The sequence below is a fragment of the Lactobacillus colini genome (assembly GCF_017874575.1).
In the GTDB taxonomy this organism is placed as follows: Bacteria; Bacillota; Bacilli; order Lactobacillales; family Lactobacillaceae; genus Lactobacillus; species Lactobacillus colini.
Map to the genome: position 1 here is coordinate 57,672 of NZ_JAGGLU010000005.1, position 57,671 is coordinate 115,342.

Annotated in this window: 57 protein-coding genes and 1 riboswitch (1 of these 58 only partly in view); of the genes, 48 read left to right on the forward strand and 9 right to left on the reverse strand. The window is 34.3% G+C overall.

Translation table 11 applies throughout. The features are described 5' to 3' along the window. Together J2Z60_RS05545 and J2Z60_RS05550 are read right to left on the reverse strand one after the other, a co-directional pair. Positions 1 to 93, reverse strand: the 5' portion of a protein-coding gene (locus J2Z60_RS05545; protein ID WP_209686689.1) for a YdcF family protein. Its footprint begins 966 nt before the window's first position; 93 of the gene's 1,059 nt are visible here — the first part of the coding sequence; its start codon is at positions 91 to 93; its stop codon lies off the left edge, out of view. Between the two features lie 14 nt (positions 94 to 107). Beyond that, positions 108 to 728 (reverse strand): NUDIX hydrolase N-terminal domain-containing protein, encoded by a 621-nt coding sequence (locus J2Z60_RS05550; protein WP_209686690.1) that lies wholly within the window; start codon positions 726 to 728, stop codon positions 108 to 110. Between the two features lie 244 nt (positions 729 to 972). Here J2Z60_RS05550 and J2Z60_RS05555 point away from each other — a divergent pair, with 244 nt between their 5' ends. Beyond that, positions 973 to 1,833, forward strand: coding sequence for a metallophosphoesterase family protein (locus tag J2Z60_RS05555; RefSeq protein WP_209686691.1), 861 nt, complete (start codon positions 973 to 975; stop codon positions 1,831 to 1,833). A gap of 39 nt (positions 1,834 to 1,872) precedes the next feature. Here the strand turns inward: J2Z60_RS05555 and J2Z60_RS05560 are convergent, their stop codons facing one another. Further along, entirely contained in the window at positions 1,873 to 2,847 is a 975-nt protein-coding gene (locus tag J2Z60_RS05560; protein ID WP_209686692.1) for a C39 family peptidase, read from the reverse strand. A gap of 175 nt (positions 2,848 to 3,022) precedes the next feature. Here J2Z60_RS05560 and J2Z60_RS05565 point away from each other — a divergent pair, with 175 nt between their 5' ends. The 8 genes from J2Z60_RS05565 to J2Z60_RS05600 all read left to right on the forward strand — a co-directional run bounded on the left by J2Z60_RS05565 (position 3,023) and on the right by J2Z60_RS05600 (position 11,142). After that, a complete protein-coding gene (locus J2Z60_RS05565; protein ID WP_209686693.1) occupies positions 3,023 to 3,724 on the forward strand; it encodes a hypothetical protein in 702 nt (233 codons plus the stop codon). Positions 3,725 to 4,262: 538 nt separating this feature from the next. Next, on the forward strand, positions 4,263 to 5,348 hold the full coding sequence (locus J2Z60_RS05570) for a replication initiation protein (protein ID WP_209686694.1): 1,086 nt from the start codon (positions 4,263 to 4,265) through the stop codon (positions 5,346 to 5,348). Between the two features lie 98 nt (positions 5,349 to 5,446). After that, a complete protein-coding gene (locus J2Z60_RS05575) occupies positions 5,447 to 6,484 on the forward strand; it encodes a hypothetical protein (RefSeq protein ID WP_209686695.1) in 1,038 nt (345 codons plus the stop codon). A gap of 108 nt (positions 6,485 to 6,592) precedes the next feature. After that, positions 6,593 to 7,546: a hypothetical protein gene (locus tag J2Z60_RS05580; RefSeq protein ID WP_209686696.1), complete on the forward strand. Its 954-nt coding sequence runs from the start codon at positions 6,593 to 6,595 to the stop codon at positions 7,544 to 7,546. 157 nt (positions 7,547 to 7,703) lie between these two features. Next, a complete protein-coding gene (locus tag J2Z60_RS05585; RefSeq protein WP_209686697.1) occupies positions 7,704 to 9,527 on the forward strand; it encodes a nuclease-related domain-containing protein in 1,824 nt (607 codons plus the stop codon). Positions 9,528 to 9,536: 9 nt separating this feature from the next. Further along, positions 9,537 to 9,773 (forward strand): hypothetical protein, encoded by a 237-nt coding sequence (locus J2Z60_RS05590; protein ID WP_209686698.1) that lies wholly within the window; start codon positions 9,537 to 9,539, stop codon positions 9,771 to 9,773. 44 nt (positions 9,774 to 9,817) lie between these two features. Next, positions 9,818 to 10,198 (forward strand): DUF1828 domain-containing protein, encoded by a 381-nt coding sequence (locus J2Z60_RS05595; RefSeq protein WP_209686699.1) that lies wholly within the window; start codon positions 9,818 to 9,820, stop codon positions 10,196 to 10,198. Positions 10,199 to 10,320: 122 nt separating this feature from the next. Continuing rightward, complete coding sequence (locus J2Z60_RS05600; RefSeq protein WP_209686700.1) at positions 10,321 to 11,142, forward strand: Rib/alpha-like domain-containing protein; 822 nt, start codon at positions 10,321 to 10,323, stop codon at positions 11,140 to 11,142. A 45-nt stretch (positions 11,143 to 11,187) separates the two neighbouring features. Here the strand turns inward: J2Z60_RS05600 and J2Z60_RS11005 are convergent, their stop codons facing one another. From J2Z60_RS11005 to J2Z60_RS05610, 3 genes are all read right to left on the reverse strand, one after another. After that, positions 11,188 to 11,316, reverse strand: a complete 129-nt coding sequence (locus tag J2Z60_RS11005) for an SPJ_0845 family protein (protein ID WP_281063419.1) — start codon at positions 11,314 to 11,316, stop codon at positions 11,188 to 11,190. Between the two features lie 64 nt (positions 11,317 to 11,380). Continuing rightward, complete coding sequence (locus J2Z60_RS05605) at positions 11,381 to 12,184, reverse strand: site-specific integrase (RefSeq protein WP_209686701.1); 804 nt, start codon at positions 12,182 to 12,184, stop codon at positions 11,381 to 11,383. A 96-nt stretch (positions 12,185 to 12,280) separates the two neighbouring features. Continuing rightward, the gene (locus tag J2Z60_RS05610; protein WP_209686702.1) at positions 12,281 to 12,892 is read right to left on the reverse strand and encodes a DedA family protein; all 612 of its coding nucleotides are present in this window, start codon (positions 12,890 to 12,892) and stop codon (positions 12,281 to 12,283) included. 165 nt (positions 12,893 to 13,057) lie between these two features. On the opposite strand from J2Z60_RS05610, the gene uvrC reads away from it, so the two are divergent. From uvrC to J2Z60_RS05650, 8 genes are all read left to right on the forward strand, one after another. Further along, positions 13,058 to 14,860, forward strand: coding sequence for an excinuclease ABC subunit UvrC (gene uvrC, locus J2Z60_RS05615; protein ID WP_209686703.1), 1,803 nt, complete (start codon positions 13,058 to 13,060; stop codon positions 14,858 to 14,860). 82 nt (positions 14,861 to 14,942) lie between these two features. Then, positions 14,943 to 16,226, forward strand: a complete 1,284-nt coding sequence (gene obgE / locus J2Z60_RS05620) for a GTPase ObgE (RefSeq protein WP_209686704.1) — start codon at positions 14,943 to 14,945, stop codon at positions 16,224 to 16,226. Positions 16,227 to 16,255: 29 nt separating this feature from the next. Beyond that, a complete protein-coding gene (locus J2Z60_RS05625; protein ID WP_209686705.1) occupies positions 16,256 to 18,181 on the forward strand; it encodes an acyltransferase family protein in 1,926 nt (641 codons plus the stop codon). Between the two features lie 12 nt (positions 18,182 to 18,193). Further along, entirely contained in the window at positions 18,194 to 19,123 is a 930-nt protein-coding gene (gene rnz / locus J2Z60_RS05630; protein WP_209686706.1) for a ribonuclease Z, read from the forward strand. Positions 19,124 to 19,126: 3 nt separating this feature from the next. After that, positions 19,127 to 19,921, forward strand: coding sequence for an SDR family NAD(P)-dependent oxidoreductase (locus J2Z60_RS05635; RefSeq protein WP_209686707.1), 795 nt, complete (start codon positions 19,127 to 19,129; stop codon positions 19,919 to 19,921). Positions 19,922 to 19,935: 14 nt separating this feature from the next. Then, complete coding sequence (locus tag J2Z60_RS05640) at positions 19,936 to 20,271, forward strand: lipopolysaccharide assembly protein LapA domain-containing protein (RefSeq protein WP_209686708.1); 336 nt, start codon at positions 19,936 to 19,938, stop codon at positions 20,269 to 20,271. A 110-nt stretch (positions 20,272 to 20,381) separates the two neighbouring features. Next, positions 20,382 to 20,573 carry a 50S ribosomal protein L32 gene (rpmF, locus tag J2Z60_RS05645; RefSeq protein WP_209686709.1) on the forward strand — a complete coding sequence of 64 codons (192 nt, stop codon included), beginning with the start codon at positions 20,382 to 20,384 and terminating at the stop codon, positions 20,571 to 20,573. A 53-nt stretch (positions 20,574 to 20,626) separates the two neighbouring features. Continuing rightward, complete coding sequence (locus tag J2Z60_RS05650; RefSeq protein WP_209686710.1) at positions 20,627 to 22,192, forward strand: bifunctional metallophosphatase/5'-nucleotidase; 1,566 nt, start codon at positions 20,627 to 20,629, stop codon at positions 22,190 to 22,192. A 51-nt stretch (positions 22,193 to 22,243) separates the two neighbouring features. Here the strand turns inward: J2Z60_RS05650 and J2Z60_RS05655 are convergent, their stop codons facing one another. Then, positions 22,244 to 22,447: a YjzD family protein gene (locus tag J2Z60_RS05655; protein WP_209686711.1), complete on the reverse strand. Its 204-nt coding sequence runs from the start codon at positions 22,445 to 22,447 to the stop codon at positions 22,244 to 22,246. A 101-nt stretch (positions 22,448 to 22,548) separates the two neighbouring features. Here J2Z60_RS05655 and dnaE point away from each other — a divergent pair, with 101 nt between their 5' ends. From dnaE to J2Z60_RS05740, 17 genes are all read left to right on the forward strand, one after another. Continuing rightward, positions 22,549 to 25,662 (forward strand): DNA polymerase III subunit alpha, encoded by a 3,114-nt coding sequence (dnaE, locus tag J2Z60_RS05660; protein WP_209686712.1) that lies wholly within the window; start codon positions 22,549 to 22,551, stop codon positions 25,660 to 25,662. Positions 25,663 to 25,842: 180 nt separating this feature from the next. Beyond that, positions 25,843 to 26,802, forward strand: coding sequence for a 6-phosphofructokinase (pfkA, locus tag J2Z60_RS05665; RefSeq protein ID WP_209686713.1), 960 nt, complete (start codon positions 25,843 to 25,845; stop codon positions 26,800 to 26,802). A gap of 35 nt (positions 26,803 to 26,837) precedes the next feature. Continuing rightward, positions 26,838 to 28,607: a pyruvate kinase gene (gene pyk, locus J2Z60_RS05670; protein ID WP_209686714.1), complete on the forward strand. Its 1,770-nt coding sequence runs from the start codon at positions 26,838 to 26,840 to the stop codon at positions 28,605 to 28,607. Positions 28,608 to 28,744: 137 nt separating this feature from the next. Then, a complete protein-coding gene (locus J2Z60_RS05675; RefSeq protein WP_209686715.1) occupies positions 28,745 to 29,620 on the forward strand; it encodes a CvfB family protein in 876 nt (291 codons plus the stop codon). Between the two features lie 7 nt (positions 29,621 to 29,627). After that, a complete protein-coding gene (gene xerD, locus J2Z60_RS05680) occupies positions 29,628 to 30,518 on the forward strand; it encodes a site-specific tyrosine recombinase XerD (RefSeq protein ID WP_209686777.1) in 891 nt (296 codons plus the stop codon). Positions 30,519 to 30,566: 48 nt separating this feature from the next. Then, on the forward strand, positions 30,567 to 30,899 hold the full coding sequence (locus tag J2Z60_RS05685; protein WP_425352223.1) for a reductase: 333 nt from the start codon (positions 30,567 to 30,569) through the stop codon (positions 30,897 to 30,899). Then, entirely contained in the window at positions 30,896 to 31,636 is a 741-nt protein-coding gene (locus J2Z60_RS05690; protein ID WP_209686717.1) for a segregation and condensation protein A, read from the forward strand. The genes J2Z60_RS05685 and J2Z60_RS05690 overlap by 4 nt, the downstream gene beginning before the upstream one ends. Next, positions 31,626 to 32,204 (forward strand): SMC-Scp complex subunit ScpB, encoded by a 579-nt coding sequence (gene scpB, locus J2Z60_RS05695; protein ID WP_209686718.1) that lies wholly within the window; start codon positions 31,626 to 31,628, stop codon positions 32,202 to 32,204. The genes J2Z60_RS05690 and scpB overlap by 11 nt, the downstream gene beginning before the upstream one ends. An 11-nt stretch (positions 32,205 to 32,215) precedes the next feature. After that, positions 32,216 to 32,932: a pseudouridine synthase gene (locus J2Z60_RS05700; protein ID WP_209686719.1), complete on the forward strand. Its 717-nt coding sequence runs from the start codon at positions 32,216 to 32,218 to the stop codon at positions 32,930 to 32,932. A gap of 56 nt (positions 32,933 to 32,988) precedes the next feature. Beyond that, complete coding sequence (locus J2Z60_RS05705) at positions 32,989 to 33,618, forward strand: LysM peptidoglycan-binding domain-containing protein (protein ID WP_209686720.1); 630 nt, start codon at positions 32,989 to 32,991, stop codon at positions 33,616 to 33,618. A 65-nt stretch (positions 33,619 to 33,683) separates the two neighbouring features. Next, positions 33,684 to 33,798: riboswitch (FMN riboswitch) on the forward strand. Positions 33,799 to 33,875: 77 nt separating this feature from the next. After that, the gene (locus J2Z60_RS05710) at positions 33,876 to 34,469 is read left to right on the forward strand and encodes an ECF transporter S component (RefSeq protein ID WP_209686721.1); all 594 of its coding nucleotides are present in this window, start codon (positions 33,876 to 33,878) and stop codon (positions 34,467 to 34,469) included. A 110-nt stretch (positions 34,470 to 34,579) separates the two neighbouring features. Next, positions 34,580 to 35,245, forward strand: coding sequence for a (d)CMP kinase (gene cmk / locus J2Z60_RS05715; protein ID WP_209686778.1), 666 nt, complete (start codon positions 34,580 to 34,582; stop codon positions 35,243 to 35,245). Positions 35,246 to 35,307: 62 nt separating this feature from the next. Then, positions 35,308 to 36,507, forward strand: coding sequence for a 30S ribosomal protein S1 (rpsA, locus tag J2Z60_RS05720; RefSeq protein WP_209686722.1), 1,200 nt, complete (start codon positions 35,308 to 35,310; stop codon positions 36,505 to 36,507). Positions 36,508 to 36,572: 65 nt separating this feature from the next. Continuing rightward, complete coding sequence (gene der / locus J2Z60_RS05725) at positions 36,573 to 37,880, forward strand: ribosome biogenesis GTPase Der (RefSeq protein WP_209686723.1); 1,308 nt, start codon at positions 36,573 to 36,575, stop codon at positions 37,878 to 37,880. A 186-nt stretch (positions 37,881 to 38,066) separates the two neighbouring features. Next, positions 38,067 to 38,342, forward strand: coding sequence for an HU family DNA-binding protein (locus tag J2Z60_RS05730; protein ID WP_209686724.1), 276 nt, complete (start codon positions 38,067 to 38,069; stop codon positions 38,340 to 38,342). Between the two features lie 98 nt (positions 38,343 to 38,440). Then, entirely contained in the window at positions 38,441 to 39,697 is a 1,257-nt protein-coding gene (locus tag J2Z60_RS05735; protein ID WP_209686725.1) for a tetratricopeptide repeat protein, read from the forward strand. 116 nt (positions 39,698 to 39,813) lie between these two features. After that, positions 39,814 to 41,010, forward strand: coding sequence for a CCA tRNA nucleotidyltransferase (locus J2Z60_RS05740; RefSeq protein ID WP_209686726.1), 1,197 nt, complete (start codon positions 39,814 to 39,816; stop codon positions 41,008 to 41,010). 27 nt (positions 41,011 to 41,037) lie between these two features. Here the strand turns inward: J2Z60_RS05740 and trhA are convergent, their stop codons facing one another. Further along, on the reverse strand, positions 41,038 to 41,703 hold the full coding sequence (trhA, locus tag J2Z60_RS05745) for a PAQR family membrane homeostasis protein TrhA (RefSeq protein ID WP_209686727.1): 666 nt from the start codon (positions 41,701 to 41,703) through the stop codon (positions 41,038 to 41,040). 148 nt (positions 41,704 to 41,851) lie between these two features. Here trhA and J2Z60_RS05750 point away from each other — a divergent pair, with 148 nt between their 5' ends. The 13 genes from J2Z60_RS05750 (at position 41,852) to J2Z60_RS05810 (ending at position 54,911) form a co-directional block, all read left to right on the forward strand. Further along, the gene (locus J2Z60_RS05750; RefSeq protein WP_209686728.1) at positions 41,852 to 42,706 is read left to right on the forward strand and encodes a DegV family protein; all 855 of its coding nucleotides are present in this window, start codon (positions 41,852 to 41,854) and stop codon (positions 42,704 to 42,706) included. 3 nt (positions 42,707 to 42,709) lie between these two features. Continuing rightward, entirely contained in the window at positions 42,710 to 42,937 is a 228-nt protein-coding gene (locus J2Z60_RS05755; RefSeq protein WP_209686729.1) for a YozE family protein, read from the forward strand. An 8-nt stretch (positions 42,938 to 42,945) separates the two neighbouring features. Further along, positions 42,946 to 44,379 (forward strand): S41 family peptidase, encoded by a 1,434-nt coding sequence (locus J2Z60_RS05760; protein WP_209686730.1) that lies wholly within the window; start codon positions 42,946 to 42,948, stop codon positions 44,377 to 44,379. Between the two features lie 16 nt (positions 44,380 to 44,395). After that, entirely contained in the window at positions 44,396 to 45,238 is an 843-nt protein-coding gene (ylqF, locus tag J2Z60_RS05765; RefSeq protein ID WP_209686731.1) for a ribosome biogenesis GTPase YlqF, read from the forward strand. Then, the gene (locus tag J2Z60_RS05770) at positions 45,235 to 45,993 is read left to right on the forward strand and encodes a ribonuclease HII (RefSeq protein WP_209686732.1); all 759 of its coding nucleotides are present in this window, start codon (positions 45,235 to 45,237) and stop codon (positions 45,991 to 45,993) included. Before ylqF ends, J2Z60_RS05770 begins: the two co-directional genes overlap by 4 nt. A 48-nt stretch (positions 45,994 to 46,041) precedes the next feature. Beyond that, positions 46,042 to 46,887, forward strand: a complete 846-nt coding sequence (dprA, locus tag J2Z60_RS05775; RefSeq protein WP_209686733.1) for a DNA-processing protein DprA — start codon at positions 46,042 to 46,044, stop codon at positions 46,885 to 46,887. A 64-nt stretch (positions 46,888 to 46,951) separates the two neighbouring features. After that, positions 46,952 to 49,027 (forward strand): type I DNA topoisomerase, encoded by a 2,076-nt coding sequence (gene topA / locus J2Z60_RS05780; RefSeq protein ID WP_209686734.1) that lies wholly within the window; start codon positions 46,952 to 46,954, stop codon positions 49,025 to 49,027. 100 nt (positions 49,028 to 49,127) lie between these two features. Beyond that, positions 49,128 to 50,459: a methylenetetrahydrofolate--tRNA-(uracil(54)-C(5))-methyltransferase (FADH(2)-oxidizing) TrmFO gene (trmFO, locus tag J2Z60_RS05785; RefSeq protein ID WP_209686735.1), complete on the forward strand. Its 1,332-nt coding sequence runs from the start codon at positions 49,128 to 49,130 to the stop codon at positions 50,457 to 50,459. Next, positions 50,443 to 51,369 (forward strand): tyrosine recombinase XerC, encoded by a 927-nt coding sequence (gene xerC, locus J2Z60_RS05790; protein WP_209686736.1) that lies wholly within the window; start codon positions 50,443 to 50,445, stop codon positions 51,367 to 51,369. The genes trmFO and xerC overlap by 17 nt, the downstream gene beginning before the upstream one ends. 2 nt (positions 51,370 to 51,371) lie before the next feature. Continuing rightward, positions 51,372 to 51,896, forward strand: a complete 525-nt coding sequence (gene hslV, locus J2Z60_RS05795; RefSeq protein WP_209686737.1) for an ATP-dependent protease subunit HslV — start codon at positions 51,372 to 51,374, stop codon at positions 51,894 to 51,896. 9 nt (positions 51,897 to 51,905) lie between these two features. After that, on the forward strand, positions 51,906 to 53,303 hold the full coding sequence (gene hslU / locus J2Z60_RS05800; RefSeq protein WP_209686738.1) for an ATP-dependent protease ATPase subunit HslU: 1,398 nt from the start codon (positions 51,906 to 51,908) through the stop codon (positions 53,301 to 53,303). An 18-nt stretch (positions 53,304 to 53,321) separates the two neighbouring features. Then, on the forward strand, positions 53,322 to 54,209 hold the full coding sequence (locus J2Z60_RS05805) for an aldose 1-epimerase family protein (protein WP_209686739.1): 888 nt from the start codon (positions 53,322 to 53,324) through the stop codon (positions 54,207 to 54,209). Between the two features lie 87 nt (positions 54,210 to 54,296). Next, positions 54,297 to 54,911, forward strand: a complete 615-nt coding sequence (locus J2Z60_RS05810; protein WP_209686740.1) for a sugar O-acetyltransferase — start codon at positions 54,297 to 54,299, stop codon at positions 54,909 to 54,911. 65 nt (positions 54,912 to 54,976) lie between these two features. On the opposite strand, the gene plsY is transcribed toward J2Z60_RS05810, so the two are convergent. Further along, entirely contained in the window at positions 54,977 to 55,615 is a 639-nt protein-coding gene (gene plsY / locus J2Z60_RS05815; RefSeq protein ID WP_209686741.1) for a glycerol-3-phosphate 1-O-acyltransferase PlsY, read from the reverse strand. Positions 55,616 to 55,712: 97 nt separating this feature from the next. Here plsY and parE point away from each other — a divergent pair, with 97 nt between their 5' ends. Continuing rightward, on the forward strand, positions 55,713 to 57,671 hold the full coding sequence (parE, locus tag J2Z60_RS05820; RefSeq protein ID WP_209686742.1) for a DNA topoisomerase IV subunit B: 1,959 nt from the start codon (positions 55,713 to 55,715) through the stop codon (positions 57,669 to 57,671).

The following is a 57,671-nucleotide window of genomic DNA, read 5'->3' on the forward strand; positions in this document are numbered from 1 at the left end:
CCATAAGGTGCGTCGCTCATGAAAAAGTACATATATAAAGCTTGCCAGTGTAAGTAAAAATAAGACAAATATAAGTCCTAATACCTTGACCATCAATTCCCTCTTTTCTAATCAAATAATGTTTGCCAGTTATTCTTTCGAGCCTTAAAACACATTTTTATTTGTTCAGGAGTATTCCTAGTTAAAGATAATTTAGGTAGATTATCTAAAGCAAAATAGCCATACTTATCTGTTTCGATATTTTTAGCAAAGTTTTCACTCTTTAATTCACATAAAAAGAATGCCTTCATAATTTTAGTAGCTAAGATAGGTTTATTGTGCTTATTTCTATCTTGAAATGCGATTAGCTTGATTGGCTTAACTTCGACGCCAGCCTCTTCGCGCGCTTCTTTAATACAGTTCTCTGTGGCAGAAATATATGCATCACACCAGCCACCGGGTAAAGACCAATCATCGGACATAGTTTCGTGGACTAAGAGAATTTTGTTATCTTTAAAAATAGCGGCACGTGTATCGATTTTAGGTGTTTGATAACCCTCATCACCACAAAATAATTTCTTAGTTTGTTTTAAAGGTAAGCCTGATCTTGCAGACATCATTTCAGCAGCAATTTCACGGACTTGTTGATAACGCTCAAGGTCAAAAGCATCTTTACCATATGTAAGACCATTTTGAGCGATGCTTTGTAAAGATATAGCCCAATGAGTAAATTTATCCCATTCTTTCATTTTTTCCTCCAAATCAAAAGCAAAAGATTAATTCAATATAATTATACAATTCATGATGAAAATATAAAAAGATAAAATAATTTCGATTTATTAATATGGTTAATGTTTTTTTAATGTGTTACAATTTTACTAATAATTAAACTGTTAGTACGTGTAAAGTTAATTTTATCTAAATTAAAAAGGCTTACTTAATTTGCTAGTATGTTTTTGAAGAAGAGTAGTCTTTTGAGGAGAATCGCTTATAATGCAAAAAATTATTAACCAAACACTAGAGACAAATGAAAATAAAAATTACTATATTTTTATTTCTGATATTCATGGTAATCTTGAAACTCTTGAATTAATTAAAAAGGCTCGCAAAGATTATCCAGATGCTCAATTAGTAGGTGGTGGTGATTATATTGATGAACGTTGGGATGTTAAGCCGGTAGTTGATTATTTACAAGAGTTAGCAAGCCATAATAATGCTATTATTTTGCGAGGCAATCATGAACAGATGCTAATCAACTACGCCGAGAAGTGTGAACATCAAGATGGCATTTGGTTTTATAATGGTGGAGCCTATAGTTTAGATAGCTTATATGGTAGAGAATTGGAACCAGATGAAGTTAGACAGACAGCTTATTATCAATTTTTTAAAAGTATGCCAATTATGTATGAAACGCCACACATTATTTTTGTTCATGCCGGTGTGCGTCCTGACAATAGATACAATGATCCCAGTAGTTATGACAAGCTAGATATTTATCATGGCAAATATGACTATGACTTTTATCGTGTATGGGCTAGACAAGAATATTGGTTTAATGAAGCAGGATATTTTGCTCATAATTTAACAGGTAAGGTCATTATAACAGGGCATACTCCTACTTGCAGCATTGTGGGTAAGTTTGATGATAATCGAGAAATGGAGCAATTGCCTTTAACCTCATGTAGAGTAAGGGTAGTGGATTATCCAGCTGAACCAGCAAGAATTTTTACTGATGGTGGTAGTCACTCAGATGCTGATCTTTATCCACATAACGATGGTAATGTAGTTGTTTTAGATAAAATGGGTAAAATTCAAAAAGTTTATAATTATCAAAATACGTTATCAGATAACTAAAAAGGCAGGTGTTGATTCAACATCTGTCTTTTTAAATTATTATTTAATTGTTAATGCATTGTTGCCGCCTGGATAGACAAATTCTTTAGCAATATGACTAGCCTTAACCCAAGATATAGGTCCTAAGTCATATTCGTTGCGACCGCCACCGCCTTTATAGAAGCGTTTGCTTTGGTAAAGTGGGTCATGTACTAAAAATTTATTACTCTTGGTACTATAACCAAAAATTACCTTACAGTGATTGCGAGCGCCGCTAGCGTCATATGAAGAATAGCCGTAGTAAAGAACGGGATGACCAGATAAAACTAGCTTAGAAAGATTGGTCATTGAAATGCCAGAAACATCTCTAATGTTCTTATCACCTAGCTTATGAGCGTATTGGGTTAAACGATAAGAAAGAATAACTCTACTAAAGCCAGCACCAGTATAAGGGTCACCATCTTGGCCACCAGTGGCTTTATTACGAGGTAGATTGTTTTGCATGTAGGTTAATTTTTGTTGTTCGTTAGCACCAGGTATATTTTTAAAGGTGTTGTCATACTTCATTAACATTGATAAAGAAGCAGAAGCACAACCCCAAGGTGCAAAGACAGGAAAGTATTGGCTAGTGTAGTACTCACGAGAGTTGGCATTCTTCTTTAAAACGTTAAATCTTGTATGTTTAATGTGAGTTTTGATTACATTTTTCGCATTGACCCATTTACTATTACCAAGATAGTAATAGGTAGATTTACCGTTTTTCTTTTGATTATAAATCTTATGACTATAACCGTTTTCGAGTAAACTTCCGTTTCTAGAGAATTTACCGGTCTTACTCATTTTGTAAATGTGTATGTGCTTGTTAGGTTTGTAAGCTACAGTCATGTAAGTATTTTTAGCTAGCTTTGTTCCCTTATTAACGCTAGTTGCAGTAGAACTAGTTGTAGATGGCGCAGCCATAACCGATAAATTATCAGTTGCAAATATACCAGCAGCCATCAGAGCAACAGCTAATGTAGTTGATATCTTTTTCAATTTTTACCCTCCAAATAGATATTATTCGCATTTATTTTAGCACAAATTTATTTAAAGCGGCTTAATTTTTGGTAGATTGAATGATTAAGCTGCTTTTAAATTATGTTAGATGAGTACCATGTAAGTGCTTGTTTTGTTATGATTAACAAAGAATAATTGATAGAGGGATGAAATAATGTACGATTATCGCACAGATATTATTAATTTAATGAGGTCAACCCAAGATAATGACTTATCGCTTAAGCAAAGCATGGTTGCATTGAAACTAATTGTTAAAATGTTTGATAATTCAGTAATTGAGGATAAGGAATTGCTTAAGCAAGATAAACAAACTAAGAAAAAGTTGGAGCGACTGTTAGCCAATAAGCCTAAAACAAAGGTAAAATTTATAAAAGATTCTAAGACAGTTAATAATAAGAATACAGGCAAGAAACGGAAAAAATCTAGTCAAGATAATACTTTATATGTACCACAAATAGATTTTAATCTAAACAAGAAGTTGGTAGGGGTGGTTTGTGCTCAAGAGGGAGTATCGCAAGATGCGTACAAGGTTATAGTTGCTCATAATGGTAAAGTTAAACTTTTAACTAATGAAGATCAGCAAACTATCCCTCAAGCAGTCAAGGGACTGGATATTGTAGTCGCATTTAAGCAAGATACTAGTCGGGGAATTTTAGATATTCTGGATAGCTTACATGCTAAACGAGCCTTCCAATATGCCTTAGCTGATTCTAATATTCAACTTGATATAGAGAAGGCATTGTACCGTAGTGATAATCAGTTAGGAGTTTTAGATAGTAATGATTTGAAGTATCCTTCAGCTAATTTAAAGTCGCTCCTATTAGCTTCACAGACACAAATTAAAGATAATAATTAATTTTTTGGGTCGCACAAAGGTGGGACCTTTTTATATAGTTCTTTAATTAATTATTTAACAGCCTCTTTAATAAGATTCTTTAGCATTTCTAGAAGTCTTGAAGCTGTAAGCTGGATCTAACTATAAATGCAACAAATGGGGCGATAAATGCAACATTTAGGGATTATAAGTGCAACATATCATGTAAATAAGTGACACATTTCAGGCTGATAAATGACACAAATTAGGATAGGTAATAATAAATGCAATATTTGGGGATATTGTTAGAATGCTTGATAATTCGCTAATGAACTAAAAGTGACACATTTGGGGCAAACTGAAGAAGGAAAAGTATTTTTTAATAAATGCAACAAATGGGGCGATAAGTGACACAAATCGGGATATGCCTGATTTTAGGCATAAGGGACGAATATTTTTAGCTTTTTAAAAGTGACACATTTCAGGATAATACTAATAAATGCAACATCTAAAAAATAATGTTGCATTTATAAATTTTGTTTGCTAGAGTGAAATAAGAATTTGAAAGTGAGTTACTTCTATGGCAAATGAAATTGTAAAATATCAAAATAGGTTGAATGATATTCCGCTACGCAAATTTAATGCTGCTGAAATGAATATTTTATTTGCAATTTTTTCGCGGGTCCGCGATAAAGATCAAAACGAAGTAGTTCTAAGTTTTGATTACCTTAAGCAAATTAGTAATTATAGTAAACATGAAAATTTTGCCCTATACTTACAAGCAGTTTCTGATAAGTTGTTGGGATTAAACGCTTATACTGATGATGGTAATACCTATACCAAGTTTGTTTTGTTTAATGAGTATACTATTATCCGTGATGAACAACTTTTGAAGGTCGCGGTTAATCCTAAGTTTAAGGGGTTGTTTAATGACTTGAAGAATTGGACTCGTTTTTCATTGCAGCAATTTACTCATTTGGATAGTACTTACTCCAAAACAATTTTTAGATTAGTTAAGCAATTTCGTACTGTGGGCAAGCGTACAATAAGTTTGGAAGATTTTCGCACTAAGCTTGATATTCCCAAGAGCTATCGGACCAGTCATATCGATAAACGAATTATTAGTGTTGCTAAACAGGAACTGGCACCACTGCTTTCTAAATTTAATATTAGTAAAAATTACGTTAAAGCCCGTCGAGGAAAGAAGTTAAAAGGCTATACTATCACTTGGATTCCTGAAGCGCATAGTGCTGATGACTTTGAGCCAGGGCACTTAATTAAGACATCATTAGGTTTGGAGCGAATTAATAGTAATCCATATTTAACCACTGAAGAAAGAAATCTTGCCATTGATCGATTTGAAGGCTTGCAATTGGGGACTACGCAGGCTAAGTGGGAACAGGAACATCCTGATGTAGTCCAGGAAATTAATAATTTTAGTTTTGAGACTGACAAGATCCAACAAGATGATGATAAGATGACTTTGGATCAGCGACGTGAATTTCTAAAGTTTCAAAGTGATACATTAAAATATATTAATAATCGGGAAAAGCTTAAAGAATTACAAGATTATTACCAACAACTAGTAAGCATCAAGAAGGCAACTGTAGTGGAGCAGGCAATTGCTAAATATTTAAATCGTGCACTTAAACGCTTACAGAAATAATAGATTGCATTAAGTCGCCAGTTTTTAGCTGACGATTTTTGGGTAGAATAAAAAACTTATTGATTAGCCTACGTTTGTTTGATAAAGGAAATTAAAAAATGAAACGAACGCAATTTAAACAAGAAAAGCATATTCAAAAGATAATTGTTGTCTTAAGTATCATTCTAATTTTAATCGCGGTTGCAATCACTGCTGTCTATCTTACTAAAACACAAAAAGCTGTATCTGAACCACCTAAGATTAGCAAGGTTAGTAAACAGAGACCATCTGCATCAAAGAAAATAAAAAATTTAACTTTAAAGCAGGTAGTTGGCTTGGTGGTCATTTATATGCATAAAATTGATAATCAAGATTCCGATTGGAGAAAAGTATATTATCTTGGCAAGCATGATGGCTTATTAATTAAGAAGTATCGCCAGTATCACTTTAAAGATTTCAATTTGACAGCTCAAAAAAATAATTTAGTCTATGTTATTAATGATCGTGTAGCTTTTGAAGTTAATAGTAATCAAATTAATTTTAATTCTAAACTACTAATGGCTGATAGTAAGGAAAAGCTGACCCAAGTCAATATTGACAAGATGTATCATAGTTTAGATAGTAGCGATCGTGTTGATTGGCAAAATATTTCTAATAATCTAGATATTGCTGCTAAGCTTTCTAAGCAAAGCAATAACTTAAAAATAGCAAATTTAAGATTAATTACGATTCCTAAGCAATTACGTGGCACCTGGTATTATTATAATAATATCCAAGATAAGCAGGTAATGGAAAAGATTGTAATAACAGGTCATTTAGTTCGTAATTCGATGATCTTTGATAGTCAAGAAATTGATAAGTATTATCGCCGTGGTAAAGGTAATAAAAATTTGCATGAATTGCAGAATAAATATCCAAACGCTTTGGAAGGTAAGATTATTAATAAGAACAAGAATATCGGTTTATTGATTTATGACCTGCTTGATAAGCAAAAAGCTCGTGAAGAGCTATTTGTTAAAAGACATATTCTATATATTAAGTCCGGAGGAAAGCTAATAGCGGCTTATCCAACTACTAAAAGTTTAATTAAGAAATATTTACGTAAAAATATTAAATTTGACAATAATGATGAAGATTTAGACTTATTTATTGACTAAATACTACATTAATTTAAGAAAAATTAAGCATCCTAACTTATAAATTGGGATGTTTTTATGTTGATTTTAACTGGTATAATTGTTTAATAATAGTAAGGAAGTTACAACATGAAAACATTACCATACAGAACGCAAGCTTATATTTATATGGGTATTTTTTTAATTTTAGTCATAATCTGTGCGATCACTTATTTCTTTGGTAAGAAACATTACTATAAGCGCCGCAAGCTAAGCTTAGGCTTTTTTGCTTTAAGTGTTGTCTTACTTGTAGGGGCTGGATATGAAGCTTTTAACACTGTGCGTGCAATTTCGATTGCTAAAGAAGTCGTCCAACCATCGCAAAATTCTAATACTCATTCTAATTATTTCGAGATTATAGGTTCACAAAAACAATTCAATAATGAGAGTTATGAGTTTCAAACTAATAAGACGGGCTCTTATGTTTTAACCTTAAAAGGGTTACGAGAAAGTAAAATTGAGCTTTTTACAGGAAAGGGTAGAGCCTTTTTACATAAATTCCAGACTATAAATGTTGAGCCAAATGAATTCAATCATATTGTCTTACATTTACAACCAACGCAAGCTAACTTTCATTTAGTACTGCAAGATCCGAATAAAACCATTGATGTAATTAATATCAAAAATAAATCGTTAAGATACAAAGCTATTGTTAATAAGCAAAGCAAAATGTTACCTGGGCAAAAGCTTAACTTATCATTAGTAAAGTCATCTAATGCAGGGATAGTAAATACTAGTAATCCAGCAATTCACTATCTAGTTAATAAAAAGAAAAGCATTATTCAAGTTGATTATTATTCAAATAATATTCTCTTAGATCCAGGAGATATCATTTTCTGCTTACAAAATATTACGAGTAATAAGAACTTGCGTTTTACTAATAAAAAATTAACTAAAAGTAATTTTAAGTTAGTATTTGGACAAAATTTCAACTTTTATAATCCTAAAGATCATAACTGGTACAATGTAAGACAAGAAATGACAAGTGCGAATAAGCTTAACAAGTTTGTCATTAAGGCCGGCAAAAATCAAAATTATGAATAATATATTGATAATAAGATTGCATTAGCTAAAATAGGAGGTAGTAAATATGGATGTTATTTAAAAAATGAAATTTGGTAGTTTGAACAACTTATTGCTATAATTCTTATAAATACTTAAATTAGTCATCTATTATTCTAAATAGAAAGAATTAAAATCAATGAAACTAATAAGATCACTCAATGGCTGGAAAGTGATCGTTGTATTAGGCTTAGTTACCCTACTTTTATTCCTTAAAAATACATTTTTAGTTGATGTCTTGACAATAATAGTTGGGTGCGTAGTCTATTTTGCTGTTGCTTATTTAGTTAAAGATAAGAGCCAACTTTCAGAACAAAAAGAACAGCTTAATGAGCTCAGCGGGCAACTTACCACTTTAAAAAATAATCAAAGCCAACAATTAAATAAGATAACTAATCAAGAAAACGATTTAATAGATCAGCTAAGAAGTCATCATTATAGCTATGATTTTGAAAATGATAAAAATTTAACTGTTCAAACTTATGAGTTGAATAGTCGCCATCAAGATGAAATCTTAGTAATTAGAAAAGTATTTGATAGTCAGCAGCGTTTACGCTATCAATTGATTTATGATAAAAATGGGCAAATTTTACAGTATTGGCAATTTTTAACACCGGATACTTATACTAAGGCTGACTTTAGAGAAACGCCACCTAAGTTTGATTATCATTCTAACTATGCTGGTCAGCTTGATCTTAATAATCTTCCAGCACTTGAAACAGTAACTGCGCAGCTGCAATCAAAAGATTGGTACTACCAACAATTGAAAAATAAAGTACGCCACCAGTTAGCAGTGATTAAAAATTTGCAAAGACAAGATAAAAATTGGTTCTTGCGCAAAGATCAAGATGGTAGCTGGTTTAGGGATGACTTAGCTTTGCAGTCATTGTTGACTGCTGAAAAAGCTGGGCGTAAATATTTTGATATTAAGCATAGTAATGATCTTTCGCGTGACAATTTGCCGGGATTAGCTAAAATTAATAAGCTATATCAAAAATTAAATGTTCAACTAGAACATTTAAATAAATTAAGAAAAACAGCCTATAAAAATCTTCAAATTGAAGTTCCGACTAAAATTGCTAATCTAACAGAGCATGATTTATCTTCACTAGCCAACAAGTACGCAGGTGAAACAGCAGAATTAATGGTTGACCAAAAGCTGCGTGAAATCGGTCAGAATAAATTTATTGGTCATAATATTGTTTTGCCATATCCGTATGATAAAGGCGAGAGCAATCTCGACAGTAACCAAATTGATAATTTGGTAGTATCTAATAAAGGAATTTTTTGTATTGAAACTAAGGCCAGGACGATTAATTCACGTACTTATAATGTAACCAATGGTTATCAAGAGATCAGTAGCCAAATTGCTAAACACCGTGATGCGATTGATTATGTGCTAAAAAATACAGATGATCCAATAGTTCAAAAATTATTAGAAAAGCCAGCTGGACAGTATTTAGTACATAATCTAGTGGTCTTCATCGGTCGTAGTTCACAGAATTTCACCTTTAAAAATAGTGAAATTTATACCAATCATGGAGCACATGTTCTAAGGTTAGATGACTTACAATTAGTAATTTCTAGTGGTGTAAAAAGTGATGCTCCTGTTTCATTAACTGATGAAGAGGTTAATGCAGTTGGTAAGGCACTGATAACTAATAATAAGAAGATGCCAAGCAAAGGACATGCCGGTAATTTGATGTTTTGGAAAGGCGAATTAAGCAATCAAAACATCGACTTTACTTTAAATCAGGTTGTGGAGCTAACTAAGCAATTAGAGATTATGAATGATTGCCTAGATCACTTAATTGAATTGAAGCATGAAATTAATGATTTGAAGGTACAACAGGATGCTATCAATGAGCTTAAGCAGGTAAACATTGGCTATAAGCAAGCTCGTCATTACTTTAAAAAGCAATTGAGTGGGCGAAATTATAGCTTTACTGATGCTATTATTTAGGAGATGGCAATGGCAATGAATGATATTCAAAAGGCGATCAAGGATTATGCAAAATTGCAATCTCAAAAAGAAAGCATTATCCGAAAGACGCAGCCAGAAATTAACGAGTTCTCTAAGAAAGTTACACATGAACAAAAGATTTATGAGCAATTATTAAAAGCAAAAGAAAATAGCCAATTTATCCCAATAATTGCAAGCTTATTGGTCATGATAATTATGTTACTATGCTTTAGTGGCATAATTTAAGAGAAGAAGAGTGTAGGCTCTTCTTTTTTTGAAAGGGTGAAAAAATGAATCGAAAAATTAACGAATTAAAGCAAAAAAGCATGGACTGGCTAAGTAATAACTTAGAGTTCATTGAGGCAGGAGATGATATTGAAGTTGCAACGCCATTAATTGGTGCATACGGAGATATGATTTATTGCTGGATTGAGAAGATCGATGGTTATTGGCGTATTAGTGACGATAGTTACTTATTATTTAAATTAGATCCTAACCAAGAAGATCTTGACTTTTATTCTGATGCTGGCGATGTAGTTATAGGATCAGGATTTGAATTTGATGATGACTCTGGTGAAATCTTTTGCGAAGTAGAGAATGAAGATGAAATACCACAAGCTTTAAATGATTTAGCTCAGCTTCAAATTGCTTTAACGTATTTAAAAAATTAATCTAAATTTTTTTGTAATTTATATGTAACCTTTTTGTAAAATATCTTATAATAGTTAGTGATAACTTAATATTAATAACAGTAGGATTTTATTTTGACGCCTACCTAGGGAGATATAAAAAGATGACTAAAAAGGCTAACTCAAATCTCAAAAAGATAATGACTGTATTGGGAGTTTCTACCATAGCAGTTGGTTTAATTAGCAATACTGTTTATGCTGATTCACCAAGTGACAACAAGAGCCAAGAATATCAAGAGGGACTGAAGGAACACCAAGATTTGCAAGCTTATAACTATCCATTAGTAGCTGCTGAATTAACTACTGATAAGGGAGAGTTGCCTGCAGCTGAAAGTGGTGTATCTAATTGGACTAGCTTACCTGCAGGCACTACTGCATATTGGCACAAGCAACCTGAAATTAATCAAGTAGGTAAAAGCTACGGGACAATTATTGTTACTTTTCCTGATAAGTCTGCTTCTGTTATAGCAGTTTATGTGACTGTAAAGGCAGATTCTAGTGAAGATGCTCCTAACCAGAAGTCAGAGATTAATACTTCCGAACTAAAGAAAGCAACCGCTGCTGCTCAAGAACAAGCTGATGCTAAAAATAAAGCAGCCCTCTCTGCTGTTAAGTCTAGTGAAAAGAATGAAAGTAATTCTGAATCTCAAACAGAATCTACAGATGCTTCATCAGATGCAGCAACTAATAATGCCAATGATCAAGTAATTGTTAAAAATGTAAAAACGGTCTATAACAAGCCTAATGAGGGAAAGCAAGAGACAACTACTAAGAATGATCAGATTTCTAATACCGTTGCACCAAATAATACTGAACTACCACGTACCCAAGCTAAGCAATCTAATTTAGTTATTATTGGCGGAGTTATGACAGTTTTTGTGGGATTAGTGGCAACCGTATTTAATAAGTTTAAATTTGAAAAATAAAAAAAGCTGTATTTAAACAGCTTTTTTAAAGTGAAGAAATGAGGATTATTTATCGTCCTCTTTCTTGTCTTTTTCAGGTTTTTTCTTGCTTTTTTCTTTCGGATCATCTGGAAAGATAGCAAATTTATCAAGAACTTTTTCTAATTCATCATTCTTTTTAAAAGTTAATCCCATTGTATTAATTCCTTTCTAGCTGTGATCTTATTTAATTATAGAGTAATTTATAGATTTTTGCAGTTTAGAAGTTAGGCTTAAATTTAATAAATGAAGCTTTAGTGGCTTGGTCACGGTAATAAGTAATCGTCTTGCGATTGCAATGAATTAAGTTGGTAAGATCATCATCAGATAAGGATGAATCGTTGACTAGTCGGTATATGTAGGATAAACGTAATTTTCCTGGAGTTAGGTCGAGATTTAATGTGTCTCGATCTGCTAAAATTCTTCTACTTAGTGATGGAAGGGCGCTTAAAGGGCGGCCTTTTTTAGTGTGAAAAATTAATTGTGGTAAATTTGGCAAAGCTGGCGTAGATAAAATATCTATATAAGTTTTTTTATTTATCTTACCTTGAACGTCAGCAATGGTTAGTCCTAATAGTTTATTAGGTTCAAAACCATAAGCTATTAAAATTAATAACTTTTTGGTGTCGAGGCTGACTTTTTCATTGGCAATAATTTTATCTAGGCTATCAATCCAATCTAGGCAAAAACGAGGTGTACGATCAAATGTGTGACCTTTAATGTCAGTGAGTACATAATTAGGCATTAATTTATGATCGTAAAGAAAAGAAAAATATTTTTTAAGATGTGTAATATACTTATTTAGCGTTTGGACGGAGCGATTTTCATTAACTTCTAAATTAACTAAAAAACTCCGGATATCTTGACTACTTAACTCATCAAGATTAGGAGTGTGATTAGCATTGGTTAAATAGTAATTCCAAAAGTAATTAACAGACTGATTAATTGATTGAATAGTTTGAGCTTGTAAGTGTCGAGTAGAGCACCAATCGTTAAAATTGTTAATATAAGGGAAATCGTACATCTGGTATTCTCCTTACCTAATATATAGGTGTTACTTTTACAAAAATATTATAACAAAAAATAGAACTTCTGCATAGCAAAAGCTCTATCAATAAAATCAGCGCCTAAGGCGGGTGTGATACCATTTATAACAAAAATAAGCTAAAATAATAATGGCTATTATAATAATTATTAAAGTATAATCGTCAAAAATTTTTACTACAATATGCCACTTTTGACCCATATAGGCGCCCAGACCGATTAAAATTAGATTCCAAAGAAAGCTACCTAAAGTAGTCAAGACTAGAAATTTTTTCCAGCTAGTATGAGCAATACCTGCTGGGATAGAGATTAAACTTCTAATTACTGGAATACATCTACCATAAAAGATGGCTCCTACACCATATTTATTAAACCAATTGATAGATTTTTGAGCGTCTTCTTTTTTAAAGCCTAGTAGTTTAAATAATTTTGTATTCAATAACTTTTCTAAACGATATATTGTGAGCTTACGACTAATAGAAAATAAAACTATTGCTCCAATAACTGAGCCTAGAGTTGAACTTACAATTGTCCCCACAAGAGTAAGGGAAGTTCTAGTTGTTAAAAAGCCTCCTAAAGTTAAAACCGCTTCTGAAGGAATTGGAGGAAAAATATTTTCTAAAGTAATTAAGAAAATTATTGCTAAATATCCAAATTGCTCAATTAGCTCAGTTAACCAAATCGTCATTGCTTAATTCACCTAATTCGACCTTTCTTCATAGAGGATATAATTATATTCTAAAGGAAATGGTATGTTTAGTTAACCTTAAGAAAGAGGCTTTAAAAAAATAAAAAGTTTTAAATTCGTGATAAACTATTTTGTTGAGATAATTGATAGGAAGAAGATGAAAATTTGGCAACGGAATATATCGAAAATAAATTAAAACTTCTACCAAGTAAGCCAGGATGTTATTTAATGAAGGATATTAATGGCAATATTATTTATGTAGGAAAATCTAAAAATCTAAAAAATCGTGTTAGATCTTATTTTAAAAGTAAACAAGTAGGACGCAGAGCAGAACTTGTCAGAGAAATCCGTGATTTTGATATTATTACTGTTTCATCAGATAAGGAATCATTCTTACTTGAAATTACTCTGATAAAAAAGTATCAACCATATTACAATGTTCAACTCAAGCAAGGAACAGGTTATCCTTATATTGAAATTACGAATGAGCGCGATCCGCAAACAAAATTAACTTCTATTGTCAAAAAAGATGGAGGATATTACTTTGGTCCGTATCCTAATGTTTATGCAGCTCAAGCTACTTTAAAATTTATTCAAAAAGTTTGGCCACTGCGAAGATGTCATGGCAAGCAAGGTCGTCCATGTCTGTATTACCATATGGGACAATGTTTGGGAGCTTGTTTTAAAGAAGTTCCTAAGTCTGAATATGATGAACAAATTAAGAAGATAAAAAGCTTTCTAAATGGTGATATTACCCAAGCTAAAAGAGATTTAACAAATAGGATGATGCTGGCTTCTGAACAATTAGAATTTGAACGGGCTGCTGAAGTCAGAGATCAATTGAGATACATTGAGCAAACTGTTGAAAAGCAAAAAATTATTTCTAATGACCATACTCAACGGGATATTTTTAACTTTTATGTTGATAAATCATGGATCTCAATTCAAATCTTCTTCTTGCGTCAAGCTAAATTATTAAGAAGAGAAACACGAATGTTTCCGTTAACTGATGTAACTGATCCAGAAGATGAATTTGTATCTTTTATCGCTCAATTTTACAATCAGCGAAACCGCGTCTTACCTAAAGAAGTATTAGTACCTGAGGGAATTGACAATGATTCCTTAAGTGAGGTATTGAAGGTTCCAGTGAGGACACCACAACGTGGTCAAAAGAAGTCGCTGCTTAAAATGGCTAAAGATAATGCTCAACTAAAACTAAACGAAAAATTTAGATTATTAGAATTAGGGAACCGCAAAACTAAAGGTGCCCAAAAAGAAATATTTGATGCACTTGGCTTGCCTTATGGACATCGAATTGAGAGTTTTGACCATTCACATATTCAAGGAGTAGATCCTGTTTCTGCTTTGGTAGTCTTCACTGATGGTGAACCTGACAAAAATGAATATCGAAAATATAAATTAAAAGGTGAGGTTGAACACCAAAATGGTGCTGATGAAGTTGGCAATACTCGTGAGGTTGTTCGCCGACGTTATAGTCGACTATTGAAAGAACATAAGCGGTTGCCTGACTTAATTTTAATGGATGGTGGTCAAATTCAGGTTGAAGCTTGTCTAGATGTCTTAAGAAATGAATTAAATGTTGATATTCCTGTAGCGGGTATGGTTAAAGACGACCACCATAGAACTAATCACTTGCTGTTTGGCGATCCTACTAAAGGGGAAGAGTTACGATTAATTCCAATGGATCCTAAGTCTGAAGGATTTTATTTAATGACGAGGGTTCAGGATGAAGTTCACCGATTTGCTATTACATTTCACCGTAAAACTCATGCCAAGAATGCTCTTTCTAGTAAGTTAGACGAGATTAAGGGAATTGGACCTAAGTCGCGTAATAAATTACTTCGTCAATTTGGATCATTAAAGAAAATTAAAGAAGCATCTGTTGAAGATTTAAGAAGAGCAGGATTAACTTTGCCACAAGCACAAACAGTAAAGTTAACATTATAAATTTATTATTATCTGAAACTTATTAAAGTGCATGATGTGGTATCATAGAAAAGATATCTCTCATAAAAGAGGAGGAGAAATAATGTTTGTTGATCAAACAAAAATTGACGTACAAGCAGGAAAAGGTGGCGACGGTGCTGTAGCTTTTCGCCATGAAAAGTATGTCCCACTTGGCGGGCCTGCAGGTGGTGATGGCGGAAGAGGCGGAAGTATTATCCTAGTAGCTGATTCCGGACTCAGAACCTTAATGGACTTTCGTTTTAGAAGAAAATTTAAAGCTGATAATGGAGAAAATGGACGAATTAAGTCACAATATGGTAAAGGCGCTAAAGACGTCTATTTGAAAGTTCCCATGGGTACTTCGGTTTATGATTTTAATAGTGGTGAGCTATTAGGCGACTTAGTTGAAAATGGTCAAGAATTAATTGTTGCTCATGGTGGACGTGGTGGACGTGGTAATATTCACTTCGCTACATCTACCAGAACTGCACCTGAAATTGCTGAAAATGGCGAACCTGGAGAATTTAGAACATTACGCTTGGAGCTTAAAGTTTTAGCTGATGTTGGTTTAGTAGGCTTTCCTTCAGTAGGTAAGTCAACTTTATTATCTGTTGTAACTAAGGCCAAGCCTAAAATCGCTGCTTACCAGTTTACGACATTAACTCCTAATTTAGGGATGGTCGTTTTACCTGATGGGCGAGATTTCTCAATGGCTGATTTACCAGGATTAATAGAGGGAGCTTCTCAAGGTGTTGGCTTAGGAGTTAAGTTCTTGCGACATGTTGAAAGAACTAAGGTGATTTTGCATATGGTGTCAATGGATCCTAATAATGGACGAGATGCTTATGATGATTATCAAACTATAAAAAAGGAATTAGCTAACTACACCGAGGATTTAACTACTAAAAAAGAATTAATTGTTGCTACTCAAATGGATATTCTCGACAGTGACAAAAAATTAGCTGACTTTAAGTCTAAGTTAGGAGATAAGGTTGTTTACCCAATTTCTAGTGTCACTCATCAAGGTGTTACTGAATTGATGAGAGCAGCAGCTGATTTAGTTGATGAAGCTGCAAGACAAGAAGCTGAGAAGCCAAAATTAACTGAAGATAAAGAAAAAGAATATATCTATAGAAAGCCTGACAATAGTTTTGTAGTAACGAAGACAGGCGAGAATTCTTACACAGTTACTGGTGAAAGACTTGAACGATTGGTTCAAATGACTAATTTAGACCATACTGATGGAATTATGCTTTTGGCGCGTAAGATGAAAAATATGGGTGTTGATGAAGCCTTAAGAGCTAAAGGTGCTAGTGAGGGCGATGAAGTCAATATTGGTGATTTAACTTTCGAATTTGTTGAATAATTAAAATTTAATATTTGGGGTAATTACTTTTGAAAAAACATAATCGCTTTATTACAGGTTATGCTGGATTGAGAGCTCTAGCTGTAATAGGAGTTATTTTATACCACTTGGATCCAGATAGATTCGTGGGAGGCTATTTAGGAGTACCTATATTCCTTGTTTTATCGGGATATTTAGTCACTGATCATATGTTCCACTCTTATGAAGATAGGGGTGTATATGATGCGAAGAACTTTTATATTAGACGAATAAAAAAGCTATATCCCCAAATGATTACCTTGCTATGGCTATGTAGTGCGTATATCTTTTTATTCCAACAAAACTTATTAGTAAAATTAAATCAAATAGTTACAGCTAATATATTCAATGTTTTTAATATTTGGCAAATATTTAATGGGCAAAGTTATTTTGAACGTTTTGCTGCGAATGAATCACCATTTGTTCATCTTTGGACAATGTCAATTGAAGGGCAGTTTTATATAGTTTGGCCTTTAGTAATTTGGCTTTTGGTTAAATATGTTCCCAAAAAACAAACAAGATTGTGGATTTTAACTGCAGTAACCTTGTTTTCAGCTCTGGAGATGGCTGTCTTATTTAGACCGAATATTGACATAAATCGTATTTATTATGGTACCGATACAAGATTTTTCTCAATAGGTTTAGGAGCAATGCTGGCAGTTTTCTGGCCAACATGGAAGCTGAATAAAAATACTGGAAGGCATCATAGGGTTGTCTTGAATCTCATGGGTGCTGTTGTGCTGGTAGGAATGCTATGGATGGCATGTAATCCCATTCTTAATCCACAGCAGGCTTTCCCATACCAGGGTGGTATTTTTATTTTCTCTATTTTAACAACTATTTTGGTAGCAATTATTGCTCACCCTGCTTCAATTTGGAATAAGCTTTTAACTAATCCAATCTTTAATTGGATAGGATCAAGATCATATGGTATTTATCTATACCAATTTCCAATAATGATCTTTTTTGAAGATAAGGTTAAAGATATAGCGGACCATGTGGTTTTGTACCGGGTAATTGAGATTGTTCTAATTTTGATTGTTTCTGAATTAAGTTATCGTTTAATTGAGAAGCCATGGGGCAAAATGACCTGGTTCAAAATAAAGAATCATTTAAGTAAAGCATTTAATTGGCAGAAAAATTATCTTTTTCAAAAAGTTTCAACTGCTTTTGCAATTTTAGTCTTAGTTTTCGGGACGATGGGAATCGCTAAAGCTCCAACTGTCAAAGTAGAAAATCCCAACGACTCTCCCCTTGCTAAGCAAATTAAAAAGAATCGCGACGAACAACTAAAAGATAATAAAAAGCTTATTGAAAAAGCTAAGAAAAAGAATAAAAAGCCTGAGCCACCTAAAAATAAAATAATGGCCCAGGCTAAAATAAAAGCTAAGACTCATCCAGTAAACAAAAAGTTTCAAAAATATGGTATTAATCAAATACAATTGCAGTTGGCCCAACGTATTCCAGTTACAGCAATTGGAGATTCTGTTATGGCTGGTTCTAGTCAAAATCTGAAAAAGTTAATGCCAGAATCAATAATTGATGCAGCTGTATCACGCCAATTGATTCAAACATTGCCGATTTTTAAACAATATAAGGATCAAAATGCCTTAAATAAGAATGTCTTAGTGGGACTAGGTACCAATGGTCCATTCCAAGAAAGAGATTTAGATTATTTGATGAAGATTGTTGGCAAAAAGCGCAAAGTATTCTGGATTAATGTTTACGTTCCTACACGCGCATGGCAATCTACCGTGAATAATATGTTAAAAGCTGCTGAGAAGAAATATCCTAACTTTACTGTAATTGACTGGAACAAGTTGGCTGCAGCTCATCCGCAATGGTTTTATGGTGATCATACTCATCCAAATCCAGTTGGATCATTGTACTATAGTAGCTATATAACCAAAAAATTAGTAGAAAAAGGACTTTATTAGAAGTAGGTTTTCATGGAAATACAATTTTTGGGGACCGGAGCCGGTCAACCTTCAAAGAATCGCAATGTTTCATCTGTTGCGTTAAAATTATTAGATGAATTAAATCAAATCTGGCTGTTTGATGTCGGTGAAGCAACACAACACCAGATTTTGAATACTAATATTAGACCACGCAAGATTAGTAAAATATTTATTTCACATAATCATGGTGATCATATTTTTGGCTTACCTGGGCTACTTTCTTCACGATCATTTCAAGGGGATGGTGGACCGTTAACAATATATGGTCCAGCTGGAATTGATCAATTCGTTAAGACTTCTTTGCAGGTATCCAGAACTAAAGTTTCATATCCGATTAAATATATTATTTTAAAAGAGAATGGTCTAATTTATGAAGATGACAGTTTTCAAGTTTTTACAGCAAGATTAGATCATCGTATTCCTAGTTACGGTTTTAGGGTGGTAGAAAAGCCACGTCCAGGTGAATTAATGATGGACAAGCTTGCTAAATATAATGTTCCTAATGGTCCATTATTAGGAAAATTAAAGGCGGGTGAAACCATTACTTTATCAGATGGACAAGTTTTAGATGGGCATGATTTCTTGGGTAAGCCAAGACCTGGAAGAATTGTGACAATTATTTATGACACTAGACCTACACCAAGTATAGGTGAACTTGCTGAAGATGCTGATGTACTAATCCATGAATCTACTTTTAATGGTCAAGATGCTAAGATGGCACATCGCTATTTTCACTCAACTTGTGTTGATGCTGCTAAAGTTGCTACTAAGCACCATGTACACCAGCTGTTCCTGTCACATATATCAGCCCGCTATATTGGTCAAAGCGGACGTGAACTAGAAAAAGAAGCAAGACGCATTTTTAAAAATACTCGTCTTGCTAATGATTTAGATAGCTATAATATACCAATGAAGGGGTAAAAAATGAGTAATTCATTAAGAGATAAGGTCGTAATTATTACAGGTGCTTCTAGCGGTATTGGTCGTTCTATTACTTTAGAATGTGCTAGTCGTGGCGCTAGTGTTATTTTAATGGCCCGCAATCAGGAACGCTTAGAGGAAATAGCGGAAGAAGCGCGTAGGCTTTCAGGCAGCGAAGCTTTTATATTCCCAACTGATATGAGCAAAGCTGACCAAATTGAATCTACATTTACTGAAATTATAAAAAGTGTAAAGCATATTGACTTTTTAGTTAATGCTGCAGGGTTTGGTGTATTTGAAAACTTTATGGATATGAGTCCTAAAACTGTTACTGGAATGTTCCAAACTAATGTTTTAGGATTAATGTATTTTACCCGCTTAGTTGCTAGAGTAATGATTGATCAAAAGAATGGTCAAGTTATTAATTTTGGCTCTATCGCTGGTATTGTACCGACTACTAAGACTGCAGCATATAGTGCAACTAAGGCCGCAGTTATTCAATTTTCTAATGTGTTGCGGTTAGAACTTAAGCCGTTTGGTGTTAAAGTCATGACAGTTAACCCTGGACCTGTATATACTAATTTCTTTAATGTTGCAGATAAGAGCGGTAATTATGCATCTAATGTTCAGGAATTTATGTTAGATCCAGATGATGTTGCCTGGCAAGTAGTACACTTTTTTGACTCAAACCGTAGAGAATTGAATTTGCCAATTAGTTTGGCAGTTTTGGCAAAACTTTATCAAATTTTTCCTACTATTGGAGATTGGGCAAGTTTGAAGTTTGCTAGTAGAAAATAAGCGAGATTAAAGCAATGAAGAAGCAAAGAGGATTTGTTGGTGGCTTAATAATTGTTCTACTTTTAGTGATATTTGCCTGCTTGAATACTAAACAAGTTGCAATTAATTTTGGCTTTTTTCAACCTAAAATGCCATTGATTATTATTTTAATTATAATGATCTTATTAGGCGCAGTGATTACAATGCTATTAGGCAATAGTAAGGAAGTTAAGCAAAAGCAGCACCAACTAGATAATCAAAAAAATGAATTAAGTAAGAAATATGAATCTCAGCTTAAGAAAAAAGATCAAGAAATTGCACAGCTGAATCAGCAATTGAAAGATTTAAAATCTAAATCAATCTCAGAATAATACTTGATTTATCAAAGCTAAGATTGTATCATTGAAATACGTGAGTATTTAGTAACTTATTTTTAGATAAGTATGCAAGTCTCAATTCTATAAAAAAGGAGATCTAACTAATGGCAGTTCCTGCAAGAAAAACTTCTAAGCAAAAGAAACGTTCACGTCGTGGTCATATTAAGTTAACTACTCCAGCAATGCATTACGATGCAACTACTGGTGAATATCGTTTAAGCCACCGCGTTTCACCAAAGGGCTTTTACAAAGGCCGTCAAGTTGCTAACGAAGAAAAGCAACAAAACAACGATTAGTAAAAGGGCACCTGTTGGTGTCTTTTTTTATACATTTTTATTAAGGAAGAATCATGAAACTAATTATTTTACATTCTAGTGATACCCACGGCTTTTTAATGCCAACTGATTATCAAGATAAAAACGATTATAATGCTCCTATTTCCTTAAGTCGTGTAAGTAGCGTAGTTAAGAGTGAGAAGAAAAAGTATGGTAGCGATAACGTTTTAGTGACTGACAGTGGTGATTGTTTGCAAGGTTCACCATTAGCATCATTTACTCATGAGCTACCTGAACAAGAAGGGTTAAAGAAGTTCACTGAAGCATACAACGAAGTGGGCTATGATGCGCGAGCTCTGGGCAATCACGACTTTAATTATGGCTTGGATTATCTGAGTTATTACGTTGATAATAATTCTGCTCCCTTTGTAAATGACAATGTTCTTGATGCTCAAACTGATGTACCGTTTTTTGGTAAAGAATATGAAATTGTCGAAAAAGCTGGCTTAAAAATTGGTATTATGGGAATTACTACCCAATACATAACTCATTGGGAGTCGGAAGAGCATATAAGAGGTCTTAAATTTGTTTCCGGTTATGATGTTTTAAGTAAGCTAGCTAAAAAAATAAGACCCCAAGTTGATATACTAGTTGCTCTGTACCATGGCGGATTTGAAAGTGATCCTGAAAGTGGTGAAGCAACTGAGCCTCATACGGGTGAAAATGAAGGATACAAGATTTTAACTGAAATTCCTGAAATTGATGTATTCTTGACTGGTCATCAACACCGCCGTTTGAATTTGGTAGCCCATGACACAGCTATTGTACAGCCTGGTTATCGTGGTGAAAGTGTAGCAAAGGTTACTTTAGATGTTACTCGCGATCAAGATGGCAAAGCTCATATTAATGAGATGAAAACTGAGTTAATTGATACTAAAGATTATGATCCTGATCCAGCAATTGAAAAAATTGTTTATGATTTAGACAAAAAAACTCAAGCTTGGCTGGATAGACCAATTGCAAAATTATCAGAACCTGCACCAATTGAAGATGCGATGAAGGGTAGAATTGAAGGGGCCCCTTTTATTAATCTAATTCAGCAGATGCAATTGTGGTTCACTGGCGCTGATGTTTCAGCTACAGCGGTTATGTCTGATACGGCAAAAGGCTTTTCTAAAGATGTAACTATGCGCGAAGTTTTATTAAACTATCCATACGCTAACCAGCTTTGTCTGGTTAAGTTAACTGGTAAGGAGCTGAGAGAGATTATTGAGTATAGTGCATCTTTCTTAGAAAAGACGTCAGATGGCAAAATTAAGTTTGTCGATCGCTTATTAAAGCCTAAAAGAATGCTCTATCACTTTGATGTATTCTATCCTGTACACTATGAAGCAGATTTGTCTAAGCCAGCAGGTAGACGACTGACTAAATTAACACTAGATGGTGAGCCAATAGACGATAATAGAATATATCATTTAGCAGTTAATAATTATCGTGCTTTAGGTGGTGGTTTTTATCCCGCTTATAGTATGGATAAGATTGAAAAGACTTTTGATCAGGATTATGTACAGATGTTTAGTGAATACTTAACTTCTGAAGATGTTAAAGTTGATACGCAAAAAAATTATAAATTTTATTAATAAAAAAGGGAATTAGTCGAAGTGGACTAGTTCCCTTTTATAATATATAAGTTAGAGCATTTTACTGAATTTACTTGAATCTTTATGACTCTTAGCAGTGATGCCTGGAATAATGAAGGCGAAGAGTAAGCCGAATACAACACCTATAACTCCAGATTGGATTGGATCAAATTGCATGCTAGTCAAAGCAGAGGCAATAAATCCGATAATTTCACAATAAATAGTTGCCCAGAAAATGGTAACAATGTAGCGCATAATATTCCCTTCTTTCGCTAGTCATATTAGCAAAAAATAGAACTTGAAGCAAGAAAAAATAGCCCGCTCTGGTATACTTTAATTAATGAAAGGAAGATACTATGGTTGCAGGAATTCAAAATATTAGCAGTTTCTCTTTATTGCAAAGCCCAATTACATTAGAGAATCTGCTTGTGCAAGCTAAAGAGAGAGGATATAGTGCCGTTAGCTTAACTGATATTAATGTTACCTATGGTTTGGTTGATTTTTTTAAAAAAGCTAAGGATATCGGTATTAAACCATTATTAGGGATGCAAATTAATATCAACGGGTTAATAGATGAGAGTCGTCGCTATCATCTTATTATAATTGCTAAAGATAATATTGGTTACGGTAATTTACTTCGCTTATCAAGTGCAATTAATTTGTTAACAGATAATAATCAAAATGACCGTATCGTAAAACTTAAAGATTTAAAAAAGTATTTAGAACACTTAATTATAATAACGCCAGCTAATCAGCAAAGTGAATTACGGTATTTAGCAACCAATAATCCTAATCTGGGGAGTGATTATCTTAGAAAATTGAGAGATCTACTCTCAAATTCAAATAATTTATTTTTAGGAGTTTACGGACATAAAAGTCAGCAAAAATATATTAATTATGTTAGTTCTTTGAGCCAACAATTTAAACTGCCTTTAGTTGCAGCAGAGGATGTCCAATATTTAAATCCTGGTGATCAGTTCTTAAAAAGAACACTGGGAGCAATCGCAGAAAATACTCATTTACAAGATATTGAAGAATTAGCTAAGCAAGCAGGGTCGCATTATCTGCGGACAATTAGTCAATTGCAGAGTGAATATCGCGGTTTAGGGATTTTTGAAGCTTTAGAAAATACTAATAAAATTGCCCAAATGTGCAATGTAGAAATTGAGTTCCAAGATCCGCAGTTGCCTAAATTTAAGCCAAATAACTATCCTAGTTCAAAGGAATATCTTCATCATTTAGCCCAAGAAGGGTTAAAACGACGCTTTGCTGGTCCTATACCTCAGAATTATCAAAAACGTCTTGATTATGAATTAGGCGTCATTAATTACATGGGATTTGATGATTATTTTCTTATTGTTTGGGATGTAATTAATTTTGCTCATAGTGTGGAAATCACCACTGGGCCTGGTAGAGGATCTGCTGCGGGTTCACTTGTGTCCTATGCATTAAGGATCACTGAAGTAGATCCAATTAAATATAATTTACTTTTTGAAAGATTTTTGAATCCTGCTCGTCAGCAGATGCCTGATATTGACTTGGATATTCCTGATAATCGCCGTGATGAAGTTATTCAATATATGTTTAACAAGTATGGTATGAATCATGCTGCGCAAATTCTTACCTTTGGTACGCTTTCTGCTAAGCAAGTTATTCGTGACGTAGCAAGGATCTTCGGCTTAAATAAATTTGAAGTTAGTCGCTGGACACGAGCTTTGCCTCTTTCTAAGACTAAATTATCTTTAAGTGAAGCATATAAAGAATCAAACGATTTGCGCTTTTTAGTTGAGTCTAGTTCTTTTAATAGCTTACTTTTTAAGACAGCTCAAGGTCTAGAGGATTTACCAAGACATTATTCTATTCATGCAGCGGGTCTGGTTATTACGGACGATTCACTTGCTAAGATAGTTGGCTTGCAAGCAGGTCCTTTGGGTATTCCTGTGACGCAGCAGACTAAGAAGAATGTTGAAGGATTAGGATTACTTAAAATTGATTTTTTAGGATTAAGAAATTTAACAATTCTTGGGGATGCATTAGAGTTACTCAAGGATGAAAAAATTATACTAGATCCTAATAAAATTCCACTTGATGATAAATTGACTTTGGAATTATTTCAAAAAGGGAATACAGATGCTGTTTTTCAATTTGAATCTAGTGGTATTAAACGTGTTTTAAGAAACTTGCATCCAGATAAATTTGAAGATATTGTAGCGGTAAATGCTTTATATCGCCCAGGTCCTATTCAAAATATTGACCATTTTATTGCTAGAAAGTTAGGCAAAGAAAAAGTAACTTATCCAGATCCGAGCTTAAAAGAAATCTTGCGCCCAACGTATGGCATCTTAGTTTATCAGGAACAAGTAATGCAGACAGCTCAGGTTCTAGCAGGATTTAGTTTAGGCGAAGCCGATTTACTTAGACGCGCAATGTCTAAGAAAGATATGCAGGTTATTCAAAAAGAAAAGAATAAGTTCATCAATGGAGCTATCAAGTTAGGACATCCTAGGTCAACAGCTGAAAAAGTCTATAATTATATCGTCCAATTTGCCAACTATGGCTTCAATCGCTCTCATGCAGTAGCTTATAGTGAGATAGCATTTTGGCTGGCATACCTAAAAGTCCATTATCCTGCTGCCTTTTATACAGCCTTATTGAATAGTAATTTAGCTAATCGCAATAAAGTTAATGATTACTTGACTTTAGCTCAAGAAGCAGGAATCAATGTTTTACCTCCATCAATTAACGAGAGTAATAAAAATTTTAGTTTAAAGAATAATAAAATATTAGTAGGTCTAAAAGCAATCAAAGGTTTGCGTAATGATTTTATTGATGCAATAACAGCTAAAAAGAAAACATACAAATCATTAAAAGAATTTTTATTAGATATTGATAGCAAATATTTAAATACAGATGCAATTATGAATTTAATTAAGGCCGGAGCCTTTGACGGTTTAGGTCAAAATCGGCAAGAGTTAATTGATAATGCTCCTGATTTAATTGCTACTGTAAAAATGTCTGGTCATAATCAAACCTTATTTGAAACACTAGAACCTAATCAAGAGGTAACACCTGAGCCGACCAGTAATCAGAAATCTCAATGGGAAACTGAAGTGATGGGCTTTTCTACTACAGCTAATCCTTTGATAGCTGTTCAAAAGTATGCTAAGCGCTTCAATGCTAAAAAGTTAAATGAGTTTAGTTTCAATGAAAACGGTATTGGAGTAGGTAAATTAATTAAGCTGAGAAAAATTACTACCAAAAAAGGCGATGAAATGGCATTTGCTGTTTTTGGCGATAGCACTAGCCAGCATGAGTTTACTATTTTCCCTAGTCGATATGAAACTATGAAAGATAATTTGAAAATTGGTAATATTTATTTGTTGCAAATTCATACCCAAGCAGATAGATATGACACAACTAGATTGCAATATTTATTGAATAATATTCGTAAAGTAGATTTTAAAGAATAATTTAAAAAAAATTTTTTAATTAAAGAAATCACAATCTAACGCGATTGGAAGCGAAATCAATTTCAAAAAAGTTGAATTAGTAGAAAAAATTAGGCTTTTTAGACAAGACATAGCTTGTAAAAAATGTTACTATTAAAGCGATGTGAGTATTGAACTCAGAAAAATCGCAGAGGTGAATTCATGAAACGGATTGGTATTTTAACTAGTGGTGGAGATGCCCCAGGCATGAACGCTGCTATCAGAGCTGTTACCCGTACAGCTTTGGCAAATAATATTGAAGTTTTCGGAATTCATTATGGTTTTGCTGGTCTTGTGGCTGGTGATATTTTCCAAATGACTTCTGAAACTGTTGCGGATAAGATTAACCGTGGCGGTACGTTTCTTTACTCAGCTCGTTTCCCAGAGTTTGCGCAAGAAGAAACTCAACTTAAAGGAATCGAACAGTTAAAGAAACACGGTATTGACGCTTTAGTTGTTATTGGTGGCGACGGTTCTTACCATGGAGCATTAAGATTGACTGAACATGGCTATAATGCTATTGGTCTTCCAGGTTCTATTGATAACGATATTCCGTATACTGATTACACTATTGGTTTTGATACTGCATGTAATACCGCAATGGATGCTATTGACAAGATTCGTGATACTGCAACTAGTCACCAACGTGTCTTTATTGTAAATGTCATGGGTCGTGGATGTGGCGATATTGCACTTCATGTTGGTGTTGCAACTGGTGCAGATGCTATCGTTATTCCTGAAGAGAAATACGATATTAAAGCAATTGCTGAAACTTTAAAGCAAGGTTTTGCTAATGGTAAGAAGCATGGTCTTGTTGTTTTAGCTGAAGGTGTAACAGATGCTGAAACCTTTAGAAAAGAACTTTTGGAATATGGTGACTTTGATGCTCGTGCAAATGTCTTAGGACATATGCAACGTGGTGGTAGTCCAACTGTTCGTGATCGTGTATTGGCAAGCAAGATGGGTGCATATGCTGTTGAATTGTTGCTTGAAGGAAAAGGCGGCTTAGCTGTTGGTATCCAAAATAATAAGCTTGAAGCACATGACATGCTTGACTTGTTCGATGCTAAGCACCAAGGTGATTACTCGTTATACTCATTAAACAAAGACTTCGCCAAGTAGTTTTTGATTTTTAGATTTATAGGAGATTTTTTCAGATGAAGAAAACTAAAATTGTTAGTACTTTAGGGCCAGCTTCAAATAATATTGAAACTATTACTAAATTAGCAGAAGCTGGTGCAAACGTATTCCGCTTCAACTTCTCACATGGTGATCATGAAGAACACCGTTCACGTATGAATATGGTTCGTGAAGTTGAAAAGAATCTTGATAGACCACTTGGTATTGCTCTTGATACTAAGGGTGCAGAAATCAGAACTACTGCTCAAGAAGGCGGCAAGTTCACTATTAACACTGGTGATACTATCCGTATTTCAATGGACGACACTAAGGAAGGTAACAAAGATAAGATCTACGTAACTTACGAAGGCTTATACGGCGATACTCATGTTGGTGGTCACGTATTAATTGATGATGGTTTAGTTGACCTCTTAATTAAGGAAAAAGACGAAGAACACAAGGAACTTGTTTGTGAAGCTCAAAACACTGGTGTAATTGGTTCTAAGAAGGGTGTTAACGCACCTGGCGTTGAAATTCGCCTTCCAGGTATCACTGAAAAGGATACTAATGACATTAAGTTTGGTTTAAAGGAAGGTATCAACTTTATCTTTGCTTCATTTGCACGTAAGGCTCAAGATATTTTAGACATTCGTGAATTATGTGAAGAAGCAGGTGCTGATTACGTTAAGATCTTCCCTAAGATTGAATCACAAGAAGGTATTGACAATGCTGATGAAATCTTACAAGTTTCTGACGGTTTAATGGTTGCTCGTGGTGACATGGGTGTTGAAATTCCATTTATGGAAGTTCCATTTGTACAAAAGACCTTGATTAACAAGGCAAATGCACTTGGTAAGCCAGTTATTACTGCTACTCAAATGCTTGACTCAATGCAAGAAAACCCACGTCCTACTCGTGCAGAAGTATCTGACGTTGCTAACGCAGTTCTTGACGGTACTGATGCAACTATGCTTTCTGGTGAATCTGCAAATGGTCTTTACCCAGTTAACGCTGTTAAGGCAATGGCTGAAATTGATGAACGTACTGAAAAGCAAATGTTCTCACGTAATACTTTGGCACTTCAAAGATTTGAAGAATACCAAGGCTCTAATGTTACTGAAGCTATTGGAGAATCAGTTGTTAGAACTGCAGAAGAATTAGGTGTTAAGACTATTATTACTGCAACTGAATCTGGTTACACTGCACGTATGATTTCTAAATATCGTCCAAATGCAGACATCGTTGCTATGACATTCGATGAAAAGATTCAACACTCATTAACTGTTGTTTGGGGTGTAACTCCAGTCTTAGCAGAAAAGCCAACTTCAACTGACGACATGTTTGAAAAAGCTGCCGAAGTTGCTAAAGAAGAAGGTCTTGTAAAAGACGGTGACTTAGTAATCATTGTTGCCGGTGCTCCTTTAGGTGAAACTGGTACTACTAACTTAATGAAGTTACAATTAATCGGTACTCAACTTGTAAAAGGTTTAGGTGTTGGTGATCAATCGGTTATTGGTAACGCCGTAGTTGCTTCATCTGCTGAAGAAGCAAATGAAAAGATGCAAGATGGTGATATCTTAGTTGCCAAGACTACTGATAAGGATTACTTACCAGCTATTAAGAAGGCTTCAGGTATGGTAGTTGAAGCTTCTGGCTTGACTAGTCATGCAGCAGTTGTAGGTCTTTCACTTGGTATCCCAGTTGTAGTTGGTGCTACTAGTGCAACTTCAAAGATTAAGAATGGTTCTAAGATTACTGTTGATGCTCGTCGTGGTGCTATTTACCAAGGTGAAGCAACTAATCTTTAATCATTAATTAGTTAAATAAATAAATTTATGTAAAATAGTCAGTCGTTAGGACTGGCTATTTTATTTTTCACTTTTTTAATTTATACTAATTAATGATTAGATAATTTACGTAAATCAACTAGAATAGGGGACTTTAAATGCTGGGAGAAATTACTAAAGGTACAGTCACTGATGAAAATTCGCAATCTTATTATGTCCAAGTGACTGGGGTTACTTTTGAATTGAAAAAAATCGAAGTAACACAGGATGATCCAATTGAGTTAGGGAGTATAGTTCAAGGCTTTATTTATGAAAATAAAGATAGAAAAAAAGAAATGACTCAATTTTATCCTTTTGCTCAAAAAGATCAATATGGTTGGGGTACTGTTACCGAAGTACGTCGAGACTTGGGTGTCTTTGTAGATATTGGCTTAAATGATAAGGATGTAGTGGTTTCTTTAGATGATCTACCAGAAGATAAAAATCAGTGGCCTAAGAGAGATGATCGACTGCTTGTGCGACTTGAAACAGATGAAAAAGATCGTATCTGGGCAAAGATGGCGGGTGAAGACGTTTTTGAACAGTTAGCCGCTAACTTTCCAAATAATTTAAAGAATAAAAATTTGGTAGGAACGGTTTATAATAATTACGAGGTTGGTTCATTTGTGTTAACTGATCAATATTACTTAGCCTTTGTTCATAAGTCACAGATGTATCGTCCACTTAGATTAGGTGAAAAGATTAAAGCACGTGTAATTGGTGTTAGCCAATATGGACGCTTGAATTTAAGTGTATTACCACGTAGTTTTGAAGAGATTGATGACGATGCCCAAATGATTTTAATGAGTTTAAGACGTGAACATACACATACTTTGCCATTTTATGACAAAAGTGATGCGATGGATATTAAGGATCACTTTGGTATTTCTAAGTCGGCCTTTAAGCGGGCCATCGGGCGTTTATTAAAAGAGACTTTAATTACTGAAGATAAAAATGCAGGTACTATTTCATTAATAGAAGAAGATAATGAATAAAGTAGAAATGAAGGATAGTTTAGAAGACTATCTTAGATATGCTCAAGTTGAACGAGGATTGAGCAAGAATACAATTAGCTCGTATAGGCAAGATTTAATTGAATATCTAGCTTTTTTAGAAGAAGATAATCAAACCACTTGGGAAGTTGATGCTTATGTAATTGATAGCTTTTTGGCTAAGCAGCGAGATTTGGCTAAGGCTACTGCTTCAATTACGCGGATGATTTCTAGTTTGAGAAGATTTTATAAGTGGCTGTTGCGTAGTGATATTATTATGCGTGACCCCATGATTAAAATTGACTCACCAAAAAAGGAAAGACGATTGCCAGTTGCGCTGAGTCATAAAGAAATAGATGAGTTACTTGCTGCACCTAATATTTCTCAGCCTTTAGGTCTGCGTGATCGAGCAATTTTAGAAACCTTATATGCGACTGGAATGCGAGTTAGCGAATTAATTACACTTAAAGAAAGTAATCTACATGAAGAATTAAATTTAATCCGTGTTATAGGAAAAGGATCTAAGGAACGATTGGTTCCAATTACTGATGTAGCACTTTCTTGGATTGAAAAATATCAAAAAGATGTGCGTGATAGTCAGATTTTAAATAAAGGTAAATATACAGATTTTATTTTTTTGAATGCTCATGCTCATCCCTTGACTAGGCAGTCTATCTGGCAATTGATAAAAAAGTACTGCCAACAAGTTAATATTACTAAAAATGTTACTCCTCATACTTTAAGACATACGTTTGCTACACACTTATTAGAAAATGGTGCTGATTTACGAGTAGTGCAAGAAATATTAGGACATAGTGATATTAGCACAACGCAAATTTACACAAATTTGACACAAAAACATATTTTGGAGGTATATAAGCAAGCGCATCCTCGCACTTAGCTAAAAGTTATGTTAAGTAAGTATAAAAAAGATTATGAAAAAACTGTAATGGGGTACTTGTCGTATCTAGATGACTTTAAAAATCTTGAAAACTTAAAGGAAGAAATGCAGTTGTATACCAATACGGAAGATGAAAATGATCAATTCGAAGTATTGCTGTTCAGTGGTAAGGACCAAGATATTAGAGGCATAGTTGGTGTGCAAATAGTTCCAAACTGCATAGTTATTAGATATTTATCACTAGATCCTAGCTATCGTAATAATCAAACTAGAGAAGTAGTAATGCAGGAATTAAAGCAATACTACCCTAAACAAGAAATTACAACTTTACCAGATTATACATATTTATTACCCTTTTTGAGAGATGAGGATAGTAAATGAAAGAACAAAACGATTTAACTCTAACCTTACCTAATTTTTCTGGTCCTTTGGACTTGCTCTTGCATTTAATTCAATCGCAGGCAATTGATATATATGATATACCGATTGCTAAGATTACCGGGCAATATCTTGAATACTTAGCTAAATGGCAAAAATTAGATTTACAAATAGCAGGAGAATATTTTGTGATGGCTTCAACTCTACTTAGAATCAAGTCACAATACTTGCTGCCAAAGAATGATTTTATAGAGCCTGAAGACCAACCTGATGATCCTAGAGAAGAATTAGTAGAGCAATTGGTGCAGTATTCTATTTTCAAAAAAATATCAGAGTATTTAAAGCAACGAAATGAAGAAGTTCCGTTAACTGTTTCTAAAGAACCTTCAGTTTCCAACGAAAATGAGATTCAACCATTACCTCTAGGAAAAATAAGCAGTCAGCAACTAGTGGATGCCTTTAATATGGTTATTCATCGCTATAAATTAAGAAATCCCAATGCTGGCGAAATTAAAGTGGAAGAAGCTTCAATTGAAGACATGACGCGTGATTTAACTAAAAGACTTGCTCAAAATAAGAGACTCAGTTTCTTTAAATATGTAAAGACATTGCATAATGTGGATGAAGCTCTTAGCTTATTTTTGGCAATTTTAGAATTATGTCGCCATCAAAAGTTAAAGATTATTCAACGCAAAAATTTTAGTGATTTAATTTTAGAAGGGACCGCAGATGGCAACTAAAGAGGCACAGCTAGAAGCATTGCTCTATGCTGCTGGTGATAACGGCATGGCTCAGGATGTCTTGAGTGGAGTCTTAGAAGTAGATACTAATGAATTAACTGAAATAGTTAATAAACTTAAAAATAAACTAGAAGAAGATAGCTACAGCGGTTTAAAATTAGTAACAATTAATCAAACATATAAATTAATTACTAGCCCTGAATGTAGTGATGTTATTAGTGAATTTTTTCAAAAAGATTTGTCTAAACATTTGAGTCAATCAGCTTTAGAAATTTTAGCAATAGTGGCATATCGGCAACCAATTACACGTGTTGAAATTGATGAATTACGTGGTGTTAACTCATCGGCTGCTTTGCAAACTCTTATTTGGCGAGGATTAATAAAAATCAATGGAAAAAAAGATGTTCCTGGCCGACCTAATTTATATGAAACGACTGATTATTTTTTGCAATATTTTAATTATTCTAGTTTAGCTGATATGCCTGTTATTGAAGATTTTGAAAATGATAATAGTGGTCCGATAGATTTGTTTGAAAGCAAAGGCCAAACGGATCAAGATTTAAAATAGAAGGAGAAATTATGGCAGAACGTTTACAAAAAGTTATTGCTCAAGCCGGCGTGGCATCAAGGCGTAAAGCAGAAAAAATGATTGTTGCTGGACAGGTTAAGGTCAACGGCAAAAAGGTTACCAAATTAGGAACAAAGGTTGAATTAAAAGATAAAATAGAAGTTAACGGTGTTCCTATTGAAAGTGAGAGTCTGCATACATACTTATTTTATAAGCCACGTGGTGTGATTTCTTCAGCTAATGATGATAAAGGCAGAAAGACTGTTGTCGATTACTTTGATGAAGTACCATATCGTCTGTACCCGGTTGGACGCCTGGATTATGATACGTCAGGTTTGCTTTTAATGACTAACGATGGAGAATTAGCAAATAAGCTGATGCATCCTAGAAATGAAGTCCCTAAAGTTTATGTAGCTAAGATTAAGGGAACATTGAAGCCAGAAGAAATTCACGCCTTAACTCATGGTGTAAAAATTGATGGTAAAAAAACAGCTCCAGCCAAATTAAAAATTTTACGTACTGATGATAAAAAGAATTTCCAGATTATACAGTTAACTATTCATGAAGGTCACTATCACCAAGTAAAGAGAATGCTTCAAGCTGTTGATCACTTGGTTGATAAGCTTGCTCGAGAAAAGTATGCATTTTTGAATTTAAAATCACTTACTTCAGGTGAATATCGTGAACTTAGTAGTGAAGAGGTTTACAAATTAAAACACCTTAATTAAAATTGAATTATATTGATGACCTACAATAGTTAAAGTAGGTCAGGGAGGTAAAAAAGATGGGTAAAGAGCCTCAAGACAAGGGTCCATATAAGCATTATGAGAGGCCAACGACTTCTCGCACCCAAATGCATACTCGCAAGGAACGTCAAGCTAAAAAGGGACATCCACAAATTTGGGCAGGGATTATTATTGTTGCGATTATTCTGATTGCGGCAGTTCCAATCATCGGAGCTAAAATGCACAGTAATCAAAGTCACAATATTGCTGAAAAGAGTGTTCAAACTTCTAAAACAAGTAAAAGTAGCCACAAAAAGAAGGAATCTTCTAAAAAGAAGTCCCTTAAAAAGAATAAAAAAGCTGTTGTTAAAAAACGGTCTATAAATACGTCTCAATCAGCTTCTACATCTGAAACTATTACCACTCAGCAATCAGCAAGCGATAACCAGATCCAAAGTAGTAATAATACTAGTTCAAAGTCATCAAACGAATCTCATTTTAAAGCTGATAGTAATGGTAACTATACAATTCAGTCAGGTGATACTCTTTCTGAAATTGCAAGGGCTAATAACACTACTGTTGATGATTTAATGAAGATTAATGGGATCTCCAAGCAAGATAATGTTGTTGCTGGTCAGACCATTAGAGTAACGGGGACAAATAGCGATAATAATAGTAGCGAAAACTAGTCAGAAGACTAGTTTTTTGTCTATAGATAGTGTATTATATACTTGTAAAAAGTAATAAAAAAGTACGTTGTCTTCAGGGCATGGTGAGATTCCAGACCGGCGGTTATAGTCCGCGAGCCTTTGGGTAGAATCAGTGTAATTCTGATACCGATAGTATAGTCTAGATGGAAGAAGACAGACTGATATATTGAATACCATTCATAAGAGGTCTGTTGCTGAAGCAACGGACCTCTATTTCTTTGTTGGGAGGATTAAAAATGCAAAGAAAAGAAAGTATTAATGGTTATAAATTATCATATTGGCTTAGTTGGGCCATGTTAGGGGCACTATCATTTTTAATTATGAAAATTGAAATTCCGGTAATGCCAGGATTTGACTATCTGAAAATTGATTTATCTGATAGTTTAGTTGCTTTAAGTACATTAGTTTTTGGGCCATTTGGCGGTAGTATGATAGCTGTCATTAAGACCTTGTGTAATCTTGCACTCTCGGGCTTTAATCCAATTTCCGCAGTTGGTAATGTTGCAGCTTTGTTAGCATCTCTTGCATATATTTTGCCTTTCTATTACATTAGTAAAAAGCATTCACAAAAAGTTGTTTATCAAATTGGTGGCTTAGTAGTAGGGACAATTTGCTTAACAATTGTAATGTCTTTAGCTAATTACTTTGTCTTGATGCCTATGTACATTACTATGATGGGATTTAAGCTTAATTCGACACTGTTAATGTATATTTTAACTGTTATTGTTCCATTTAACTTAATCAAGGGTGTAATTAACAGTGTAATTGTTGTGCTTTTAGCTAAGACTTGTTTACCAACCATAGATAGGTTTGTTAAAAAACACTTCTAATTTTGCAATTGCTTATTTGTTTGGACAGGATTATTTAAATAACCCTGTCTTTTATTTTTTTATATGTTAAAATTTTTAGTTAGAAACAAAGAAAGGATCTATTGTATTTAATGCAAGTAGCTATTGACGGACCAGCGTCAGCTGGGAAAAGCACAGTTGCCAAAATTGTTGCTAAAAATTTATCTTTTATTTACATTGACACAGGTGCAATGTATAGAACATGTACTTTAATAGCACGTGATAATCAGGTTGATTATGGTGATGAAGCGGAGATTTTAAAGTTAATTGATCAAAGTACAATTAGCTTTAAGAATAAGGCTGGAGAACAGAAAGTTTACTTAAATGATAAGGATGTATCTCTTGCAATTCGTACACCAGAAATTACGGAAAACGTTTCTCAAGTATCTGCTTTAGCAGGAGTTCGTCAAAAGATGGTTGAACTTCAGCGAGAAATGGCAGGAAAGAATAATGTTATCATGGATGGTCGTGATATTGGAACAACCGTTTTACCTAATGCGGATGTAAAAATCTTTTTAATTGCTAGTGTAGAATCTAGAGCTAAACGACGGTTTTTAGATTTTCAAGAAAAAGGTATTCATCAAGATCTTAAAGATATTGAGCACGATATTGAAGTTAGAGATTATAAAGATTCTCATCGTGAAATTTCACCTCTAAAAAAGGCTGCTGATGCGATTGAATTAGATACAACGAATATGTCAATTGATGAAGTTGTAGCCAAAATTACAAATTTAATTGAAAAAAATCAAAAAAATTAGTCAAAACAGTAGAAAAAATTTATTATTTACTTTAAAATGGAATTTGATATTGGGAGGTACTTATGTCAGATAATAGTAATCAATTCTTAGATGCTTTAAAAGAAATGCAAGGAGTCGAAGTTGGTAACATCGTAGACGTTGAAGCCTTAGATGTTGAAGACGACCAAATTGCTGTTGGTGTAGAGAACGCAGGTGTTGAAGGTGTCATCACTAAGCGCGAGTTTACTGCAGATCGTAATGCAAATTTACGCGATTTAGTAAAACCAGGTGACAAGTTCAAGGCTTTAGTTCTTAGAAGAGCTGGTGGCGATAAGGAAAACGGTGAATTCTTCTTCTCCGTAACTCGTTTAAAGGAAAGAGAAGCTTACAAAGAATTAGAAAAAGTCTTTGAAGAAGGTAAGACTGTTGAGGGTACTGTAACTGGTGCCGTACGTGGTGGTTTATTAGTTGATGTTGGTACAAGAGGATTCTTGCCAGCTTCACTTATTTCTAACCGTTACGTATCAGACTTGAAGCCATACATTGGCAAGAAGATGAACTTGAAGATCACTGAAATTGATCCTAACAAGAATCGCTTGATCCTTTCTAGAAAAGATTTAATTGAGCAAGAACGTGAAGAAGCATTTGAAAACGTTGCTAACCAATTAGTTGTTGGTGATACTGTTGAAGGTAGAGTATCACGCTTAACTGGCTTTGGTGCATTTGTTGATGTTGGTGGTGTAGACGGTTTAGTTCACATCTCTGAAATTTCTTATGATCACATTGATAAGCCTAGCGACGTTTTGAAGGCTGGTCAAGATGTTAAAGTTAAGGTTATTGGTATTGATAACGATAAACACCGCATCTCCCTTTCAATTAAACAAACTTTGCCATCTCCATTTGAAGAAGCAACTTCTAGCTTAAACGAAGGTGACGTTATTGAAGGCGAAGTTAAGACTTTGACTTCATTTGGTGCATTTGTTGAAGTTGCTGATGGTATTCAAGGCTTAGTTCACGTTTCTGAAATTTCTAATAAACACGTTGATAAGCCTAGTGATGTTTTAAAGGTTGGTCAAACTGTTAAAGTTAAGGTTTTAAACATCGACCCAGACGACAGAAGAATTTCTTTATCAATTAAGCAAGCTGATCCAAACGCTAAGAGCGAAGACCGTCCACGTCGTCGTCGCCAAGATTCAGTTACTGCAAAGTACATGAGCGACAATAGTGATAACGGTTTTGCATTAGGTGATATCATCGGTGATCAACTTAAAGACAACGATTAATTTCATTTAATTAAAAAAGCTGGCTAGTGCCAGCTTTTTTTTATCAATAGAAAGGAGATTTAGTTATGTCATTACCAGTCGTAGCAATTGTAGGTAGACCAAATGTTGGTAAGTCTACTTTATTTAATAGAATTATTAATTCTCGTGTCGCTATTGTTGAAGATGAGGCTGGAGTAACCAGAGATAGAATTTATTCTCGTGCAGAATGGATGGGACATGAATTTATATTAATTGATACTGGTGGTATTACGCTTGACGAAGGAGAAATAGAAGAGCAAATTAAGGCCCAAGCAGAGATAGCGATTGATGAAGCTGATGTAATTGTAATGTTAGGCGATGTGACAAATCATTTAACCAACATGGATGAGACTATCGCTAAAATGTTATATCGTACTAAAAAGCCTGTTATTTTGGCTGTTAACAAGGCTGATAATCCGGAACAAAGAAATGACATTTATGACTTCTATAGCTTAGGTTTTGGTGATCCAATTCCTGTTTCTGGTGGTCATGGTACAGGTATCGGTGACTTACTTGATGCTGTTGTAGACAAGTTTGGCGATAAAGCCAATCAACATGAAGATGATTCAATCCGCTTTAGTGTCATTGGCAGACCAAATGTAGGAAAATCATCGCTTGTAAATGCTATTTTAGGTGAACAGCGTGTAATTGTGTCTAATATTGAAGGTACAACTCGAGATGCGATAGACACACGCTTTGAACATGACGGTGATAAGTATACTATCGTTGATACTGCTGGTATCAGGCGTCGAGGAAAAGTATACGAAAAGACTGAAAAATATTCAGTTATGCGGGCAATGAGTGCAATTGAAAATAGTGACATCACCTTGTTAGTATTGGATGCAAGTACGGGTATTAGGGAACAAGATAAACACGTTGCTGGCTATGCCCATGATGCAGGTCGTGGTGTAATCATTGTGGTTAACAAATGGGATTTACCAGAAAAATCCAGTACCACAATGAAAGACTTTACTAACATTATTAGACAAGAATTTCAGTATTTAGATTATGCTCCAATTATCTTTGTTTCAGCCAAAACAGGACAAAGAGTAACCCAAATCTTAAGCTTAGTCAAAGAAGTTCATGAAAACCAAAACCGACGTATCCAATCTAGTGTTCTTAACGATTTATTGTTAGAAGCTACTAGAATTACCCCAACTCCGTTAGTAAATGGTAAGAGATTAAGAATTTATTATATGACTCAAGTGGCAGTTAATCCACCATCATTTGTTGTTTTTGTTAATGAGCCGGAGCTACTGCATTTTTCATATCAGCGTTTTTTAATTAATCAATTAAGACAAAACTTTGACTTCGTTGGAACACCGATAAAAGTTATGGCACGTAAGCGTAAATAACAGATGAACTTAATTTTACTTAAAAAATTAAGATATTAAGCAAAAAAAGCTTGTCGCATCAGTATTTGTGTGCTAACTTTAAATGCAGGGACTAATGATTGGTAGTCATCATTCTTCCTTTTCTGTTTTTACAGAAGTAAGTTTTGAACTTTATCTTAAAAAGTTCAAATCAGGAGGTGAACTAGAATGGCAAATAAAGCTGAATTAGTTTCAGAAGTTGCTTCAAAGACTGACTTAACTAAGAAAGATGCAGCAGCTGCTGTAGATGCAATTTTTAATTCTATTCAAGAGAATCTTGCTAAGGGCGAAAAGGTTCAATTGATCGGCTTCGGTACTTTTGAAGTACGTAACCGTGCAGCTCGTAAGGGTCGTAACCCACAAACTGGTGTTGAAATCCAAATTCCAGCATCTAAGGTACCTGCATTTAAGCCAGGTAAGGCTCTTAAGGATGCAGTTAAGTAATTGAAATTAATAGTTTCAACAAAAAGGTGTTAAGCTTTTAGCTTAGCGCTTTTTTTGTGTACAATTATTACTAGATTGAAAAGGAAGGATGGCAGTTTATGTCATATTCAGAACAATTATTAGATTCAATTCAAAGACATGATTTTTCAAATAATCATATTTTATTAAAACAAGCTTTAGATAATGACAGTCCAGAATTATTGTCATCCCTAGCAGATAATTTAACTAATATGGGCTTTACTGACTTATCTAAGCAAATATATCGAGCATTAATCGCTAAATTTCCACGTGAAGACTTGTTTAAAGTGTATTTGGCCGAAATACTTTTGAATGATGGCTACGAGGATGATGGTCTGACTTTGCTTTATAATATTTCACCCACTAGTGATGCGTACCTAGAAAGTTTACTAGCTCAAGCTGACTATTATCAGACTAATGGCTTAATTGAAACAGCTAGACAAAAACTATTACAAGCAAAAAATCTGGCTCCTGATGAAGATGCAATTAAGTTTGGCTTAGCCGAATTAGACTATCTTAGTGGCAATTACGCTGCTGCGCTTAAATATTACCAAGATTTAGCAAAAAATAATAATAATTTTGGAGAGATAGTAATAAGTCAGAGAATTGCTGCATGCTTGGCTAAATTAGGAGATTATGAAGCAGCTGCTCAAGAAATAAGGGAACACAGCAATAGTATCTTAAGTATTGATGCTCTTTACGAAGCTGGTTTGATTATGCTTTCTGCTAAGGATAATCAAGCAGCAGTAAAATTCTTCGATCAAGTAATTGAAAATCAACCAGATTATGTTAATGCCTATCCACTATTAGCTCAAGCATATATGAATGAAGATAATAATGAGGAAGTACTTAAGGTGGCTCATACAGGACTTTCTTATAATGAATTTGATGAAACTCTATATAGTCTAGGAGCTAAGGCAGCTGCTAATTTAGAACACTTAGACGAAGCTGAGAAGTTATTACGTAAGGGAATTAGAATAGCACCTGATAATAGTGACTTACGTTTGCAATTGTCTAATCTGTACTTACTTGAAAGAAAGGATGAAGCTAATTTAGCTCTATTTAAGGATTTAGATGATGATCAGTTAGAACCCCAAGCTCATTGGAATAGTGCTATTTCTTATCAAAGGATGGAAAATTATAATAGGGCACAAGAAGAATTTTTATTAGCATACCCAGCTTTTAAAGACAATACTGCATTTTTGAAGCAAATCATTAATTTCTTTAGAGAGATAGGAAATAATGATCTCACTAAGGATTTGTTGCAAAGTTATCTTGAACTTGCCCCTGAAGATGATGAAATGCAAGACTTATATAATCAATTGGAATTAGAATAAACTTCACTTTAGCTTGACTATTTAGTTTATAATTGTATATGCAGAAAAAGATATATTAAACATTAATCCTTCTTTTTCTAAGCATAATTATGCTTAAAGCAAATAAAGGAGTTTATATGAAGATTACAAGTTTACCTACTGTTTTTACTGAAGCATTGCCAGTTTTGGAGAAGATTAACCAAGCTGGTTATGAAGCATATTTTGTAGGTGGTAGTGTTAGAGATCTTTTACTAAATAGGCATATCCACGACGTTGACATTGCGACTAGTGCTTATCCAATGGAAATTAAGCATATTTTTAATAGAACAATAGATACAGGTATTAAACATGGTACGGTAACAATTTTGTATAATGGCAATAGCTATGAAATTACGACTTTTAGGACAGAATCAGGTTATCAAGATTATCGTCGCCCCGATCACGTTACCTTTGTTCAAAATCTTTCTGAAGATTTAAAACGCCGTGACTTCACTATAAATGCCTTAGCTATGGATGCATCAGGCAATATAATTGATCATTTTGATGGTATTGGTGATTTAAGGCGGCACGTTATTAAAGCTGTAGGAGTGGCTGAAAATAGGTTTCATGAAGATGCACTGAGAATGATGCGTGCAGTACGTTTTATGAGTCAGCTTGAGTTTAATCTAGAAGAAAAAACATACCAAGCAATTAAAGATAATCATCATTTACTTAGTAAGATTTCAATTGAACGAATTCGTGAAGAATTTGTAAAGATGGGGATTGGTAAAGGAAGCAGGCGTGCTTTTCAAGTATTTTTAGATACTGGCTTATCGCAAGAAGTACCATGTTTTCAAGATAAAAAAGATTTGCTTTCAATCTTTCCGAAGTTGACCTTTAATCCTACAACTGAAGAAAACCTCTGGGCTGTAATGATTGTACTTCTTAAAGTAGCTAATCAAGATATTGCTAAATTTATGAGCAAATGGAAGAATTCTAATGCAATGGAGCGACAAGTAGCTAGAATTGTAGAATTTTTTGATTTAATTAGTTCTAGAAGCCCAACCAATTATGAATTATTTAGAAATGATTTAAAGACTATTTTGTTAACAATTGATTTATCTAATATTTTGGGTCAACCAGTTAATGGTAGTGCATTAGTTGATCGTTATGAAAATTTACCAATCAAAAAACAAAAAGATCTTGTTGTAAATGGAGAGACTCTACTAAAAAGTGGTATTCCAGCGGGCCCAAAAGTAGGATATTTATTACAAAAAATTACTCAAGCAGTGGTAGAAGGCGAACTTGATAACGATTTAGATGCTATTAATCAATTCATTCTTAAACATGAATAAAAAGTCGGAGAATAGAACTCCGACTTTTTAGACGTATAGCAAAATTGAAAAATACATCAAAATTGATCCTAACATTACAAACAAATGCCAAATCACATGGATAAAGGGAACACGACGCATTGAAAATAAAATAGCCCCAATTGTATATGCAACACCACCGGCTACTAATAGCCAAAATCCTTGAGGACCCAGGACTGGATATAAATCAGCACTGGCAAAGATTACCATCCATCCCATTAATACATAAATGACTGTATCTAAGATGGCATGCTTGCCTTGATTAAAAATATAAAATAAAATACCAAAAATCGAGAGAGCAATAATGATGCTCCATAAAACCCAACCCTTGGCTTTGCCAATGGCTACTAATGTGTAGGGAGTATATGACCCAGCAATTAAAATAAAAATTGATGAATGGTCAAATATTTGAAAAACTTTTCTAGCCTTAGTAAATATCAAGCTATGGTATAAAGTTGAAAATAAATATAACAGTACTAAGCTTGACCCATATAAAGTGAAACATACAATTTTCATTGCATTGTGGCTATGTACAGCTGCAATAATGAGAATTACTAATCCAGCTACCGATAAGCAAAAGCCAATACCATGTGTTACAGCGCTTAAAACATTATTTACGATGTTATAAGCTTTTGAGCGGTAAGTAGGCTCTTTCCATAAATTTTTGATTGACATTAAGTGTTCTCTCCTAAATCTTTTTAACTCAGTTTTAGATTTTTGATATACTATATACTAAAACTTATGTCTATAAGCTAAATTCTAACATATTAGCAAAGAGTTTTAATTTCTAAATCAAATCCTAAAAGAAATGAAGGACTAATCTATGGCAAATATTAAAGTAGTAACTGATTCATCAGTGCAACTAACTACTGATGAAATAAAAAAGTATAATATTACAGTTGTTCCGCTGACCATTACGATTGATGGTCAAACTTATACTGATGGTGTAGACATTACTAGAAGTGAATTTGTTGAAAAAATGCTGCATTCTGAAGAGCTACCTAAGACTAGTCAACCAGCAATCGGTGTTTTTGAAAATACTTTTAATAAGTTAATTCAAAGTGAAGATGATCAAGTTATTGGTATTTTTTTGTCACATAATTTGAGCGGAACTATCGAAGCTGCTAGACAAGCTGTAGAAATTATTGGTAAAGAAAAGCAAATAACTTTAATCGATTCACAATTAACTGACCGCGGAGAGGGATTTCAAGTATTGGCTGCAGCTAAAGATGCCGAAGAAGGTAAGACCGTATCTGAAATTGTTGATCATGTTAATAAAATCATTCAAAATCAGAAGCTTGAAATGATGGTAGTAGACTTAAAGAACATTATCAAAGGCGGACGCTTAGGTAAACTTTCTGGTAAAATTGCTACTTTGCTTAACATCAGAATTGTATTACAGATGCCGAATGGCAATTTAATTGTCGCTAAAAAAGGGCGTGGTAAAAAGTTTTCTAAGCGTTTTGATGAACGAGTTTTAAGTGATATTACCAAAAATAAAGATAGTATCAAAGCAGTTGGGATTTCTTATGTAAATACGCCACAAGAGATGGAAGAATTAGCAGCAGAGATTAAAGTAATTAATCCTAATATTGATGTTTTAGTTCAACAAACTAGTCCAATTATCGCCACTCACGCAGGTGAAGGAGCATATGCGATTATTTACTATATGGAGTAAAAAATGGCCTTTAGAGAAAGTTTTTATAGATTTTTAATGACGCAGCGTGATCCTGATTCTCATAGTGAGATTGCAGAATTTGCTAATAATGCCCAAAATGACAGTTCTTTTCCACGTCATAGTCAAGATTACGAAGAAATATCTAATTATTTAGAGCTAAATGCTGGATATTTACCAAGTATGACAATTTTTGATGATGCTTATCAAATGTATCTCGATAAGATGAATTAAGGACAAAAATGACACAATCAAATAAAAAAATTGAAGATAAAACAGCGTCTAAAATAAAAAAGAAATTTAAATTGCCTAAGATAGCCCAATTCACTCTTACAGCACTAGTAAGTCTAGCGATTGGTAGCGGGGTTACTTATGGCGTTATTAAGTATCAACAAGATAGTTCTCCCCTAGCTGAGATAGCTCAAGTTTATAATCAATTGCAATCTACTTACTATAAAGCTGTGTCTTCTAAACAGCTTAGTCAAGGTGCTGTCAATGGAATGATAAATAGTCTAAATGATCCTTATTCACAAACTTTAACTGGTCAAAGTCAGCAGCAAATCAACAGCTTAGTTGAAGGAGCTAGCTTTGGCGGGGTAGGGATTCAAATGACAGTTAAAAATAATAGAATTTTAGTTGATTCAATTGTAGCAGGTTCTCCAGCCTCAAAAAGTAATATTAAGGTTGGGGATGAAATTTTAAGCGTAGATAGGAAAAAAGTTACTGCTAAACATTTTAATAAAGTTGCAGAGCTTGTCCGAGGGAAAAAAGGCACTAAAGTTACATTACAATTAGAGCGTAACAAGATAAAGTTTAAAGTAACGCTAATACGTGCAGAAATATCACAATCTAATTTAACCGTTAAAACTCAAGGAAAAGCGACAATTATTACAATAAGCCAATTTGATGTTGACACTGGTAAAAATCTTAAAGCAGCTTTAAAGGAGATTAATCCTAAAAAAACGCCAAAGCTAATTATTGATTTACAAGATAATCCTGGCGGAGTAATGAATAGTGCCTTAGAGGCAGCATCATACTTTGTTCCTAATGGAAAAATTTTGATGCGTTATCAAAGTCGTGATGGTCAAGAGATTATCAAGTCATCTAAAAAGCTCTCAGGTGGGTATAAAACGACTTTGAGACCAATAATTTTAATTAATAACCAAACAGCAAGTGCAAGTGAAATATTTACTGCAGCCTTGGTAGAAAATAAGTGTGCTATTAGTGTAGGACAAACATCATATGGTAAAGGTACTGTGCAACAAGTTGGCAGTAGTGATAATGTAGAATATAAGTATACTGTTGCTAAATGGCTAACTCCAAATGGTACTTGGATTAACCATAAGGGAATCAAGCCAACATTTAAGGCTAAAGAGTCTAAATTTGAACAACTACCTCAGTTTCAATCAGACCAAACTCTTAAGAAGAATATGATGGGGCTGAATGTGGCAATTTTGCAGCAGTATCTAACAGCTTTAGGTTATTTGCAAAATAATATTACTGGTGTTTATGATAATCCTACTCAAATAGCTGTAAATAAATTTAAAGAAGCCCAAGGATTAACTGTTGATGGTAAGGTAACGGCTTCTACTATGCAGGCCTTATATTTCGTAGTTTCTCAAAAGGCTACTCAATCCAACCCAGCTTTAAAAAAGGCTTTAAGCTTAAAAATATAAATTAGAAGGTGTAAAAATGGGAACAATACAATGGTATCCGGGTCACATGAATAAGGCTAAGAATCAACTTGAAGATAACTTAGACTTAATTGATGTGATTATTGAAGTGTTGGATGCACGATTACCACTTTCTTCGCGTAATCCAATGATTAGTAATTTGGTTAAAAAGAAGCCCCATATTATTATTTTAAATAAGTCGGATTTAGCTGACCCTTTACAAACCAAGCGCTGGACACGCTATTTTCAAGAACAGGGTAATTTTGTATTGTCTTTAGATGCTCAACATAATACTAATATGAGCACTTTGTTCAAAATTATTAAGCTAGCAGGAAAAGAAAAAATAGATAAGTTAGTAGCTAAAGGAGCAGCACATCCAACAATAAGAGTAGCGATTGCTGGTATTCCTAATTGTGGCAAGTCAACAATTATTAATCGTATGATTGGAAGAAATGCGGCTATTGTAGGCGATAAGCCTGGTGTTACTAAAGGGCAAAGTTGGTTGAAGACTTCTAATTCTGATATTCAGATTTTAGATACTCCAGGTATATTATGGCCTAAATTTTCAGATCAAGTAGTTGGATATAAGTTGGCAGCTTGTGGAGCGATTAAAGATAATATTTTTCATGCTGACGATGTTGCCATGTTTTTAATTAAGTTTTTACGCGAGCATTACCTTAATAATTTAAGTAACTTTGCTCGTTTTGATAAAGAAGCAATTGAACAATTTAATGACATTGATTTGATGCTAGCTATGACACAAAAATATGGTATGCGTGATGATTATGATCGCTTTTCTGTTTATATGTTGCAAAGATTTCGTAAGGCTAAACTTGGAAGGGTTACATTAGATATAAAATGACAATCAATGAAGTTAAAAATTTATTGAATCAAGGTAATATTTCAGAAAATCAACTAATCGAATTGCAACAAGACCCACGTAAGGGCGTACGGAAGCTACTTGCTAGCTATTATAAGCGTCAAAAAAAATATCAAGAAAAGTTAGCTGACTTTAATAAACGTTTTAGCTATGAAAAGCAATTTTGGTCTAAACATCAACTTGTTGCCGGAGTAGATGAAGTTGGACGAGGTCCCTTAGCTGGGCCTGTAGTAACAGCGGCAGTAATTATTTCTCCAGAGTTTGATTTAATTGATGTGAATGATTCTAAAAAATTATCTCATAATAAGAGATTAGAATTGTTTCCCAAGATCTTAAATAAAGCTGTCAGTGTTAGTGTGGGTTTATCCAATAATGATGTGATTGACAAAATAAATATTTATGAAGCAGACCGCCTAGCAATGAAGCATGCAGTTGAGGGGCTAGATGTTAAGCCTGATGCTCTCTTAGTTGATGCAATGAATGTGCCGGTTGACTTACCACAAACCTCATTAATAAAGGGTGATAGCAAATCAAATTCTATTGCAGCAGCAAGTATTGTCGCTAAAGTTTTTAGAGATAATTTGATGGAAGCTTATGGTGAAAAATATCCAGAATATAATTTTAAGCATAATGCAGGATATGGCACTAAAGATCATCTTGAAGCCTTAAAAAAATATGGTCCAACTCCTATTCATCGAAAAACTTTTGCACCTGTAAGTAATTTTTTTGAGAAATAAAAAAATAAACCTCTACTTTTTTCGTATAAGAAAGTGGAGGTTTATTCTATGAATCAAAAAGAATTTTATTTACGTTTAAAATTAAAAAAAGGTATTGGCTACCAAGGAATGCAAAAAGTTATGACAGAGTTAGGTAACCGTCAAAAAATAAATCGTCTAGACATTGAAAAAATAAACTTACCGCTTAATTTAAAGCAAAAAGTATTAGAAGCCTTTAATAATGAGGAGATAACTCTTTGGGTTAAGCAAATACTAAATCAGTGTCATGTGATTACAATTTTTGATAAAATATATCCTAATCAACTTAAAGAGTGTTATCGGTCACCACTAATTTTGTTTGCACGAGGTGATTTAAAATTACTCACTAGAAAGATTACTGTAATTGTAGGATCACGTACTCCTACTTTTTACAGTAGAAAAGTTCTAAGAAAGTTGATTCCCAATCTAATTAAAGAAGGTTACGTAATTGCCAGCGGCTTGGCTAAGGGAGTAGATGCAATTGCTCATCAAGAAACCTTAAAAGCTAACGGAAAAACAATAGCTGTAATCGGAAATGGTTTAAATCATTTTTATCCTAAGCAAAATCAGATGTTACAAGAAGAAATCATTAAAAGAGGCCTTGTACTCAGCGAATATTTACCAGATACTCCACCTATGCCTTTTCGTTTTCCTGAAAGAAATCGTATCTTAGCAGGCTTAAGTGAAAATGTTATTGTGTCTGAAGCTAAGGAAAAATCAGGCTCATTGATTACTGCTAATATTGCCTTAGAGGAGAATCGTAATATTTTTGCAGTTCCTGGACCAATTGATAGTGAATTATCAAAAGGACCTAATTATTTGATTGCAGCTGGAGCGCAACCAATTGTGAATTATGATTTAAACCCAATCTGGTAGTTGACAAGGTTTTGTTTTCTGGTAATTTATACATGTAAAGATAGACCAAGGAAGGGGCATCGTAATGCCTACTAAAAAGAAAAAGAACTTAGTTATTGTGGAATCTCCACATAAAGCAAAAACAATTGAAAAGTATCTCGGCAGTAATTATCATGTTATTGCCTCTAAGGGTCATATTCGTGACCTACCTAAATCGCAAATGGGAGTTGATATAGACAACGACTATCAACCTAAATATATCTCTATTCGAGGTAAAGGTGAGACCATTAAGGAACTCAAGGCTGCAGCTAAAAAAGCAAAATATGTGTACCTAGCTTCTGACCCAGATCGTGAAGGTGAGGCAATAGCCTGGCACGTAGCACATGCATTAAACTTAGACCCTAAAGAACATAACAGGGTAGCTTTTAACGAAATTACTAAAGATGCTGTTAAGAATGCCTTTAAGAGCCCTAGAACTATTGATATGGATATTGTAGATGCTCAGCAGGCTCGGCGAGTTCTTGACAGATTGGTCGGATATTCATTAAGTCCGATTCTGTGGGCTAAAGTAAAAAAAGGCTTATCTGCTGGACGTGTACAATCAGTAGCATTAAAGTTGGTTATTGATCGTGAAAAAGAAATAAAAAACTTTAAGCCAGTTGAATATTGGACAATTGATGGTGAATTTAATAAAGATAAAAAGAAGTTTGTTGGGACGTTCTATGGCTTAGATGGTAAAAAGACGGATCTTCCAAATCAAGCTAGTGTAAAGGATGTTCTTACTAAATTAGATAAACGCAAGAACTTTGAAGTTACTAAAGTAGTCAAAAAGCAGCGTCGACGCCAGCCAGCAGCACCGTTTACTACTTCAACAATGCAACAAGAAGCTAATAAACGTTTAGGTTATCGTACACGAAGAACAATGAGAATTGCCCAATCATTGTATGAAGGTGTTAACTTGGGTAAAGGCTCAGTTGGTTTGATTACTTATATGCGTACTGATTCTAAGCGAATTGCCAGTGTTGCAAAGCATGAAGCTTCTAAGTTTATTCACGAACAATATGGGGAAGAATATGCTTCAGTTAAGCCTCAGAATTTTAAGAATGATGCTGAAGCTCAAGACGCTCATGAAGCAATTCGACCAACTTCTGCATTTAGAACTCCTGAATCTATTAAGGATTATTTGACAGCTGAAGAATATCGTCTTTATAGTTTAATTTGGGCTCGTTTCATTGCTAGTCAAATGACAGCAGCTGTCTATGACACTGTAAGAGCCGATATTGAGCAAAATGGTGTAACTTTTAGAACGACTGGTTCAAAGATGAAATTCGCTGGCTTTACTAAAGTCTATGACAATGAAAAAGAAAAGACTAAAGAATTACCAGACTTGAATGAAGGAGACAAAATTAAGCTAAAGAGCACAGACGACCGTCAGCACTTTACGCAACCACCTGCTCGTTATACTGAAGCTAGCTTAGTTCATGCCTTGGAAGCTAATGGAGTAGGACGACCATCTACTTATGCTCCAACTATTGATACTATTCAAAGACGCTACTATGTTAAGCTTGAAGGTCGTTCAATCGTACCTACTGAATTAGGCGAAATCGTCGACGAGTTAATTGAAAAGTTTTTCCCAGATATTGTTAATGTTGACTTTACTGCTCAATTAGAAGATGACCTAGATCATGTTGAAGTAGGTAAGATGAACTGGGTTAAAGTAGTAGATGAGTACTATAAGCCTTTTTCTAAAGAATTAGCGAAGGCAGATAGTGAAATCGAAAAAGTTCAAATTAAAGATGAGCCGGCTGGTTTTAATTGTGATATTTGTGGGGCACCTATGGTGATTAAAATGGGAAGATATGGAAAGTTTTATGCTTGTTCACGCTTCCCAGATTGTCGCAATACTAAACCAATAGTAAAAAAAATCGGCGTAACCTGCCCTAAATGTAAAAAAGGTGAAGTCGTCGAAAAGAAATCTAAACGAAATCGAAAATTTTATGGTTGTTCACGTTATCCAGAATGTGATTTTGTTTCTTGGGATCAACCGATTGGTAGAAATTGCCCTAATGATGGTCATTTTTTAGTTCAAAAGAAGACTAAAAAAGGCTTAGTTGTTCTTTGTCCAAATGGTGATTATCGTGAAGAGTCCAAGGAAGAGTAATTTTTAAGAAAAATTATAGCAATACCATCGAATTGTAAGCGTTTTGATGGTATTCTTTTTATGTAGGGTATTTAACCCTCCAGTAGAAAGGAAAGTCTAAATGCCAAAAAAAGTTACAGTTATCGGAGGAGGCCTTGCAGGTAGTGAAGCTACCTGGCAATTAGCCAAGCGTGGAATAGAAGTCGATCTTTATGAAATGCGTCCTCAAAAACAAACTCCAGCCCATCATACAGCAGAATTTGCGGAGCTCGTATGTACTAATTCTATGCGTTCTGACCAATTATCTAATGCTGTAGGGCTCTTGAAAGAAGAAATGAGACACTTAGATTCACTAATTTTAAAAGCTGCCGACCAAACAGCCGTACCAGCTGGTGGTGCTTTAGCAGTGGATCGTGATAAATTCTCTCAAAAAGTTACTGAAACGTTAAAGTCACTGCCTAACGTTAGTATTCATGAAGAAGAAATCACCACAATTCCTAAGGATGGGATTGTGGTGATAGCGACAGGCCCATTAACCAGTGATAGTTTAGCCGAGCAGATTCAAGAATTTTGTGGGACTGATAGCTTGCATTTCTTTGATGCAGCGGCACCAATTGTTGCTAGTGATTCAATTGATCGAAATATTGTTTATAAAAAGTCTCGTTATGATAAGGGTGAAGCGGCTTATCTTAATTGCCCAATGACCAAGGAAGAATTCTTTAATTTTTATAAGAATTTAGTTTCAGCAGAAACTGCCGAGCTTCATGGATTTGAAGATAAAAATGTCTTTGAAGGTTGTATGCCAATTGAAGTTATGGCTAAACGTGGAGAAAAAACCATGCTCTTTGGTCCGCTTAAACCTGTAGGTTTAGAAGATCCTAAGACTGGTAAGACACCTTATGCTGTGGTGCAATTACGCCAAGATAATGCCAGTGCAAGTATGTATAATATCGTTGGTTTCCAAACACATTTAAAATATGGTGAACAAAAGCGGGTATTTTCAATGATTCCAGGCTTAGAGAATGCACGTTTTGTGCGTTACGGAAAGATGCACCGTAATACATATATTGCTAGTCCAGAAGTTTTAAATGCTAGTTACGAAGCTAAGAAGCAAAAAAATCTTTTCTTTGCTGGTCAAATGACCGGAGTTGAGGGTTACGTTGAAAGTGCTGGTAGTGGCTTAGTTGCTGGAATAAATGCTGCTTTAGTAGCCAATGGTGCGGAACCTATTGCTTTTCCCAAGTTAACTGCCTTAGGATCAATGGCTAATTATATTACTACGACAAGTGCTAAGCATTTTCAGCCAATGAATGCATCTTATGCACTATTGCCAGGTCTTGATCATAAAGTTAGAAACAAGCAAGAGCGCCATTTAGAAATATCTAAAAGAGCCCTGGCTGAATTAGATAAGTTTAGAGATGAAAATTTAGCTAAATATGACATGGAAAACTAATGATCAATTTGTTTTAAAATTCATTGATTATTTAAAAAATGAGCGTATTTATAGCAAAAATACTGTTAATTCTTATCTGATCGATTTGAAAGGGTTTAAACTTTTTCTAACTAAAAATGGTGGTTTTAATGGTTGGGATCAGGTCTCGAGACGTGACATAGAAATTTATTTGCAGGAATTAACGAATAATATCAGTCAAACATCAAAATTACGCAAAATGTCAACATTACGGTCATTTTTTGGTTATCTTAGTAGACGAGATATTTTAAAAGTTGATCCGACTGAAACAATTTCATTAAAAAGCGGTGAAAAGAAATTACCGGAATTCTTTTATAGTTATGAGCTAAAAAAAGTATTTTCTAGTTTAAATGCAAACGATTCTTTGACTATAAGGAATAAAGCAATGTTTGAATTGTTTTATGCTACAGGGATGCGAGTAAGTGAAATTGCAAACTTGAAGTTAGATCAAATTAATTTTGATTTGAAGATAATCTTAGTTCATGGTAAGGGAAATAAGGATCGCTATGTTGCTTTTACAGATCGAACTAAAGAGAGCGTGATGCTTTATTTAGATAACAGTAGAGGTCAATTACTTGCAAAAAATGAAGATAAGGGTTATGTTTTTTTAAATAGCAAGGGTAAAAAATTAACTAGTCGTGGAATTGAATATATTATGCAAAAGGTATTTACTGCTGCAGGTGTAGGTGGAAAAGTACACCCCCATATGTTGCGTCATTCATTTGCTACTGAACTGATTAATAATGGTGCTGATTTGAGGAGTGTGCAGGAATTACTCGGTCATGAGTCACTTTCTACTACACAAATATATACTCATATTAGTATGCAGCATTTACAAAATGACTATCAAAAATTTTTCCCAAGAAATAATAAAAAAGACGAGGCAAAATAAATATGACAACAATTTGTTCTGTTAGATATAACGGTAAAACTGCAATTGCAGGCGATGGTCAAGTTACTTTAGGTGAAAAAGTTATTGCTAAAGCTACTGCCAAAAAGATTCGCCGTATTTATCACAATAAGGTTGTGATTGGCTTTGCAGGTGGTGTGGCTGACGCAGTTAGCTTGCAAGAGATGCTTGAAGGTAAACTTGAAACTTATTCGGGCGATTTAAGAAGAGCGGCTGTTGAAATGGCTCAAAGTTGGCGTAAAGATCCAACTTTAGCTAAGCTTGAAGCAATGCTGATCGCTTTTAATGATAAGGATTTGCTATTAATTTCAGGTAATGGAGAGGTGTTAGAGCCTGATGAAGATGTGGTAGCAATTGGTTCAGGCGGAAACTTTGCCCAAGCTGCTGCCTTAGCGATGACCCGTCATTCAGAAGGAATGAATGCCAGTGAAATTGCCAAAGAATCAGTGCAAATCGCTTCCGGCATTGATATTTTTACTGATGATCATATTATTACTGATGAAATCTAGGTGACAAATTTGACTGTAGAAAAAACTCCAAAACAAATCGTTAATACTTTAAATGAATACATTATTGGTCAGGATGAAGCTAAAAAAGCGGTAGCAATTGCCTTGTATAATCGTTATCGTCGTTTGCAACTTCCTAAACAACTACAACAGGATATCACTCCTAAAAATATGTTGATGGCTGGCCCTACTGGTGTTGGTAAAACTGAGATTGCACGTCGCTTAGCGAAGATTGTTGATGCGCCATTTGTAAAAGTAGAGGCAACAAAATTTACAGAAGTAGGTTATGTGGGTCGCGACGTTGAATCAATGGTGCGCGATTTGGTAGCCGAAGCTGTTCGAATGGAAGAAAAGGAACAATTTGAGCGTGTAAAAGAAACTGCAACTAAGAAGGCTAATAATAAATTAGTTAAATTAATAGTTCCAGGTATTAAACGTGAAAATCGCGAAAATTCAATGCAACAAATGATGCAATTACTCTCTGGTAATTTCAATATGGATCAATCTAATAATGATAATGAAGAAGTTACTGATGAAATTAGAAATCAACGTTTAAGTGTTGCAGAGCAATTAGATAAAGGACTACTTGAAAATCGAGAAGTAACTATCGAAGTAGAACAAGCCCCTAAAGCTAATCCAATGGGTGATATGATGGGTCAAATGGGCATGGATATGTCTAGTATGCTTAGTGACCTAATGCCTAAAAAGACTGTTAAGCGTACTTTGAAGGTTTCTGATGCTCGAGAAGTTCTGATTCAAGAAGAATCTAAAAAGCTAGTTAACTACGATAATCTTTATCAACGTGCGATTGAGCGTACGCAACAAAATGGGATTATCTTTATTGATGAAATTGATAAAATCACAGCTGGTAATAAAAAGACTAGTGGTGAAGTATCTCGCGAAGGTGTTCAAAGAGATATTTTACCAATTGTTGAAGGTTCCACTGTTTCTACTAAATATGGTCCAGTTGCTACTGATCACATTCTTTTTATTGCTGCTGGGGCTTTTGCAGAAAGTAAACCAAGTGATTTAATTCCTGAACTTCAGGGCCGCTTCCCAATAAGGGTTGAACTTAATGCCTTAACTCAAGAAGATTTTGTTAAGATTTTAAAAGATCCACAAAATTCACTTCTCAAACAATATATTGCGCTTCTACATGCTGATGGTATTAAGTTAGTGTTTACTCAAGAAGCAATTGATCGAATTGCTGAGATTGCTTATGAAGTTAACCAAGGTACTGATAATATTGGTGCTAGAAGATTAGCTACGATTCTTGAAAAGTTGCTTGAAGATGTATTATACGAAGGTCCTGATATGACCATGGGTGAGATTACTATTACTCAAAAATACGTTGATGAAAAATTAAGTGATATCATTGTTAATAAAGATTTAACTAAGTTTATTTTATAGATAAAGAGATAAAATATTATGGATCATAAATTACAAAACAGTTTCTTGACTGTAACAGTATCCGATCTTGGTGCTGAAATTCAAAGTGTAGTTGATAATAATAGTAAGCGCGAATATATGTGGCAGGCTGATCCCAATGTATGGGGACGTCATGCACCAATACTGTTTCCAATTGTTGGTCGTTTAAAGGATGATCAGTATACCTACAATGGAAATACTTACCATATGGGGCAGCATGGATTTGCACGTAACAGTCAATTTGAAGTAGAAAGTAAATCTGATGACAAGATAACCCTTTTACTTAAATCAAATGAAGAAACTAAGAAACAATATCCGTTTGATTTTGAATTACGTGTTACTTATACATTGGTCAATAATTTGTTAGAAGAACGCTTCAATGTTACTAATACTGATAATAAAGAAATGATTTTCGGTATCGGTGGTCACCCTGGATTTAATTTACCAGTAGATGAAAAGATCAATAAGAATGACTACTACTTTAAATTTGAGCCATCAATTGATCATATCCGTATACCATTTAAAGCTCCATTACTGGACTGGGAACATCGCTACTTAGTGGCAACAGATACACTTTTTGAAATTAGTGATTCTTTATTTAAAGATGATGCTTGGGTATTTCAATTAAAAGGTACGAATAAAGTTTCTATTAGAACTGATACTAGTGATTACCATATTAATGTCAAGATGGATGGAGCGCCATTTGTTGGCTTATGGTCACAATATCCTAAAGTGGCTAATTATATCTGTATTGAACCATGGTGGGGAATTTCCGATACGTTAGACAGTAATGGTAATTTAGAAGATAAGATAGGCATGAATCGACTAGAGCCCGGGCAAAGCTGGAACAATGGCTTTTCAATGGCCTTTCATGACAAGCAGATTTAGTTAAAAAAGGGAAATCATTTGTTGGTTTCCTTTTGTTTTGCTATTATTTTTAAAGGATATTAGTAATTTTGTATAAGGAATTAATAAATGGAAAAAAATACTTTAGATATGTTGGCTGGTAAGCCCTATCACCCAGGTACAAAAGAATTAAGTGATATTGCTCATTTAGCTCATCGACTGTGTCGAGATTATAATTTGACTGCTGATGATGAAAAAGATAAGCGGCAAAATATTATTGATGATCTATTTCCTAACCATGATGCAGGAGTATATATTCAAGGACCGTTACAAGTTGATTATGGTAAGTTTACTAAGTTAGGTAAGAATTTCTATGCTAACTTTAATCTAACTATTCTAGATACTTGTCCTGTCACAATTGGCGATAATGTAATGTGTGGGCCTAATGTGTCGATAGTGACACCATTGCATCCTTTGCTGGCAGATCAACGTAATGTGAGAAGACAAGCAGATGGTACAATGGGTGATATTGAATATGGTGCCCCCATTACAATCGGTGATAATTGCTGGTTAGCATCTAATGTAACTGTTTGTCCTGGTGTCACAATTGGTAATAATTGTGTTATTGGTGCAGGCAGTGTGGTTACAAAAGATATTCCTGACAATTCATTGGTTTTAGGTGTACCTGGTAAGGTTGTTAGAACTATTACTGAACAAGATCGTTTAGATAATTATCCATATTAGCTAAAGACAAATAAAAAAGTCAGTAAACAGTCAACTTGTTTACTGGCTTTGTCGTATCTAACTATTTATTTTTTTGAGCTGTGGATTTTTTTGTACCAATACCATAAGCCGAAAGGAACAATATTTTCATTATGGTTAATAAGTCGCTTAATATTATCTCTATGCCTAATAAATAAAATTATCATCATCATCCCGGCTATGACAGTTAAAAAGATGTCATGGAACCAAAATGATGCAATAAAAATCAATGTAATTGATAACAAGCTAGATAAGCTTACATATGAGGTAATAAAAAGTAGCGGTAAAAAGATTATTGCACAAACACCAAAGAATCTTAAGTTATATCCTAAGAAAATCCCAGCACTGGTAGCCACGGCTTTACCACCTTTAAATTTTAAAAAAATGGAGAAAGTGTGACCTAAGATTGCGCAGATGCCAGCGATTAATAATAAATAACTTGGCCCTTGCAAATGAAAAATGCGTGGCAGATTAGTAGCTAGAGTGCCTTTTAATACATCGACTAATAATACTGCACTACCGCCAATAGGCCCCATAACCCTAAAGGAATTCGTAGTTCCAATGTTTCCAGAACCATATTTTCTAATATCTTCATGGTAAAATAGCTTTCCAACTATTACACCTGTGGGGAAGGAACCTATCAAATATGCTAAAATAAACGTTAGACTATAATATAAAATAGACATAATTATTCAACCTTTGTTTTAATCTAAAGCTATTTTAGCAAAGATTACTACATGTGTGTGGTTGATTTTAATTGTTGTATAAATTGGAGGAATTTATTTGGTAAAAACAAATAAAAATATAAACACTTACGATGATTCATCAATCCAAATATTACACGGGCTTGAAGCTGTTCGTAAGCGCCCGGGAATGTATATTGGATCAACTGACCGATATGGCTTAAATCACTTAGTATATGAAATTGTTGATAATTCTGTCGATGAAGCAATGGCAGGGTATGGTAAAGAGATTAATGTAACAATTCATGAAGATAATTCGGTTACTGTTCAAGACTTTGGACGAGGAATGCCGACAGGAATGCATCCATCAGGTATTCCAACTATTGAGGTTATTTTAACTGTACTTCATGCTGGTGGTAAGTTTACTGAAAAAAATTATCAAACCTCTGGTGGACTTCATGGAGTAGGTTCCTCAGTTGTTAATGCTCTGTCTGAATGGCTTAAGGTTCGCGTTGTTCGTGATGGAATGGCTTATGAAGAGGAGTTTAAGAATGGTGGTCATCCAGTAGGAACTCTAAAAAAATTAGGACCAACTAATGATAAAACCGGAACAACTATTACCTTTAAACCTGATCCGACTATTTTTTCAACAACTAAGTATAATTATGAAACTATTCAAGAAAGAATTAGAGAGTCTGCATTTCTGTTAAAAGGCGTTAAATTTACCTTAACTGATGAGCGTGAACCTGAACACCATGATGAGTTCTTGTATGATAATGGTATCAAGTCCTTTGTGTCTTATCTTAATGAAGGTAAAGACACTATGGGAGATGTATTTTATTTTGAAGGTAAGCAAAATGAGATTGAAGTAGAATTCTCTGGTCAATATAATGACGGTTACTCTGAAAATTTTGTTTCCTTTGTTAATAATGTTCGGACCCCTGATGGAGGTAGCCACGAGGCTGGTGCAAGAAGTGGTTTTACCAAGGCATTTAATGACTATGCTAAAAAGCAAGGTCTTCTCAAAAATAAAGAAAAGGGCCTGGATGGATCAGATTATCGTGAAGGATTAAGTGCAGTCTTATCAGTTAAAATTCCAGAAGAGTTGCTAGAATTTGAAGGTCAAACCAAGGGTAAATTAGGTACACCACAAGCACGTAGTGTCGTAGATAGCATCGTTTATGAGCAGCTTTCCTATTACTTAATGGAAAACGGAGAATTTGCTCAAAGTCTAGTTCAAAAAGCTCAAAAAGCTCGTGATGCACGTGAAGCTGCGAAAAAGGCTCGTGATGAAAGCCGTAATGGTAAAAAACGACGCAAAAAAGAAATTCTTTCTGGTAAATTGACCCCAGCACAATCAAGAAATCCCAAGAAAAATGAATTATTCCTAGTTGAGGGTGATTCTGCTGGCGGCTCTGCTAAGCAGGGAAGAGATCGAAAGTTTCAGGCGATTCTGCCCCTTCGTGGTAAAGTGTTGAATACACAAAAAGCTAAGCTTCAAGATATTTTTAAGAACGAAGAAATCAATACTATGATCCATACTATTGGTGCAGGGGTAGGAGCAGATTTTAACATTGATGTAGCAAATTATGACAAGGTTATTATCATGACTGACGCCGATACTGATGGAGCACATATTCAGATTTTGCTTTTGACATTTTTCTATCGTTATATGCGGCCAATGGTTGAAGCAGGCCGAGTTTACATAGCACTTCCTCCTTTATATAAACTCCAAAAAGGCAATGGTAAGAAAGCTAAGATTAAATATGCTTGGACGGATGAAGAATTAGCAATAGATTCTAAAGAGTTTGGTCGAGGATTTGCCTTGCAGCGATTTAAAGGATTGGGTGAAATGAATGCTGATCAACTCTGGGAAACAACCATGAATCCTGAAACTAGGACTTTGATTAGAGTTAAGATTGATGATGCTCAACTTGCTGAAAAGCGTGTCACAACCCTAATGGGAGATAAGGTTGCACCTAGAAGAAAATGGATTGATGAAAATGTTAAGTTCAGAATGGGCGAAGATGGTTCAATTTTAGAAACAAGTAGAGATTAA

Coding starts and splice junctions, on each gene's coding strand:
- J2Z60_RS05550 (WP_209686690.1), bottom strand. CDS start 728: ATGAAAGAATGGGATAAATTTACTCATTGGGCTATATCTTTACAAAGC.
- J2Z60_RS05555 (WP_209686691.1), top strand. CDS start 973: ATGCAAAAAATTATTAACCAAACACTAGAGACAAATGAAAATAAAAAT.
- J2Z60_RS05565 (WP_209686693.1), top strand. CDS start 3,023: ATGTACGATTATCGCACAGATATTATTAATTTAATGAGGTCAACCCAA.
- J2Z60_RS05570 (WP_209686694.1), top strand. CDS start 4,263: ATGGCAAATGAAATTGTAAAATATCAAAATAGGTTGAATGATATTCCG.
- J2Z60_RS05575 (WP_209686695.1), top strand. CDS start 5,447: ATGAAACGAACGCAATTTAAACAAGAAAAGCATATTCAAAAGATAATT.
- J2Z60_RS05580 (WP_209686696.1), top strand. CDS start 6,593: ATGAAAACATTACCATACAGAACGCAAGCTTATATTTATATGGGTATT.
- J2Z60_RS05585 (WP_209686697.1), top strand. CDS start 7,704: ATGAAACTAATAAGATCACTCAATGGCTGGAAAGTGATCGTTGTATTA.
- J2Z60_RS05590 (WP_209686698.1), top strand. CDS start 9,537: ATGGCAATGAATGATATTCAAAAGGCGATCAAGGATTATGCAAAATTG.
- J2Z60_RS05595 (WP_209686699.1), top strand. CDS start 9,818: ATGAATCGAAAAATTAACGAATTAAAGCAAAAAAGCATGGACTGGCTA.
- J2Z60_RS05600 (WP_209686700.1), top strand. CDS start 10,321: ATGACTAAAAAGGCTAACTCAAATCTCAAAAAGATAATGACTGTATTG.
- J2Z60_RS11005 (WP_281063419.1), bottom strand. CDS start 11,316: ATGGGATTAACTTTTAAAAAGAATGATGAATTAGAAAAAGTTCTTGAT.
- J2Z60_RS05605 (WP_209686701.1), bottom strand. CDS start 12,184: ATGTACGATTTCCCTTATATTAACAATTTTAACGATTGGTGCTCTACT.
- J2Z60_RS05610 (WP_209686702.1), bottom strand. CDS start 12,892: ATGACGATTTGGTTAACTGAGCTAATTGAGCAATTTGGATATTTAGCA.
- obgE (WP_209686704.1), top strand. CDS start 14,943: ATGTTTGTTGATCAAACAAAAATTGACGTACAAGCAGGAAAAGGTGGC.
- rnz (WP_209686706.1), top strand. CDS start 18,194: ATGGAAATACAATTTTTGGGGACCGGAGCCGGTCAACCTTCAAAGAAT.
- J2Z60_RS05635 (WP_209686707.1), top strand. CDS start 19,127: ATGAGTAATTCATTAAGAGATAAGGTCGTAATTATTACAGGTGCTTCT.
- J2Z60_RS05640 (WP_209686708.1), top strand. CDS start 19,936: ATGAAGAAGCAAAGAGGATTTGTTGGTGGCTTAATAATTGTTCTACTT.
- rpmF (WP_209686709.1), top strand. CDS start 20,382: ATGGCAGTTCCTGCAAGAAAAACTTCTAAGCAAAAGAAACGTTCACGT.
- J2Z60_RS05650 (WP_209686710.1), top strand. CDS start 20,627: ATGAAACTAATTATTTTACATTCTAGTGATACCCACGGCTTTTTAATG.
- J2Z60_RS05655 (WP_209686711.1), bottom strand. CDS start 22,447: ATGCGCTACATTGTTACCATTTTCTGGGCAACTATTTATTGTGAAATT.
- dnaE (WP_209686712.1), top strand. CDS start 22,549: ATGGTTGCAGGAATTCAAAATATTAGCAGTTTCTCTTTATTGCAAAGC.
- pfkA (WP_209686713.1), top strand. CDS start 25,843: ATGAAACGGATTGGTATTTTAACTAGTGGTGGAGATGCCCCAGGCATG.
- pyk (WP_209686714.1), top strand. CDS start 26,838: ATGAAGAAAACTAAAATTGTTAGTACTTTAGGGCCAGCTTCAAATAAT.
- J2Z60_RS05675 (WP_209686715.1), top strand. CDS start 28,745: ATGCTGGGAGAAATTACTAAAGGTACAGTCACTGATGAAAATTCGCAA.
- xerD (WP_209686777.1), top strand. CDS start 29,628: ATGAAGGATAGTTTAGAAGACTATCTTAGATATGCTCAAGTTGAACGA.
- J2Z60_RS05685 (WP_425352223.1), top strand. CDS start 30,567: ATGGGGTACTTGTCGTATCTAGATGACTTTAAAAATCTTGAAAACTTA.
- J2Z60_RS05690 (WP_209686717.1), top strand. CDS start 30,896: ATGAAAGAACAAAACGATTTAACTCTAACCTTACCTAATTTTTCTGGT.
- scpB (WP_209686718.1), top strand. CDS start 31,626: ATGGCAACTAAAGAGGCACAGCTAGAAGCATTGCTCTATGCTGCTGGT.
- J2Z60_RS05700 (WP_209686719.1), top strand. CDS start 32,216: ATGGCAGAACGTTTACAAAAAGTTATTGCTCAAGCCGGCGTGGCATCA.
- J2Z60_RS05705 (WP_209686720.1), top strand. CDS start 32,989: ATGGGTAAAGAGCCTCAAGACAAGGGTCCATATAAGCATTATGAGAGG.
- J2Z60_RS05710 (WP_209686721.1), top strand. CDS start 33,876: ATGCAAAGAAAAGAAAGTATTAATGGTTATAAATTATCATATTGGCTT.
- cmk (WP_209686778.1), top strand. CDS start 34,580: ATGCAAGTAGCTATTGACGGACCAGCGTCAGCTGGGAAAAGCACAGTT.
- rpsA (WP_209686722.1), top strand. CDS start 35,308: ATGTCAGATAATAGTAATCAATTCTTAGATGCTTTAAAAGAAATGCAA.
- der (WP_209686723.1), top strand. CDS start 36,573: ATGTCATTACCAGTCGTAGCAATTGTAGGTAGACCAAATGTTGGTAAG.
- J2Z60_RS05730 (WP_209686724.1), top strand. CDS start 38,067: ATGGCAAATAAAGCTGAATTAGTTTCAGAAGTTGCTTCAAAGACTGAC.
- J2Z60_RS05735 (WP_209686725.1), top strand. CDS start 38,441: ATGTCATATTCAGAACAATTATTAGATTCAATTCAAAGACATGATTTT.
- J2Z60_RS05740 (WP_209686726.1), top strand. CDS start 39,814: ATGAAGATTACAAGTTTACCTACTGTTTTTACTGAAGCATTGCCAGTT.
- trhA (WP_209686727.1), bottom strand. CDS start 41,703: ATGTCAATCAAAAATTTATGGAAAGAGCCTACTTACCGCTCAAAAGCT.
- J2Z60_RS05750 (WP_209686728.1), top strand. CDS start 41,852: ATGGCAAATATTAAAGTAGTAACTGATTCATCAGTGCAACTAACTACT.
- J2Z60_RS05755 (WP_209686729.1), top strand. CDS start 42,710: ATGGCCTTTAGAGAAAGTTTTTATAGATTTTTAATGACGCAGCGTGAT.
- J2Z60_RS05760 (WP_209686730.1), top strand. CDS start 42,946: ATGACACAATCAAATAAAAAAATTGAAGATAAAACAGCGTCTAAAATA.
- ylqF (WP_209686731.1), top strand. CDS start 44,396: ATGGGAACAATACAATGGTATCCGGGTCACATGAATAAGGCTAAGAAT.
- J2Z60_RS05770 (WP_209686732.1), top strand. CDS start 45,235: ATGACAATCAATGAAGTTAAAAATTTATTGAATCAAGGTAATATTTCA.
- dprA (WP_209686733.1), top strand. CDS start 46,042: ATGAATCAAAAAGAATTTTATTTACGTTTAAAATTAAAAAAAGGTATT.
- topA (WP_209686734.1), top strand. CDS start 46,952: ATGCCTACTAAAAAGAAAAAGAACTTAGTTATTGTGGAATCTCCACAT.
- trmFO (WP_209686735.1), top strand. CDS start 49,128: ATGCCAAAAAAAGTTACAGTTATCGGAGGAGGCCTTGCAGGTAGTGAA.
- xerC (WP_209686736.1), top strand. CDS start 50,443: ATGACATGGAAAACTAATGATCAATTTGTTTTAAAATTCATTGATTAT.
- hslV (WP_209686737.1), top strand. CDS start 51,372: ATGACAACAATTTGTTCTGTTAGATATAACGGTAAAACTGCAATTGCA.
- J2Z60_RS05805 (WP_209686739.1), top strand. CDS start 53,322: ATGGATCATAAATTACAAAACAGTTTCTTGACTGTAACAGTATCCGAT.
- J2Z60_RS05810 (WP_209686740.1), top strand. CDS start 54,297: ATGGAAAAAAATACTTTAGATATGTTGGCTGGTAAGCCCTATCACCCA.
- plsY (WP_209686741.1), bottom strand. CDS start 55,615: ATGTCTATTTTATATTATAGTCTAACGTTTATTTTAGCATATTTGATA.